Origin of the sequence: Aeromonas sp. MR19 (assembly GCF_963899305.1) — a bacterium.
Classification (GTDB): domain Bacteria; phylum Pseudomonadota; class Gammaproteobacteria; order Enterobacterales; family Aeromonadaceae; genus Aeromonas; species Aeromonas bestiarum.
Window position 1 is genome coordinate 57,672 of sequence record NZ_CAWQWZ010000021.1, and the last position, 57,671, is coordinate 115,342.

Below are 57,671 nucleotides of genomic sequence, written 5' to 3' on the forward strand. Positions count from 1 at the left end.
GCCATCAACCTCAAAGAGGGTGATGAGCTGATCGGGGTGGATATCACAGATGGCAGCAACGAGATCATGCTGTTCTCCGATGCGGGCAAGGTGGTTCGCTTCAATGAAGGCAGCGGCCGCGCCGATGCAGCCGATGCCGATGCCGATGCCAGCGATGATGTCGACGGGGATGACGAGAGTGTCATTGACGCCGGCAACGACGACGATGGCAGCGACAACGGCGAAGGCACCGAAAGCAAGGGTACCTTCAAGGGCGTACGTCCCATGGGCCGTACCGCCGGTGGGGTACGTGGTATCCGCCTGCTCAACGGTGACAAGGTGGTGTCCCTGATCGTCCCCCGTGGCGAGGGTGCCATTCTGACCGCCACCGAGAACGGTTACGGCAAGCGTACCGCGCTGACCGAGTACCCGACCAAGAGCCGTGGTACCCAGGGCGTTCGTTCCATCAAGGTGGACGAGCGTAACGGCAAGGTGATCGATGCGATCCAGGTCGAAGATACCGACCAGATCATGCTGATCACCAATGGCGGCACCCTGGTCCGTACTCGCGTCGCCGAGGTGAGCGTCATAGGCCGTAACACCGGCGGTGTGCGTCTGATCCGTACCGGTGAAGACGAGACAGTGGTCGGCCTGCAGCGTATCGCCGAGAGCGACGAGGAAGAGAACGACATCGTGGCCGTTGACGGTGAGGTGTCCGAAGGCACAGATACCGCGCCAGATGCCGGCTCTGCCGATGCAGGATCCACTGAAGGGTCCACTGAAGAGGGTGCAGCGAGCGACGAATAATCACGCGTCTGCCTCCATGAAAAAGAGCGACCCCAGGGTCGCTCTTTTTGTTGCTGCCGTTTGCCCCAGGTAGCGCGTCCCCAGCCTGATCCTGTTGCCGCACGCGTTGCTGATCACTCGCACCGCGAGCATTGCCGTACTCCTCCTTGTCCTCAATTCATCATGCCTGCGTCATCCCCCTGTCATGGGATGCGGCCAAGCTTGCCCTGTCGCACTCAACAGACTGCGACGCGCAGCCATCAAACAGGAGCACCTTATGACTAGCTGGGTAATGTGGGAGATCTGGTGGAGCCGGGTATGGGGCGAACATCAACCAGAATCGCTGGCAGGGGAGCATGAGGACGAAGTGGCTCATGAGCCGGCACGACTGCCCGCCGAATTGATCGCCCAGGGCAAGGCCACGCACTCGCCTCGGCCAAGGGGAGGCGTTGTGAGCGCGGTTGACGCTGTCGGGGCGCTCAGAACAGCCGCAGTTGTTCGCCAGGGCGAATGAAGCCATCCCGCCGCAGCTGAAGATGGCGTTTGCCCAAGCCCAGGCGTTTGCTGATGAGCCGAAAGCGCTGGGCGAGCAAGTCGGCAAACTGGCCTTCACCGCGCATGCGGGTGCCAAAGGCGGGGCTGTTGAGCCCGCCATCCCGACTGGCCCGCAGCTGGTTCAGGATGGCCTCCTTCTGGCCGGGGTAGTGTTCCTCCAGCCAGTCGCTGAACAGGGTGGTCAGCTCATGGGGCAATCGCAGCAGTATGTAGTCGGCGCAGTGGGCACCGGCCTCGGCCGCCGCCTTGATGATCTGCTCAAGCTCGGACTCGTTGAGGCGCGGGATCATGGGGGCGGCCAGCACCCCGACCGGCACCCCGGCCTGTGCCAGCTTCTCGACCACCTTGAGCCGACCCGCACCTGTGCTGGCTCTGGGCTCCAGCTGTCGCCGCAGGGTTTCATTCAAGGTCGTCACCGACACCATCACCTGGCAGAGACCCTCCCGGGCCAGCTCGGCGAGCAGATCGAGATCGCGCAATATCATGGCGCTCTTGGTGATGATGCCCACCGGGTGACGGTGGGCCAGCATCACCTCCAGCAAGGCGCGGGTGAGGCGATAGTGATGCTCGATGGGCTGATAGGGGTCGGTATTGGCGCCGAGCACTATGGTCTCTGGCTGATAGGTTGGCTTGGCAAACTCCCGGCGCAACAGCTCGGCGGCATTGAGCTTGGCAAACAGCTTGGTCTCGAAGTCGAGGCCGGGAGAGAGCTCCAGGTAGGCGTGACTGGGTCTGGCATAGCAGTAGATGCAGCCATGTTCGCAGCCCTGATAGGGATTGATGGAGCGGCTGAAAGGGACGTCGGGGGAGTTGTTGTAACTGATGATGCTACGTGCCGTTATCTCCTTCACCTCGGTGCGGGGAGCAGTGGCGGCAAATGCTGCCTCCCACTCTGTTTGGGCCCAGCCGTCGTCGACAGCCTCGACCAGCGGGCCGCTGAAACGATGCTCGATATTGTGGGTGCTGCCTCGTCCTGCCATCGTCTCGCACTGATACTGTTTATATATACAGTTATCATGCTGACCCTCATTGCCAAATGCAAGCTCTGCCAATTCATACCGCCATAAAAAGCATGTCAACGGGATCTCCTGCTTGATCACGGCGCTACATTTCGTTTACATAGACAAAATGCGAACTGGATCACGGAAATCATCATGAAACCCATCACCTGCCGCTGGCTGTTTATCGGAGTGCTTGGCCTGGTCATCTGGCGGCTGATCCCGCTCTCGACCGAGCAGGAGCTGGCATCGGCCAACCGAGCCTGGCGCAGCGGCCAGTTCGAGACGGCGACCAGGATCTGGCAACCGCTGGCCGAGCAGGGGATCCCGCGCGCGCAGGCGCTGATGGGCTGGAGTCACGAAGTGGGGCAGGGCACAGAGCAGGACATGGAGCAGGCCATCAGCCTCTATCGTCAGTCGGCGCAGGCGGGTGATGCCTTCGGCCAGTACCGGCTGGCGGAGGTCTATCTGCGCGGCGCCGGGGTGAAACGGGATCTGCGGCAGGCATTTCACTGGATGGAGCTGGCGGCCCGCAACGGTGACGTGCCCGCCATGCTGAAAGTCGGCGTGCTGCACCTGATGGGAGTGAGTGGCCGGGTCGATCTGGCTCAGGCCAAGCAGTGGCTCTATCAGGCCTCGCAAAAGGGCAACAAGCTTGCATTGAAGGTGTTGGAGGAGCTCGCACTGGCCGAGGAGGGGAGCAGTACCTTCGATTTCAACTGGCAACCCCTGTTGGGTGACTAACCGGCAAGCACCTCATTTGGTTGTAGAAAATCTCATCAAACCCGATACAGCCCCGCCTACTTCTGGTAGCATGGTCCGGTTTTTGGTTTGCCTTGTGCCGTCACGCAAGCTGTTTGCGGCACTGGGTGTCTTCGCAAAGTGCTGTGGAGAGCCAGAACATCACCCTTTTTTGAATGATTTTTTCCATCCCGCATGTGCCCTTTGGTAGGGGGCACCACTGTACAAGGAAACACACAATGCCAATCATTACTCTGCCTGACGGCAGCCAACGTCAATTTGCCCACTCCGTTTCCGTCATGGACGTGGCCGCGGACATAGGTCCGGGTCTCGCCAAGGCGTGCATTGCCGGTCGGGTAAACGGTGAACTGGTGGATGCCTGCGAGCTGATCGAAGCCGATGCCTCCCTGGCCATCATCACCGCCAAAGACGAAGAAGGTCTGGACATACTGCGCCACTCCTGCGCTCACCTGCTGGGTCATGCCATCAAGCAACTCTGGCCCCAGACCAAGATGGCCATAGGTCCCGTCATCGACAACGGTTTCTACTACGACATCGATCTGGATCGTACCCTGACTGACGAGGATCTGGCTGCCCTGGAAGAGCGCATGCTGGCGCTGGCCGCCAAGGATTACGACGTCATCAAGAAGAGAGTCTCCTGGCAGGAAGCACGCGACGTGTTCGAAGCCCGTGGCGAGACTTACAAGGTCGAGATCCTGGATCAGAATATTGCCCGTGATGACCAGCCTGGTCTGTATCATCACGAAGAGTACGTCGACATGTGTCGCGGCCCGCACGTGCCCAACATGCGTCACTGCCACCACTTCAAGTTGCAGAAGATGTCCGGCGCCTACTGGCGTGGCGATTCCAACAACAAGATGCTGCAGCGCATCTACGGCACTGCCTGGGCTGACAAGAAGCAGCTCAAAGGCTACCTGCAGCGTCTGGAAGAGGCGTCCAAGCGCGACCACCGCAAGATAGGCAAGCAGCTCGACCTGTATCACATGCAGGAAGAAGCCCCTGGCATGGTGTTCTGGCACAACGATGGCTGGACCATCTTCCGTGAGCTGGAAACCTTCATCCGTGGCAAGCTCAAAGAGTACGACTATCAGGAAGTGAAGGGTCCCTTCATGATGGATCGCGTGCTGTGGGAGCGTTCAGGTCACTGGGAAAAGTATGCCCAGGCCATGTTCACCACCCAGTCCGAAAACCGCGAGTACGCCATCAAGCCGATGAACTGCCCGGGTCACGTGCAGATCTTCAACCAGGGTCTGAAGTCCTACCGCGATCTGCCGCTGCGCATGGCCGAGTTCGGCTCCTGTCACCGCAACGAGCCGTCCGGTTCCCTGCACGGTCTGATGCGGGTGCGTGGTTTTACCCAGGATGACGCTCACATCTTCTGTACCGAAGAGCAGATCATGGAAGAGGTGTCCGCCTGTATCCGTATGGTCTATGACGTCTACGGCACCTTTGGCTTCGAAAACATCGTGGTCAAGCTCTCGACTCGTCCCGAGCAGCGCATCGGCTCCGATGAGGCCTGGGATCGCGCCGAGGCGGCTCTGGCCGAAGCCCTGGTGCTGAACGGCCTGAAGTACGATCTGCAGCCGGGTGAGGGCGCCTTCTACGGTCCCAAGATCGAATTTACCCTGCATGATTGCCTTGATCGTGCTTGGCAGTGTGGTACCGTGCAGCTCGACTTCGCCCTGCCTGGACGTCTGGGTGCCACTTATGTGGGTGAAGACAACGAACGCCACGTACCGGTGATGATCCACCGGGCCATTCTGGGTTCACTCGAGCGTTTCATCGGTATTCTGACCGAAGAGTACGCCGGATTGTTCCCGACTTGGTTGGCTCCGACTCAGGCTGTGGTCATGAATATCACAGATAATCAGGCCGATTATGCGGTAAAAGTAGCCAAAGCATTGAATGATGCGGGTCTTCGCGCAAAAGCGGACTTGAGAAATGAGAAGATTGGCTTTAAAATCCGCGAGCATACTTTGAAGCGAGTACCTTTCATGCTGGTCTGCGGCGATAAAGAAGTTGAAGCCGGTAAGATTGCAGTACGGACTCGTAAAGGGGCTGACCTGGGCACTTATCCTGTTGAAGAGCTAGTTGCTCTGTTGACCCAGGAAGTTCAGACCCGCGGACAAAAGAAAGTGGAGGAATAAGCTATAAAAGGCGGAAAAAAACTGGGCAAGCAACCGCAAGCCCGCGCTCACCGGATCAATACCGAGATTCGTCTGAAAGAAGTTCGTCTGACTGGTATTGACGGAGAGCCTTTGGGCGTCGTTGCTATCCAAGATGCATTGAACTTAGCCGTTGAAGCTGGAGTGGATCTGGTCGAGATCAGCCCTAACGCTGAACCGCCCGTTTGCCGGATCATGGATTACGGCAAATTCCTCTACGAAAAGAGCAAAACAACCAAAGAACAGAAGAAAAAGCAGAAAGTCGTCCAGGTCAAGGAAATCAAATTCCGTCCTGGCACTGACGAAGGCGACTATCAGGTAAAACTACGCAACCTGGTTCGCTTTCTGGAAGACGGGGACAAGGCTAAGGTCACCCTGCGCTTCCGTGGTCGTGAAATGGCTCACCAGGATCTTGGTATCAAGGTTCTGGAGCGCGTCAAGAACGATCTGGAAGAGTTGGCCGTAGTAGAGTCGTTCCCGAAAGTCGAAGGCCGTCAAGCAGTGATGGTCCTCGCACCTAAGAAGAAATCTTAAGGCCCACAAGAAATTGACTCATGGGTTCGCCCCATGAGTCGGTTCGCCTTGCGATTTTGTTGTCACTCACAATGCGGAGTATGAAATGCCGAAGATGAAAACCAACCGGGGTGCTGCAAAGCGCTTCAAGAAGACTGGCTCGGGTCGCTTCAAGTGCAAGCACAACCACCTGCGTCACATCCTGACCAAGAAGAGCAGCAAGCGTAAGCGCAAGCTGGGGCCGAAGTTCATGGTTTCTGCTGCCGACCACAAACGTGTTGTCGCTTGTCTGCCGTACGCATAAGGGGGATGTGAAAAATGCCAAGAGTTAAACGTGGTGTGACTGCTCGCGCTCGTCACAAGAAAGTAATGAAAGCCGCCAAAGGTTACTACGGCGCCCGTTCCCGAGTTTACCGCGTAGCGGTACAAGCGGTAACTAAAGCTGGTCAGTATGCCTACCGTGACCGTCGCCAGAAAAAGCGTCAGTTCCGTCAGCTGTGGATTGCGCGTATCAACGCTGCAGCCCGTCAGAACGGTCTGTCCTACAGCCGTCTGATCAACGGTCTGAAGAAGGCTTCTATCGAGATCGATCGCAAGATCCTGTCCGATATCGCCGTTCACGACAAGTTGGCTTTCACCGCCCTGGTTGAAAAGGCTAAAGCAGCGCTGGTTTAATCCGGTTCTGTTATGAAAGATAAAAGGAGGCTCAGGCCTCCTTTTTTGTTGCCCGTCATTCTCCCATCCTGTTATTGCGCTCACCCACTGCTCTTCATCCCTGCAACATGCCGCCTTCATATGCCAACAAACTAGCATTCTTTACCCATATTTGATGCAAGTAGAGGGCAGGGAAGGCTGCTTGCCTGATAACAAAATGATTTCTAGGGAGAAAAGCCCGCCATAACTATGGTCAGCCAAGGGGCTTTTTTTGTATTATTCCCCTCTTGACCTTATTTAGCCTAACAGGCTCCTGTTTCGGGAGTGGTGACGAGGAAGACATGCAACAGCTTGAAGAAGTAGTCGGCCAGGCCAAGGCCGAGATTGAGGGCGTCAATGACGTTGCGACCCTCGACGAGATCCGGGTCAAATATCTGGGTAAAAAAGGCTTTTTTACCGAGCAGATGAAGACATTGGGCGCCTTGTCCGCCGAAGAGCGCCCCGCTGCGGGCGCCGTGATCAACCAGGCCAAGCAGCAGGTTCAGGATGCCCTGAACGCACGCCGTGATGCACTGGTGGAGCAGGAGCTGAACCAGAAGCTGGCTGCCGAGACCATCGATATCAGCCTGCCGGGCCGTCGTATCGAGAACGGTGGTCTGCACCCCGTGACTCGCACCGTCGAGCGCATCGAGCGGCTGTTTGGCGAGATGGGTTTCAAAGTGGAACGCGGTCCCGAGATTGAAGATGGCTTCCACAACTTCGATGCGCTGAATATTCCGGCTCATCACCCGGCGCGTACCGATCACGATACCTTCTACTTCAATCCCGATCTGATGCTGCGTACCCACACCTCAGGTGTGCAGATCCGTACCATGCAGCAGCAACAGCCGCCAATTCGCATCATAGCGCCGGGCCGCGTCTATCGTAACGACTACGACATGACCCACACGCCTATGTTCCATCAGGTTGAAGGCCTGCTGGTTGACGAGCATGCCAGCTTTACCGAGCTGAAAGGGATACTGCACGACTTCCTGCGCAACTACTTCGAGGAAGATCTCACCATACGTTTCCGTCCTTCCTACTTCCCGTTCACCGAGCCGAGCGCCGAAGTGGACGTCATGGGCAAGAACGGCAAGTGGCTGGAAGTGCTGGGCTGCGGCATGGTGCACCCGAACGTGCTGCGTTCGGTTGGCATCGATCCGGAAAAATACTCCGGCTTTGCCTTCGGCATGGGCGTTGAGCGCCTGACCATGCTGCGTTACGGGGTCAATGACCTGCGTGCCTTCTTCGAAAACGATCTGCGCTTCCTCAAGCAGTTCAAGTAAGGGCGAGAGAACATGAAATTTAGTAAATCCTGGGTGATGGAGTGGGTCCGCACCGAGTTGAGTGACAACGCACTGGCCGAGCAGATCACCATGGCCGGCCTGGAAGTGGACGCCGTGGAAGCGGTGGCTGGCCAGTTCAACAACGTGGTGGTCGGTGAAGTGGTCGAGTGCGCCCAGCATCCGGACGCCGACAAGCTGCGAGTGACCAAGGTCAACGTGGGCGAGGCCGAGCTGCTGGACATCGTCTGCGGCGCGCCGAACTGCCGTCAGGGCCTGAAAGTGTGCGTGGCCAAAGTAGGGGCGACCCTGCCGGGTGATTTCACCATCAAGAAAGCCAAGCTGCGTGGCCAGCCGTCTCACGGCATGCTCTGCTCCTTCAGCGAGCTGGGTATCGACGTGGAAGCGGACGGCATCATAGAGCTTCCGGCCGATGCCCCCATTGGCACTGACATTCGCGACTACCTCAATCTCAATGACGTGGCGATCGACGTGGATCTCACCCCGAACCGGGCCGATTGCCTCGGGATCGCAGGGCTTGCCCGCGAGATCGGCGTGCTCAACAGCGTCGACGTGGTCGAGCCGAGCTGGGCGCCTGCCGTGGCCACCATAGACGCGACCTTCCCGATCCGGGTCGAGGCACCGGCCGACTGCCCGCGTTATCTGGGCCGCGTCATCAAGGGGCTGAACTTGCAAGCGCAGAGCCCGCTCTGGATGCAAGAGAAGCTGCGCCGTGGCGGCATCCGCTCCATCGACGCCATCGTCGACATCACCAACTTCCTGCTGCTGGAATACGGTCAGCCGATGCATGCCTTCGACCTGGCCAAGCTGGAAGGGGAGCTGGTGGTGCGCCGTGCCAAGAGCGATGAGCCCATGACCCTGCTCGATGGCAACGAAGTGAAGCTCAAAGACAACACGCTCGTCATTGCCGATGCCAAGGGCCCTGCCTGCATGGCCGGTATCTTCGGTGGCGGTCGCACCGGCGTCTCCGAGTCCACCACCGATATCCTGCTGGAGTGCGCCTTCTTTGCGCCGCTCTCCATCACGGGCCGTGCCCGTGCCTATGGTCTGCACACCGACTCCTCCCACCGCTTTGAGCGCGGGGTGGATCCCGAGCTGCAAGCCAAGGTGATGGACAGAGCCACCCGTCTGCTGCTGGATATCTGCGGCGGCGAAGCGGGTCCGGTCATCGAGGTTAAATCCGATGCCCATCTGCCCAAGGCTGCCCCCATCAAGCTGCGTCGTGCCAAGCTCGACAAGGTGATCGGCATCAGCGTAGGCGATGCCCAGGTGGTCGAGATCCTGACCCGCCTCGGCATGCAGGTCACTGTGGATGCTGACGGCTGGACCGCGCTGGCGCCCTCCTGGCGTTTCGATATTGCCATCGAGGAAGACCTCATCGAGGAAGTGGCCCGCATCTACGGCTACAACAACATCCCGAACCTGAAACCGGCCGCCTCTCTGGCCATGGTTGAGCAGGCAGAAGGGCAGGTGACCCTCAAGCGGGTACGCGACCTGCTGGTTGACCGCGGCTTCCAGGAAGCGATCACCTACAGCTTCGTCGATCCCAAAGCGCAGCAACTGCTCTATCCGCAGAGCGACGCCATCGTGCTGCCGAATCCCATCTCGGTCGAGATGTCCGCCATGCGGGTGTCGCTGTTCCCGGGTCTGGTGCAGGCGGTGGTCTACAACCAGAACCGTCAGCAGGCGCGGGTGCGTCTGTTCGAGCAGGGCCTGCGTTTCATCAAGGACGAGAGTGCCGAAAACGGCATCCGTCAGGAGCCCATGCTGGCCGGCATCATCACCGGCAACCAGAGCGATGAGCACTGGGACATCAAGAACCGCGGTAGCGACTTCTTTGATTTGAAAGGGGATCTGGAAGCGGTACTGGATCTGACCGCCGAAGGGGCCACCTTCAGCTTCGAGCGTACCGAGCACAGTGCCCTGCACCCGGGCCAGAGCGCAGCCATTTTGCGCAACGGCGTGGTCATCGGCCACATCGGCGTGATCCACCCGAGCCTCGAGAAGAAGCTGGGCCTCAAGAGCCGCGCCGTCATGTTTGAACTGGAGCTGGACAAGCTGACCCCGGCCAAGGTGCCGGTTGCAGCCGAGGTTTCTCGCTTCCCTGCCAACCGTCGTGACATTGCCGTGGTGGTCGATGTTGCGGTTCTGGCCGGCGATGTCCTCGCAGTAATTAAAAAAGTTGGCGGAAATCAGGTAGTTGGAATAAACTTGTTTGACGTATACCAGGGTGCTGGTATGGCAGAGGACAAGAAGAGCCTGGCCATCAGTCTTGTATTGCAAGACACCCAGCGCACTCTGGAGGAGAAAGAGATTGCCGAGACCGTAGACAATGTCGTGCGGGCCCTTGGTGAAGAGTTGAATGCATCCTTGAGGGATTGATCTATGGCGCTTACCAAAGCCGACATTGCAGAGCACCTGTTCACCCAGCTGGGGATGAGCAAGCGTGAAGCCAAAGATATGGTGGAAGCCTTCTTTGAGGAAATCAGACAGGCGCTTGAGCGTGGTGAACAAGTCAAGATTTCAGGCTTCGGTAACTTTGACCTTCGTGAGAAGAATCAGCGTCCTGGACGTAATCCCAAGACGGGCGAAGATATTCCTATCAGCGCCCGTCGGGTGGTGACCTTCCGGCCTGGCCAGAAACTCAAGGCCAGGGTAGAAAATGTTGAACCCAACGAGTGACAAAAAGCCAGGCAGCCGCCTGGCTTTTACTTTTGCATGATAAAAACCCGCCTTTTACTCACACTGTTGCTGGCCATGCCGGTGCAGGCCATGACCCTGCCTCTGTCGCCGGCTACCCAGGCCTATGCCGACGCGCTCAAACCGCTGACCATCTGCTATCCGGCCCTGATCCGGCCGCCCTATCTCGAAGAGTCGGGGGGCTTGCTGATCGATCAGCTGGAGCGGCTGGCCGAGCAACTGCCGGTGCCACTGCTGCACGAAAAATTGCCAAACTGGTCCGCAGTGCAGCAGGGGCTGCTGGCAGGGCGCTGCGATCTCATCCCCTATGTCGGCCCTTCACTGCAGGCATTGCCGGGCATGGCCCTGAGCCGCGCCCTGCTGGAGGCCGAATCCGCCATCCTCTATCGCGGCGAGCTGGAACGCGCCACCTTTCTGGTGTCGCCCGTCTGGCAGGCGAGCGAGGCGCTCAAGTCGCTCTACCCCCATGCGACCCAGCTGGCCCTGACCGATGCCGACAACTGGTATGCGGCTTTGGTGGCCGGCAAGGGGACTGCCTATCTGGGGGATTACCTGCAACTGCGCTACCTGATGCGCGAATACCCGGATGAGGGGTTGCGGCTGCGCCGGCTGCGCAGCGATGAACTGGTGATCAGCTATCGCATTATGATGCGGGACAAGCCCGAGCTCAGGGAGCTGATCGACACGGCAATCCGCTACATGCCCCCCGGCAGCCTCTACAAGGATCTGGATCGCTATCTGGAACAGGGAGAGCAGGACATCAACCCGCTGCACTTCACCGATGAGGAGCAGGCCTGGCTGGTCGGTACCTCCCGCACCATCAAGCTGGTGGTGGATCCTGCGCTTATGCCCTATAGCGGCATCGACGGGCAGGGTCAGCTCAAGGGCTGGAGCGCCGATGTGCTGCGCCGGGTGAGCCTGCAGACCGGACTGAACTTCCATGTGGTGCCCGCCCGGGACAGGGAGGAGGCACTGGCCAAGCTGCGCAGTGGCGAGGCGGACATGATGGCGGGCCTGCTGGAGACCCCGGCCCTGACCCGCGAGTTCGACTTCACCCGCATCATGGTCGCGAGTCGTTACGCCCTGGTCAGCCGCAAGTCTCACTCGTTCGATCGGCTGGAGGCGCTCAAGGGGGAGGTGGTGGTGCCCGCCAGCCTCTATGACCCCGACATGCTGGCACGTTTCGGCCAGCATGGGTGGCGCAAGAGCGAGACGCTTGAGTCTGGCATTGCGCAGGTGCAGGCAGGCAAGGCCGATGCCATGCTGGCCGAGTTGTATCAGCTGCAGTATCCGCTGCGCAACAACCGGCTCGATGGCCTGGACATCAAGGAGTTGCCGATTCGCTTCGGGCTCGGTTTTGCCATAGGCTCCCGCAGCCCCAGACTGGCGGGGGTGATGGAACAGAGTCTGATGACCCTCACTGGCAGGCAGAACGATGAACTCAACCAGCGCTGGCGACAGCTGGTGCTGACCCAGCAGGCCGGCGTCAGTTACGGTATCTGGCTGGGATCCGTATTGCTGGCGCTGCTGATCAGCGCCGGCGTCATCTGGCTGATCTGGCGCTCCCGCCAGCAGCTGGCGCGGGAGGTGAGTCAGCGTCAGGAGATGGAGCAGACACTGGCGCTGGAGAGCCAGTTCAGGGAGTCTCTGTTCCAGGCACTGCCGGTGCCTGTCTTCCTGCGGGACAATCAGGGGGAGATCATCAAGCGCAACAAGCAGGCCAAACGGTTGGAGGCCCGTTATCTGGCCGAGCTCAGCCTGCCATCGTCCCAGGTGCAGGGGGCGGAAGGAACCTTGTCCCTCGGAGATCAGGTGTTCTCCTACGCCCAGATCCCGCTGCAACTGGGCAAGCAGACACAGGCCGGGGATCTGATCGCACTGTCCGATATCAGCGCCCTGCGCGAGCGCACCCGCTTGCTGCGCCAGGCCGAGCGTCGCCTGCGTGCCCTCACCAATACGGTGCCCGGGGTCGTCATTCAGTTCATCCTGCAGCAGGGCGGTACAGCGCAGGTCGAGTTCATCAGCCGCGGCAGTTACGAGCTGCTGGGGCTGGCCAGCCAGCAGATCCGCCGCGATCCCGACAGCGCACTCAGCCGGCTGCTGCATCAGGACAGGCGCGAGATGCGGATGCCCATGCTGGCCATGTTGCAGGCGGGGCAGCCCTTCTCCTACGCGCTGCGCTATGCCCACCCGGACAAGGGGACGCGGTGGCTGCAGTTCTATGGTCGGGGTCGCAGCCAGCCGGAAGGGGGGTGGCGCGTTTACGGTGTGGTGCAGGATGTGACCGCCCGAGTCGAGCAGGAGCATGCCTTGCAGGCTTCCCATGAGCGGGCCGAGCAGGCCGTGCTGGCCAAGGGGCGCTTTCTCGCGGCGGTGAGCCACGAGATCCGTACCCCCATGAATGCCATCCTGGGGCTGCTGGAGTGGCTCGATCACACCCCACTGTCGGCGGAGCAGCGCTCTGCGCTCTCCCATGTCAGACAGGCGGGGGACGAGCTGCTCGGCCTGCTCAACGATGTGCTCGATTTCAGTCGCAACGAGAACCGGCAGTTGGCGCTCTCTCCCCAGCCGACCGATCTGGTGGATTTGTGCGAGCACGTGGCGGCGGTGCACTGGTCCAAGGCCCGCTCCAAGCGGTTGCAACTGCGGCTGGATATTGATCATCGCCTGCCCGCACAGGTGGAGCTGGATCCCCACAGGGTGCAGCAGGTGCTGCATAACCTGCTCGCCAACGCCATCAAGTTCAGCCCCGCCGGTGAGGTGGTGTTGTGGGCCCGTCGTGAAGGCAACCGCCTGCTGTGCGGTGTGGATGATGAAGGGCCCGGCATCAGTAGCGATCTGCTGCCTCGCCTGTTCCTGCCCTTCGAGCAGGGAGGAGAGGAAGGCCAGCCCAGGGCTCAGGGCACAGGACTGGGGCTGGCCATCAGCCGTCAGCTGATGGAGCAGATGGGCGGCGAGATCCGGGTTGAAGCGCGTCCCCTCGGGGGCAGCCGCTTCACCTGCACCTTGCCGTTGGTGTTGCTGCACGAGGCGCCGCGCTGGCAACCGAGAGTGACCAGCGTCAACGTCCAGTTGAACGATACGGAGCGTGCCTATCTCATGCCCTGGCTTGGTGAGCTCGGCCTGAGGGAGAACCCCGCCGGCCCCCTGCTGCGCGCCGCCGAAGATGAACAGGGCCTGCGTTACTGGGACTGGCAGGGCGAGCCCTGGGTGCCAGGTGCTGTGGTCAGCCTGTTGCAGCCCAGGCTGGTGTCCTCTGCCGAGGAGGCGATGAGCCTGCCGGGACAGGGGATGCGGGTGTTGCTGGTCGAAGATCACGAGGTGAATCGGGTGTTGATCAGCATGCAGCTGACCCAGCTGGGGGCTCAGGTACTGAGTGCGGCCAATGGCCAGCTGGCGCTCGACATCTTGCAGCACGAGACGGTGGATCTGGTGCTGACCGATCTGCAGATGCCGGTGATGGATGGGGCCCAGCTGTGTCAGCAGTTGCGTGATTCGGCGCGCTGGCAGCATCTGCCGACCTACGTGATCACCGCCGATCTCAGCGAGCAGGCGGCGCAGCGACTGGCCAGCTGCGGTTGCCGGGGGCATCTGGACAAGCCCCTGCTGCTTAAGGATCTGGCCAACTTGCTGCGCAGCCTGCCGACTTCAGCCGACACAGTCACCCCGCTGTCCAGGGCACCAGAGGAGGACCTGGCGCCGGAATGGCTGGAACAGGCATTGCCGCTGCTGAGTCCTGAGCTTGTCACCCTCTATCTGGAGGCCACTCGCCAGGATCTGGCCGACATTGAGCACTGCATCACACAAGGGGATGAGATGGCGCTCGATGCGGCTTTACACAAGGTGAAGGGGGCCGCCAAAATGGTGGGGGCCACCCCGCTTATCCAGATGATCGAGCAGTGGCAACGGGATCCACGGCAACCCCTGATATCCCCGCTGCGGCACGCTCTGGATGAAGTCTGCCGGCGATTGGGTGAGAGAGTCTGACATGATCATCACAGATGAAGAGTTATTGGCGTTGCTGGATCCGGAAGAGACGCAAGAGCGTTTCTTCCATCCAGTGACCATCTATGCGCTGGATGGGGTCGCCTATCGGGCGGCCCAGGCGGTCAGCCTGCCCGAATTTGCGACCCTGCGCCGCACCAGGCCCGATGCCTGCTGGCACTGGGAGGGGTTGTTTGCCGCCGGTGCCATTGCCCTGTTTGATCCGGCCTCGCACGCTGGCGCCGACTATCTGCCGCAACTGATGGCGCAGGGGGAGGGGATCTATCGGCTCTCGGATGACTGGCTGGCTAGCGTGCATGGCCGTTACCAGCAGTGGCAACACTGGCTGGCCGAGATGCGGATCTTGTTGCTGGAGGACCATCCGTTTCAGGGGGCCCACATTCAGCAGGAGATCCAGGGATTGGGGCTCTCCTGTCAATGGGTGCAGGATGGCAATGCCTGTATCCAGGCGCTGGCGGAGGGGAAGGTCACACTGCTCATCAGCGATCTCAGTCTGGTGGAGCAGGATGCCATCAGCCTGTTGATGAGCCAGCCCCAGTACCAGCAAAGCGGCCTGCCCATCATATTGCTGTCAGCGCACGATCAGACCCTGATAGACGGTGCCCGGCGCCTGCTGCATGACGCCGGTTTCAACGTGGTGGCGGCCCTGGCCAAGCCCCTGTTGACCGACGATCTGCTGCGCTTGCTCAAGGTGCTTTATCTGGGGCCCCAGCGGCAACAGCGGCTCAGTGGCCAGCGCCGTACCATTCGTACCTGGCAGGGGGAGGAGAAGGGACTGCTGGGGCTTATCTCGGATCCCCCCTCCAAGCTGCCCGTCTGGCTGGCGGTGACCGGTTTGCCACCACGCTGGGAGCTGGTGCGGGAGTGGTTGGGCAGGCAGGGACGAGACGCCGGCGAGCTGACCCTGGTCATTCACCGCCGCGACCACCTGCTCAGTCAGGCGGAGCGGTTTGCCCTGGTGTTGCAGGCCAGTCTGGCCGGCGCCAGGCTCGCCTTGCTGCTCGACAGCGATCAGCACATGCCGTTCGATCTGCTGGAGCGGATGCCCTTGCAGCACCTGCTGCTGGGGCAGAGCCTGCTGCCCGGGCTGGAGGCCATGACGCCGGACTCCCTGCTGGGGCGCTTCATCAACCGGGCCAGGGAGCTCGGCATCGCCCTCTATCTGGATGACCCCTTCAACCTGCTCGATAACGAGTTGTGGCGCGATCGCGGCATGACGGGGCGCTGGTAACCCGTGCCTCGCTATCTCTGCTGGCCTCCCGACGAGGCGCGCTTGCGCCGCAGTCTGGCCGGCTGGCTGCATCCCACCTCGCGGGCATCCTTGCCGCTGATGATGGAAGTGGGGGGCGTTCCCTGCCGGCTGCAAGAGCTGGCGGGGGCCGATCCCGAGAGTATCAAGGCGGCTTATGAGGCGTTGAGCGAGCAGAGCATTTACTTGCGCTTCATGCGGGCCAAGCAGCCCCCTACCGCCGATCAGCTCGCCTTCTTTCTCGATTACCCCAGAGCGTCCCAGATAGGCTTGCTGCTCACCGATGGTCTGGGGCGGCCGCTGGCCCAGGCCCAGTCCATCCGGCGGCGGCTGCACCCGGATCGGGCCGAGTTCTCCTGCCTGGTGGCGGATCACTTCCAGCACAGGGGGGCGGGCAGGCGTATCCTGCTGGCACTGGCGCTGCTGGCGCGCGCCGAAGGCATTCGGGAGTGGACGGCCGAGGTGCTGGCCCAGAATCGCCCCATGCTGGCACTCCTGCGCGGGCTGGGGCTGCCGCTCACCCTGGTGACGGGGCGGGAGCTGGTGTTTGTCCGGCTCGATCTGAGCGTGCTCGATACCCTGTGACGGGGGTATCCTAATAAGACCAAGGGCGAATAGGCCTGTTTTTCACCCTGTGCTAAGGTCAGCCTTGTATGCGGTCAGAGGGAATCCATCATGGTGCAGTCAGCTAAACACATCGTCATCCTTACCGGCGCCGGGATCTCTGCCGAATCCGGCATCAAGACCTTCCGGGCCTGCGACGGTCTGTGGGAAGAGCACAGGGTGGAGGATGTGGCGACCCCGGAAGGGTACGCGCGGGATCCCGCCCTGGTGCAAGGCTTCTACAACTCGCGCCGCCATCAGCTGCAACAGCCGCAGATCCACCCCAACCCGGCCCACTATGCGCTGGCTCGCCTCGAACGCCTGCTGCCGGGCACAGTCACCCTGGTGACCCAGAATATCGACAACCTGCACGAGTGTGCGGGCAGCAAGAACCTCATCCACATGCACGGGGAGCTGCTCAAGGCCCGCTGTCCCGAGTCGGGCCAGGTGATCGAGTGGCGTGGCGATCTGCATCAGGATGAGCTCTGCTCCTGCTGCCAGTTTCCCCAGCCATTGCGCCCGCACGTGGTCTGGTTTGGCGAGATGCCGCTGGGGCTGGATCGCATCTACGGCGCACTGGCCCAGTGCGACCTTTTCATCTCCATCGGTACCTCGGGTGCCGTCTATCCCGCCGCCGGTTTCGTGCATGAGGCCGGGTTGAACGGTGCCCATACCATAGAGCTCAATCTGGAACCGAGCGAGGTGGGCAGCCAGTTTGACGAGAAACGCTATGGACCTGCCTCCCTGCTGGTGCCCGCCTTCGTTGACGAGTTGCTGCAACGTTGCGGTGTACATCAACCCAAGCAGATAGACGGTCACAACTGGATGGAGATGCGCGGATCCTGAGCAACCGTGGCATGCCACAGTTGCAATGACCTGGTGAAATCGCCACACTGGCAACCCAAATATGGGACGCAGTTGGCGCAAATCATCATGACCACAGTGAAGCAATGGATCGCTTTTTTCCTCCTGATGCTGGCCAGCGCCAGCGCATTGGCATCTACCCCCCTGATGACGCTGGTGCTGCCCAACGGCAAGCAGCTCACGCTCGATGACGCGGCGCTGGCCGCCCTGCCACAAACCGAGTTCACCACCACCACGCCCTGGACTCAGGGCTCGCACCATTATCGTGGTCCGACCCTGGCGGCCGTACTCGCGGCGCAGGGAATTCTGAGTGCCAGCAAGATTGCCGTCTCGGCCCTCAACGGCTATCAGCAGGTGGTGGACCTGGCCCTGTTTGACGGTGTGCCCCTGACTCTGGTGCGCCACGAGGATGACAAGCCGCTGACCCGGCGCAACAAGGGGCCGCTCTGGCTGCTGATCCCGTTTTCCAGCCACCCCAAGCTGGACATTCCCCCCATTCATAACTGCATGGTCTGGCAGGTGACCCGCATCGAGATCATCGACTGATGGGTCGTCAGCGCCATAACCTGCTGCTGGTCTCGATCACCTTGCTGTTTCTGTTTTCCTCGGGTTGCGGGCTCTATCTGCAACACCGCCAGGAGCAGCTGGTCGATACCTTCTATCGCAACATCCACTGGAACATCAGCCAGGTGATGCTGGAGTCCCAGCGTTTCCTCTATGAGTTGCGTCTCTATCGGGCCGGGCAACTGGAGATGGAGACCCTGAGCCTCAATTACGATCTGTTGTGGAACCGGCTGGATATCTTCCTCATCAGCAGTGAAACCGCCGAGGCGCGCGAGCGTCACGGGCTGGGCAAGGCGTTGGCCGGACTGTTCGAACAGATAAAGCGGCTCGAACCCCAGATACAGGCCGGGCAACTGCGAGAAGGGGCCGAGCTCGAACAACTGCAGACCCAGATTGCCGAGCAGACCCGCCAGATTGAGCAGATTGGCGATCAGATCCTCTCCGGCCAGGAGCGGGAAGCCTCGGTCAACCAGATCCGCAGCAGCCTGTTCTGGCTGCAGATCTGGCAACTGATCCTGCTGGTGACCGGTGGTGTGCTGGTGTTTGCCCTCATTCGTGCCAACTTGCAAAACCGGCGCCTCTCCCTGCTCGATCCCCTGACCCGGCTCGGCAATCGCCGCGCCTTGCAGGAACAGTTGGCACGCTCGCTGGACTCTTCCCATGCCCATGCCCATGCCCATGCCCTGGCGCTGGTGGTGCTCGATCTGAAGCGCTTCAAACAGGTCAACGATCTGCTCGGCTATCAGGTGGGAGACAGATTGCTGCAAACGGTGGCCGATAAGCTGCAGCAAGCCCATGGCGGTCATGCCTACCGGTTGGGTGGGGATGAGTTTGCGGTGATCCTGACCGCCGGGCGGCAGAGCATGGCGGCGCAGATCCAGGCGTTGATGAGCCTGCTCCATTTCGAGTTCGTGACCCGGGAGAGCAGTTTCGAGCTGGCGTGCCGGCTGGGGGTTGCCCAGGTGCAGGAGGAACCGGATCCCAAGCGGCTGCTGGATCAGGCCATTCTGGCTCTCAATCAGGCCAAGCGCGATGCCGATGGGGATCTCGCCTGGTTCGAGCCCGGGATGCAGCTGCAGTTGCAACTGACCCAGCGCCAGCTGCACCAGTTGCGGGACTGGCTGGCAAACGTGGCGCCTTCCCCTCTGGTGGTCGATACCCAGCGGTTCGGCAGCGAGAGCGGCGCCGCGGTGACAGGTTTGTCACTGCGCTGGCAGGAGACGCTGACGCCCTGCGAGATGGGCTGGCTGCAGGAGGGCGGCATACTGGGGCCCGTGATCGCACGGCTGCTGCAAGAGCATGATCAGCCTGCCGGCGGTGATCCGCAGCCGCTGCTGATCGCGCTCACGCATCAGGCTCAGCTGGCCCATGTGCTGGCCTATCTGCCCGCGCTGGCCCATGTCGAGCCAATCCTGCTGCTGCCAAGCCTGCAGCAGGATGTCGCCCTGCTGGCCAAGCTGAACCAGTGCGCCTGTACCCTGGCGCTCCGCGAGATTGGCAGCAGCACGCCGGACTTGCTGGCGGCGGGCTGGCCACTGCGTTATTGGCTGCCGGTGGCGTCGGCGCACGCCGGTCTGCTGGCGCCGCTGGCACAGCGACTGGGCGTGATACGCCTGGCCCAGATTGCGCAGGCTGAGCGGCAGCAGGCCTGACTGGCTGCGATAAAAAGGGCGACCCCTGGGTCGCCCTTTTTGCATGATGTGTTCAGAAAATCAGGGGGCGGGGAAGGGGGCGCAGGATTGTCTGATCACCAAGTCAGGATCGACCGTGATCAGGTGATTATCCACCGCCACCCCGTTGATCCGCGCCAGCAGCCGGGTGACGGCGAGGCGACCCAGCTCCTCCTTGGGCTGATTGATGGTGGTGAGCGGCGGTGACAGGTATTGCGCCAGCGCCACGTTGTCATAGCCGACGATGGAGAGATCCTGCGGTATGTTCAAGCCCGCCTGATGGGCGGCGCTGATGGCCCCCATGGCCATCATGTCGTTGAAGATGAAGAGGGCGCTCGGCCGTTTGGGTTGAGCCAGCAACTGCTGCATGGCGCTGAAACCACTGGCGCAGTCAAAGTCGCCCTCCTGGATCCAGGCCGGATTGATGGTCAGCCCCGCTTCCTGCATCGCCTGCTCGAAGCCGGACTGGCGCTGATTGGCGGGGGCGCGGCTGTGGGGGCCCGTGATGCAGCCAATGTCGGTGTGGCCGAGCGCCAGCAGGTGGCGGGTGGCCAGGTAACCGCCGCGATGGGAGTTGTCGGCAATAAGATCCACGTCCTTGCTCTCCATGCCCCAGTCCATCACCACCACAGGCAGGCTCTTGAGCCAGTCGAGCTGGTTGAACACCTCCTGCTGCCCCTCGCTGCACATGATCAGCAGGCCGTCGACCCGCTTGCGCAGCATCATCTTGAGGTAGGAGAGGGCGGTCTCGGCCTGCCCCTCGGTGTTGCCCAGCATCAGGTTGTAGCCCTGCTCGAAGCAGTAGCGCTCCACCCCGCGCACCACCTCGGCGAAGAAGGGGTTGCTGGAGGTGGTGACCAGCATGCCGATACTGTTGGTCTCCTTCACCTTGAGGCTGCGGGCCACCAGGCTGGGGGCATAGTTGAGATCGCGCATGGCGGCGAAGACTCGCTCCCGGGTCTCCTCGGCCACGAAGCGGGTCTCGTTGATGACGTGGGAAACTGTGGTGGTAGAGACCTGGGCCCGCGCCGCCACCTCCTTGATATTGGCCATCAGTGCCCCTGCGCAGTCTGGGCGAGCAGGAAGGCCTCGACCTCCTGCTTGCTCGGGATCGAGCTCTGGGCGCCGAACTTGGTGACAGAGAGCGCAGCCGCGCCGTGGGCAAAGCGCACCGCGGCCTTGAAATCGGCGCCGGCCAGCTCGGCGGCCAGCAGGGCGCCGTTGAAGGTGTCGCCTGCGGCCGTGGTGTCCACCGCCTCGACCCGAAAACCCGGGATCAGTTGCTGCTGCCGGGCGTTGCTGCAATAGACCCCTTGGGAGCCCAGGGTGATCATCACATCGCTGATCCCCATCTGGTGGAAGCGGGCCGCCGCCTGAGCCGCGCTGGCCTCGTCGGTGACCTTGACGCCAGTCAGCAGCTCGGCCTCGGTCTGGTTGGGGGTGATGAGATCCACCAGCGCCAGCAGCTCGCTAGAGAGCGGCTGGGCGGGCGCCGGATTGAGCACCATCCGGGTGCCGTGGGATCTAGCCAGTCTGGCGGCTTCGAACACGCTCTCCAGCGGCACTTCCAGCTGCAACAGCAGGGTGTGGGCGTCGGCAATCAGGGTTTCATGGCGTTTGACCATGGCGGGGGAGAGGGCGCCATTGGCTTCGGCGGAGATGCCTATGCTGTTCTCCCCCTCGTCGCTCACATAGATGATGGCGATACCGGTAGGCAGGGTGTCGTCGAGTTCCACCGCGCTGACGTCTATGCCGTCCTGGGCAAAGCCCTGGCGCATCTGCTGGCCGATGGCGTCATCGCCGATGCGGGCGATAAAGGCGACGGGGGCGCCGAGGCGCGCGGCGGCAACCGCCTGATTGGCCCCTTTGCCACCGGGGACGACTTGATAGCTGTGGCCGGTCAGGGTTTCACCGGGGCGAGGAAAGTGGGGAACGCGCAGCACATGGTCTGCATTGACACTGCCCAGAACAACGAGACGATTCATTCTTATCACCCTTGATTTGGAACATCTTGGCTTGAGTGGGCCCAAGCCAAGCTGCACGATTAATCGAAGACAGGAGGTAAAGGGGGAGGCGAACCTCCCCCCGTCGGCTTACTTGCTGACCACTTGCAGCGGGACCGGGATGGATTTTTCCACCGGCTGGCCCTTGAGCACCTTGTCGGCGGTTTCCACGCCGATGGCACCGATCAGCGCAGGTTGCTGAGCCACGGTGGCGGCCAGTTTACCCTTGGCCACGGCGGCCTTGCCATCGTCAGTGCCGTCGAAACCGACGATCATCACCTCTTTGCCGGCGGCTTGCACGGCGCGGATGGCACCCAGCGCCATCTCGTCGTTCTGGGCGAACACGGCCTGCACGGTCGGGTGGGCGGCCAGCAGGTTCTCCATGACGTTCAGACCCTTGGTGCGGTCAAAGTCGGCGGGCTGGGAGGCCAGCACTTCCAGCTTGTTGGCGGCCACGGCCAGGGCGAAACCTTCGCCACGGTCGCGGGCGGCCGAGGTACCGGCGATCCCTTCCAGCTGAATGACCTTGGCACCGGCCCCCAGTTTCTGGGTGATAAAGTCACCGGCCAGCTTGCCGCCGGCCACGTTGTCGGAGGCGATGTGGGCCTTGACGTCACCCTGGGCCGCGCCGCGGTCCAGCGTCAGCACTGGGATGTTGGCCTTGTTGGCCAGGCGGATGGCGTTGCCCACTGCCTCGGAGTCGGTCGGGTTGATCAGGATGGCATTGACCTTGCGCACGGTGAGATCTTCCATGTTGGAGAGCTCCTTGGCCGGATCATTCTGGGAGTCCAGCACCACCAGCTCGTAGCCAAGCTCCTTGGCCTTGGCTTCGGCCCCCTCTTTCATGGTGACGAAGAAGGGGTTGTTGAGGGTGGAGACCACCATGGCCAGAGTGTGATCGGCGGCCTGGGCGGTGCCCAGCACGGACATGATGGCGGCAGCGAGCAGGGTATTGAGCTTTTTCATCATTTCATTCCTTGTGTGTGCTTACTTGCTTTTGTTATCGATCATCACGGCGAGCAAGATCACGCTGGCCTTGGCGATCATCTGGTAATAGGACGAGACGTCGAGCAGGTTGAGGGCGTTGTTGAGGAAGCCGATGATGAGCGCCCCGATCAGGGTTCCCATGATGCGACCCTTGCCCCCCATCAGGCTGGTACCCCCCAGCACCACGGCGGCGATGGCATCCAGCTCGTACCCCATGCCGGCGGTCGGCTGGGCCGAGGAGAGGCGAGAGGTGACGATGAGCCCGGCCAGTGCCGACAGCATGCCGCACAGACCATACACCGCCAGCTTCACCCTGGCCACATTGATGCCGGAGAGGCGGGTGGCCGACTCGTTGCCGCCCAGGGCGTAGATGTAACGGCCGAGGCGGGCGTGGTTGAGCATGAACCAGGCCAGCAGGAAGACGATGGCCATCAGCCAGATGGGCACAGGCAGGCCGAGCAGGTAGCCGGTACCCAGCCAGGCGAAGTGATCGGCGCCGTCACTGAAACCGGTGGAGATGGGACGTCCCTCGGTATAGACCATGGTCACGCCGCGCAGGGCCGTCATGGTGACCAGGGTGGCGATGAAGGCCTGCACCTTGCCCTTGGCGATGATGAGACCGCTGACGCCGCCGAGCAGGGCACCGGCTCCCAGGGTGAGGGGCACCACCAGCCAGATGGGCAGCTCCATGGCCACCATGGTTGCCGCCAGGGCGCCGCACAGGGCCAGCACAGAGCCGACCGAGAGATCGATGCCGGCGGTGAGGATGACCAGCGTCATGCCGACCGCCATGATGGCGTTGACCGAGGTCTGGCGCAGTATGTTGAGCAGGTTGTCGGCGGTGAAGAAGTTGGGGCTTAAGGCCGAGACCACGCCGATCAGCACCAGGAGGGCGACCAGGGATTTGTTCTCGATCCACCAGGCCTTGCTCATGATGCCGCGGCGAGGAAGGGTTTGGGTTGTCATTGGGAGGCCTCTTGCTCTGATTGCCACTGTTTACCGACTGCCGCCGCCATCAGTTTCTCCTGATTGGCGTCTGCGGACATGAATTCTGCGCTGATGCGCCCTTCGTGCATCACCATGATGCGATCGCTCATGCCGAGCACTTCCGGCATCTCGGAGGAGACCAGGATGATGCTCATCCCCTCCTTCTTGAACTGGTTGATGAGCTGGTAGATCTCCTTCTTGGCCCCCACGTCGACGCCGCGGGTCGGCTCATCCAGGATCAACACCTTGGGCCGTGTCAGCAGTCCCTTGGCGATGGCGACCTTCTGCTGGTTGCCGCCGGAGAGCAGTTTTATCAGCTGATCCTGACTCGGGGTCTTGATGTTGAACAGCCGCACATAGTCGCTCACCGCCTGACGTTCGGCCTTGCCGTCGATCTTGCCGTGGCGGATGAACTCGCCGAGGGCGCACAGACTCATGTTTTCGCGCACCGACAGCTCCAGCACCAGGCCATCGCCCTTGCGATCCTCGGAGATGTAGGCGATGCCGGCGGCCAGGCCATCGGCGGGGCTGCGCGGCACCATGACCTTGCCATCGACTTCGACCGCACCTGCGCTGATGGGGCTGGCGCCGTAGATAAGCTTCATCAACTCGGTACGGCCGGAACCCATCAGGCCGCTGAAGCCCAGAATTTCCCCCTGACGCAGGGAGAAGCTCACCCCGCGCACGCCGGGGCCGGCCAGATCTTTCACTTGCAGGCTGACGGGGCCGAGCTCTCGTTGCAGACGGGGATACTGCTCCTCCAGCCGCCGACCCACCATCATCTCGATGATCCTGTCTTCATCGAGCTCGCTCACCGCCTTCTCGCCGATCCACTTGCCATCGCGCAGTACGGTAACCCGGTCGCAGATCTGGAAGATCTCCTTGAGACGGTGGGAGATGTAGACGATGCCGCAGCCCTGCTGGCGCAGCTCACGGATCACCACAAACAGCTGCTCGGTCTCGGTGTCGGTCAGCGCATCCGTGGGTTCATCCATGATGATGACGCTGGCATCGAACGACAGCGCCTTGGCGATCTCCACCATCTGCTGTTCACCGATGGAGAGATCCCCAAGCCTTGTATCCGGCCCGTGCTTGACGCCGAGGCGGGCCAAGAGGCCGCTGGCACGCTCGCGCAGCTGGCGGTGGTCTATGCTGCCAAAACGGGTACGCGGTTCGCGGCCGAGGAAGATGTTGGCGGCAATCGACAATTCAGGCAGCAGGTTCAGCTCCTGGTGGATGATGCTGATCCCCTGATCCTGGGAGTCGCGGGGGCCCTTGAAGTGCACCGGCTGGCCGCGATAGCTGACGCTGCCCGCATCGGCCTGATAGATGCCGGTCAGCACCTTCATCAGGGTGGACTTGCCGGCGCCATTTTCGCCGAGCAGGGCCATCACCTGGCCCGGGTAGACCTTGAGGCCAGCCTCATCGAGGGCGCGTACACCGGGGAAGGTCTTGACGATCCCGGTGAGTTCCAGAATGGGCGAAATGGGCGAGGAGGAGGTTGTGCTCATTTGCAGCTTCCTTGAAGAGGCTTAAAACGCCACACCGGCGCAGAGAATAATGTTGGCGTAGGGGGTGACCTCGCCGCTGCGCACGATCGCCTTGCTCTGGCGGGAGCGGGTCTTGAACGCCTCGTGCAGGCAGTATTCGATGGTGATGGGCTTGCCTTGGGCAGCGGCGTGCGCCTCCAGCTGATCGACCAGCGCCTGATGGGCGGCCGGGCTGATCAGTTTTATCTCGCTCGCCATGATCACCTTCTCCACCACCAGATCGGTGAGCAGGGCGGCCAGCACGGTTGCAAGGCTGGGGGTGCCCGCCATCAGCGCCAGATCGATGCGCTCCGGCCCCGCCGCAATGGGCAGGCCCGCGTCGCAGACGGTGATCTCGTCGGTGTGACCCATCCGTGCCACCAGGGCACTCAGGGGAGCATTGAGCAGCTTGCCTCGTTTCATACAGCACCTCGGCAGACTCGCGTCCGCATATCTGATGTTCATCTAGGCAACCGGTTACGCAACCGGTTGCGTCATGCGAGAAAGATAGGCCCTAAGGCCCGCGCGATCCACAGTGAGATGGCAGAAATGTGAAAACGATCTCAATGCGGGGGATGGAGAGGGGAAAAAGGGTGCCAGACAGAGCACTGGCACCCGCAGATACCGGGTTAGAGGGCGAGGGCTTGCTGCACGCCGGGGCGTGCCAGCATCTGTTGATGGTGGGCCGCTACCCTGGGGAACTCGCCGATGGCCACGCCATCGCTCTCGAGCCAGCTGGCGACCACGAACAGATAGATGTCGGCCAGGCTGAAACTCTCTCCCAGCACCCAGGGGCCGACCAGATAGTGGCGTTCAATCTCGGCAAAGCCATCGCGCATGTTCTGCGGCATCTTGGCCTTCATGGCGGCGATGGCCTGTTCGTCATCGGCCCAGCGGCTGCCACGGCGACCGTGGGCATGGGAGACGTGTACCGTGGAGGCGAGGAAGCTGTTCACCTCCTGCATGCGGGCCAGCAGGAAGGGATCGTCCAGCGGTGCAAGCCGGGCGTTAGGGAAGCGCTGCGCCACATAGAGCAGCAAGGCCGGGGTTTCGGTCAGCACGCCGTGCTCGGTAACCAGAGCCGGCACCCGGCCTTTGGGATTGATGGCGAGGTAGGCGGCGGAGCGCTGCTCCCCGGCCGTCAGGTCGAGCACCTTGATGTTATGGTGAGCCTTGGCCTCGGTCAGGGCTATGTGCACGGCCATGGCACAGGTGCCGGGGGCGAGATACAGGGTCAGATCCGACATGCAATTCTCCTTGTGAAGCGGTCGCCACCGGGCAATCCGGATGGGGGAGGTGGCGGCGAGCAGAAACGGGTGACGGCTTCTGGCATCCTACGCCCATAGCCGCGGCGGGCCAAGGCAGGGAGATCAGCCCCACGGGGACGCCCGACGGCGGATGCGGATGGGGGCAAGATCCTGGCGTGGATAATCTGTTCCGGACGGACGCGGCGCCGACTGCGATGACGGGCCCTTATGAAATCAAAGACTTTTTGGTCAGCAGATAAGGGGAAAAACGGCTACGCATGCCGGGTCAAATCGCTATAATGTGCTCCCTGAATAGTGGTTTTTCTGATGTTGGATAGTCAATTGAGTAATAAAATGCGGATCGGTGGTTCCCTCGAACAATCCCTGAGTCAGGGATATCGTCTCGACCTCAAGGGGGTATTGCAGGAGAGTTGGCAACAGACGCGGCGCACCGGTTTCGGCCTGTTGCTGGCCATCGTCGGTGTCACGGCCATCTGGATATTGCTGAGCAATACCCTGCTGGCACCCTACCTCAATCAGGAGGGGGGAATGGACATAGCCCTGGTGCTGAGCCTGCTTATCACCATCATGATGTCGCCCATGACCTCGTCCCTCGACATGCTGGGATTGCAACAGTCGGTCGGTGTGCGTGCCCGCCCGAGCCAGGTATTCGATTTCTTTCGCCACTTCCTGCGTCTGGGCAGCCTGAGTCTGCTGGGCAGCATGCTCACCAGCCTGTTCGGCCCCCTGTTTGAACTGGTGGGCCTGCCGGTGGTGCTGGCCTTCATCCCGTCTGCGTTGATCGGCATGGGACTGGTGTTCTCGGTGCCGCTGGTACTGGAGCGCGGGCTGTCACCGGTGCAGGCCATTCTGGTATCGCTCAAGCTGTTTGCCCGTGGCTGGCCCAGCATAGTGCTGCTGCACGGCGTCATGCTGGCGCTGTTTTTCCTGGCGCTGATCCCCATGGGATTGGGCCTTGTCTGGGTGGCCCCCCTCTACTTCAACTGCAAGGGGATCCTCTATCGGGATCTGTGCGGGGTCGCGGTCGAAGTGACGGAAGTGAGCGAAGGCCCAAATCATTTCAACGCATAACAAGCCTGCAGCCTGGCGCAGGCATATTTCAGCGCATGACGAGTGCGCGATGCAAAAGGACGGCATATGAAGAGGACTCGACATGGCGTGGCGGCAGGCTTGCTGCTGTTGCCTACCCTGGGCTTGGCGCAGCCTTCACTGGATCTGCAGTACAGTACTTTCTACAGCCAGATGAAGACCTTCGCCAAGGGGGAGTTTGGTCACGCCAGGCTGGGGTTTTACCTGACCGATCCGCAAAATGGCCAGCGCTGCCTGCTCACCTCGGCCCGGGTCTCAACCCTGGATCGGGACGTGGCCGCCGAGGTGACGGTAGACAGCGAGCTGCGGCTGCCCTACGACGATGATCTCAATCTGGACAAGGCGACCGTGGTGGTGGGCTTGACCGAAGCGCACACGGCCTGCGATCTGTCGGTGCAGGTGATGGCCGATGTGCAGCCGGTGTCAGGCAGCCAGTGGGATCTCAAGGTGGCCGAGGTGGCCGGGCGTCAGCAGGATATGCAGGCTCTGCTGAGCAAGCTGGCCGGCATGGTCGGCAAGTATTTCCTGCCCGAGATGGCGGGCGTGCGGGTGACCCTGGTACAACCGACGGGCACCGCCTATCTGGTTGACGGTACCCGCCAGCAACCGCTCTCCTGGCAGGGGGGGCAACTGCTGCTGAGCAACGCGCAGCTGGCGGATTTCGCCGCGGGCAAGTTGCAACTGCAGGGGGAGATACTGCGATTGACCCCCTGGCTGCACAAGGAGTGAGCCAGCCGCTTGCCAGTGAGATAAAAAAAGGAGCGCCTGGCGCTCCTTTTTTGTTGCTGTGGACTTGTGTCTATCGTGTTTAGCGCACTTCAATCACATCCAGCATGTCCATCTCGTCGATGTCCAGCAGCGGCGCCTTGGGCAGTTCAGGCGGATCAAATGCCTTGTCACCGCCATCTATGATGCCGGAGTCGCGGTTGATGCTCTTGAAGTCAAACAGCTTGTGATCGAGCAAATGGCTCGGGATCACGTCCTGAATGGCGGTGAACATGGTCTCGATACGACCCGGGAAGCGGCGATCCCAATCCTGCATCATCTGCTTGATGGCCTGACGCTGCAGGTTCTCCTGCGAACCGCACAGGTTGCACGGGATGATGGGGAAGGCCTTGACCTCGGCATAGCGCACCAGGTCTTTCTCCTTGCAGTAGGCCAGCGGGCGGATCACCACGTTCTTGCCATCATCGCTCACCAGCTTGGGCGGCATGGATTTGAGCTTGCCACCGTAGAACATGTTGAGGAACAGGGTCTCGAGTATGTCGTCCCTGTGATGACCGAGGGCAATCTTGGTGCAGCCCAACTCCTGGGCGGTGCGATAGAGAATGCCACGGCGCAGACGGGAGCAGAGGGCGCAGGTGGTCTTGCCTTCCGGTACCTTGTCCTTGACGATGGAGTAGGTGTCTTCCTCGACGATCTTGAAGTCGACGCCCAGGGTGGCCAGGTATTCCGGCAGCACGTGCTCGGGGAAACCGGGTTGCTTCTGATCCAGGTTGACGGCCACCAGATCGAAATGGATGGGGGCGCTTGCCTTCAGGCTCATCAGGATGTCGAGCATGGCGAAGCTGTCCTTGCCACCGGACAGGCACACCATGATCTTGTCGCCCTCTTCAATCATGTTGAAGTCGGCGATGGCCTGACCTACGTTGCGCCGCAGGCGCTTCTGCAGTTTGTTGAAACTGTATTTATCTTTGGCGTTCAGCTCTTCTAGCATGCTCGTAAAACCCGGGACACAAATAAGCGCGTTATTATAGCCATGTCCCGGGGGAGGGCAAGATGCCAGGATGAAAGGCGTCTTATGATTGACTGCGCCGGCTGTCTACCGGGCAGCTGTAATCGGCGGGTTTGAGGATCAGCATGTCGCAGGCGAGTCTGTCCACCACGTGTTCGGCGGTATTGCCGAGCAGGGCGGCGGAGAGGCCGGTGCGACCGACACAGCCCATGATCATCAGGGTGGCTTGCAGGTCTTCGGCCAGATCGGGCAGCACCTCTTCCGGCAGGCCTTCCGCCACCCGGGTCCACAGATGACTGATGCCAAATTTGTCGGCATGGCTCAGCAGCAGGCCCTCATGGTGTTTGCGAATGGCATCGTTGTAGGCGTTGGGATCGAACTCCGGCAGCTCGATGGCCACGTTGACCGGGGTGCCGGGATAGGTGTTGACCAGGTAGAGGTTGGAACCGAGCAGCTCGGCGATGGCGATCCCTTCCTCCGTGATCCGCTCGTTCAGCAGTTTCTGATCCTGGTCGTCGCTGGAACAATTGATGGCGGCTATGATGTTGCCGCCCCGTTGCCAATGACCCTCCTTGACCAGCAGGACGGGGCAGGGACACTTGCGCAGCAGGTGCCAGTCGGTCGGGGTGAAGATGAAGGTTTGCAGAAACGAGTGATGGTGAGTCGCCTTGACCACCAGATCGTGGCGGTTTTCCAGCACTTCCTGAATGACGCATTCGAAGGGCCGATTGTGCCAGACCACCTTGATCTCGCAGTCCAGCCCCTTGGCTCGGTAGGGTTTCAGAATATCGTCGAGCCATTCACGGCGCTGGGCGATCACGCCGTGGCGCATCTCTTCCCGTTCGTCCACCGACAGCATGGCGGTCATCTCGTACGAGAAGTCGTAAATGGTGAGCAACAGGGTCAGTTGAGCGCCTTCATCCAGCTCAGCCACCTTGACCGCACGTTCGAGGGCAATTTGCCGCTCTTCTTCCGGGTTGATAACGACCAGGATCTTTCGGTACTTGACCATGTTCTCCTCCTCCTTGGCAAAAATACCAATGATGGCAGACCTTTAGCCATTACAGCTTAGCTCAGGAGGAGGTGGGGAGACGTGTGCCGGATCAAATTTCAGTGTAAACCGATCCGGCAACAGAGGAGGATTAACCGCAGGGAGGACGGGTCGCGCCAGCCATGACGCCGAGGGCCACATGATCCAGCACTGTGATGTACTTGCCCTTGACGCTGATGAGCTCGGACTTCTGGAAGCGGCCAAGCAGGCGGCTGATGGTCTCGACGGTGAGGCCGAGGTAGTTGCCGATGTCACCGCGGGTCATGGAGAGGCGGAACTCCTTGGCGGAGAAGCCGCGCTCGGAGAAACGCACCGACAGATTGTGCAGGAAGGCGGCGAGGCGCTCTTCGGCATTCTTCTTGGAGAGCAGCAGTATCATTTCCTGATCGCCCATGATTTCGTTGCTCATGAGTCGCATGATCTGCTGGCGCAGCTTGGGCATCTTGCCGGAGAGATCGTCGAGCACGTCGAACGGGATCTCGCACACCATGGCCGTTTCCAACGCCTGGGCGAAGGAGGGGTGTGCTTGTTTGTGAATGGCATCGAAACCAACCAGATCACCGGCGAGGTGGAAGGCAGTGATCTGCTCATCCCCTTGTTCCGTGATGGTGTATGACTTGATGGTCCCGGAACGGATCGCGTAGAGCGATTTCAGCTCATCGCCGGCTTTGAACAGCTCCTCACCCTTCTGGATCGGCTTCTTTCGCTCGATGATGCTGTCGAGCTGATCGAGTTCGCTGTCGTTCAGGGTGAAGGGAATGCAGAGCTGGCTGATGCTGCAATCCTGGCAATGAATTGCACAGCCACCGCTCTGAATACGTCTGCCAGGTTTCTTTTCCGGGATCATAGGCTCATACGAATAATTGATTTATATCAAACAAGTTTACCATCAACTCATCCGTTTTGGATAGGGTTTCAAAAGGACGCTATCCCGATCCAGAGAGTATGAAGCCCATACGCGATGAGCAAAACAGCCCCGCCCTGGCGCAAACTGCGCAGGGTCAGCCAGTAACGCAGGCGGTCTGCCAGTCCTCCCAGTGCAAACAGTGTCGGCAGGGTCCCTATGCCGAAACTGAGCATGATGAGCGCACCGCCACCGGCGGAACCTGCCGCCGCACTCCAGGTCAGCATGGAGTAAACCAGACCGCAGGGCAGCCAGCCCCACACCATGCCAAAGGGGAGGGCCTGCCAGGCCGAGGTGAAGGGGAGAAACTTGCCCGCCAGCGGCTTGATGCGGGGCCAGAGTCGGGCGCCGATGCGCTCGAGCAGCAATATGCCCTGCCACCAGCCGGCGAGGTAGAGACCGAGCGCTATCATCAAGAGCGCCGCCACCAACCGCAAGCCGGCGATGGCGTGCTTGCCTGCGCCCAGCTCGCTGGTGGTGGCCAGCAGGCCCCCCACCAGAGCACCGGCTACCACGTAGCTGAGGATCCGGCCCAGGTTGTAGTTGAGCAGATAACCGAGCCGGCCCCAGAAGTGCTGCTTCTCGGGGGGAATGGCCATGGAGAGGGCGGCCGAGACGCCGCCACACATGCCGATGCAGTGGCCTGAGCCCGCGAGCCCCACCAGCAGGGCACCGACCAGATCAAGGCTGGCGGTCATCGGAGGTATGCTCGCTGGGTTTCTGGGCGGGTTTGTCTTCATCGAACAGGATATTGGAGCCCTGGCGGTCGAGATCTTCAAACTGCTCGGAGCGAATGGCCCAGAAGAAGACGGCGCCGGCGATGATGACAAACAGGATGGCGATGGGGATCAGGACGAAGATGATGTTCATGGTGCAAGCCTTGCAATGAGAGTGGTCATGGTACACCCGTTGGTGGTCAGGAGCCCGGCGATTCTGTGGGGCGGGGAGCCCGGCAAACGTGTGCTCCCTTTATCGTGCGCGTATATGCGGCCATGGCTCAGCGATTCAGTCGCATGGAGTTGGTGACGACTATGAGGGAACTCAGAGACATGCCCGCCGCCGCCACATAGGGTGGCAACCAGCCACTGGCCGCCAGCGGCAGCACCAGCAGGTTGTAGCCGATGGACCAGGCGAAGTTCTCCTGGATGATCTTGCGGGTACGAATGGCCAGGGTGCGCGCCTCCAGCAGACGGGAGAGATCGTCGGCCAGCAATATGGCATCGGCGCTGTTTTTGGCCAGATCCGTGCCGCCCGCCATGGCGAAGGAGGCGTGGGCACCGGCCAGCACGGGGGCATCGTTGATGCCATCCCCCACCATGATGCTGATATCGCCGCGGGCCTCATGCTCCTTGAGATAGGCCAGCTTGCCATCCGGCGTGACCCCTTTCACCAGTTCGTCCACTCCGAGTTCGCGAGCCACCTCGTCGGCCTGGGCCGAGCTGTCACCCGTGAGTATGGTGGTCTTGAGACCGGCGGCCTTGAAGGCCTGGATCAGCGCCTTGGCATCCGGGCGCAAGGTATCTGCCAGGATGAAGCGGGCCAGCAGCCTGGACTCATCGGCCAGATAGACGGCAAGGCCCTGGCTGGCAGTCTGTCCGACGGGCAGTGCCAGCCAGCGGGCGCTGCCGATGCGGTAATGCCGGCCTGCGATCGTGCCCTGAATGCCGTGACCTATGACGGGGGTCACCTCGCTTGCCGACAGCAACAGGGCATCGTCTGCCGCCTTGCTGCGAAAGGCACGGGCGATGGGATGTTCCGAGTAGGCTTCCAGTGCGCGGGCGATGGCGAGGCACTGGGCCTCGCTCAGCTCGGCCAGCGCCGTGGTGCTGATCAGGCTGATGTTGCCCGTGGTCAGGGTGCCTGTCTTGTCCATCACGATCCGGTTGGCCTTGGTCAGCACGTCCAGCACATGGCCACGGCGCAGCAGAATGCCGGATCGGGTCAGGCGGGCGGTGGCCGAGGTGAGCGCGGTCGGCGTGGCCAGCGACAGGGCGCAGGGGCAGGTGGCGACCAGTACGGCCAGGGTGACCCAGAAGGCCTGCTCCGGCTGATGGAAGTGCCAGAAGGTCCACACAGCCGCGGCAATGATCAGCAGTACCAGGATGAAGTGGCGGGATAGCACGTCCGCCATCTGGGCGATGGCCGGCTTGTCGTCCAGCGCGTGATCCTGCAGCCGCATGATCTGGGCGATGCGCGACTCCTCGATGCGGTGGCTGACCCGTATCTGGAGCGGTGCGTCCGTGTTGATGGTGCCGGCATAGACGCTGTCGCCCAGCTGCTTGAGCAGCGGCAACTGCTCGCCGGTCAGCATGGATTCGTTGAGGCTGGCCTGCCCCTCGACGATGAGGCCATCGGCCGGCAAGGTGGCGCCGGCCAGTACCCGTATTCTGTCTCCCACCTGCAGCATCTTGGCTGCCACCTCGTGTTCGCCATCTTCATCGATGCGCGTGGCCATGATGGGCACCAGCCGTGCCAGGTTGGAGCTGGACTCTGACGCCTTGCGTCTGGCCCGCAACTCCAGAAAACGCCCCAGCAGCAGGAAGAAGACGAACATGGTGATGGAGTCGTAATAGACCTCACCGGTATTGAAGACGGTGGCCCACATGGAGGCGACGAAGGCGCCGATCAGTGCCAGCGATACCGACACGTCCATGGAGAGGTGGCCCTGTTTCAGGCTGCGCCAGGCGCCCACGTAAAACGGCTGGGCCGAGTAGATCATGATGGGGGTCGAGAGCAAGAGGCTGATCCACTTGAAGTAGACCATGAACTCATCCTCGACGCTGATGAAGAGATCCATGTAGAGCGCCACTGCGCACATCATCACCTGCATTGACCCCAGGCCCGCCAGTGCCAGCCGGAACATGTAGCTGCGCACTTCTTTGGCGTAGATAGCTTCCTGGTTGTGGGTCTGGAACGGGTAGGCACGATAGCCTATCTTGGCGAACCCCTTGAGGATGTCGCTCAAGGCAAGCCGGTCCGGATCCCACTTGATGCGGGCGCGGTGAGTGGTGGTATTGACGTTGATGTAGTGCAGGCCGGCAAGGCCGGTCAGATGACGCTCGATGAGCCAGGCGCAGGCGGCGCAGGTCAGCCCTTCCACGCTGAGCAGGATCTCGCGCTGCCTGTGGCTGCCCGTGCCGCTGTCGGTGACAAAATCCTGCTGCACCTCGGCCAGATCGTAGTGGGTGAGGGCGGCCAGCTCTTCCGGGACCAGTTCCCCCTTGATGCCGGGCGCTGTGCGGTGCTCGTAATAACTGGAGAGGCCGCACTCCATGATGGTTTCTGCCACGGCCTGACAGCCGGGGCAGCACATGGGTTGCACTATGCCCTTGATCTCGAGCGCATAACGACTGCCGGCGGGAACCTGCTCACCACAATGGAAACAAGCCTTCATGGCGTCTTGCCCCGGGAGGTAAAGTAAACGAGCGGGGCATGGGGCGTGCTGGCGGGAACCGGCTCGCCAGGGTGAAAACCGCCTGTCATGGCTTAACGTCCTTTGGGATCGAGTTCGACGGGCGCCTTGGTCGGGAGCTGGACTGTCTCTTGCAGACGCCATTCGTGATTGAAGGCATCGACCCGGATATGCCATTTCCCGTTCAATGGTTTTTCGAGCAGCAGACGATAGACGCCGCTGGCGTCGGCCGTCACCATGTGTTCGCTGTCCATGCCGGCCAGGGTCGGGTGGAACAGGGAGAGGTAGAGGGCCTGACCGGGGGGGATATCTCCCGACAGAGGCTTGAGGGTCAGCTCCTTGCCATTCACTTCCAGCGCTATGCGAATGTTGAGGGCTTCGGATCGATCGAACTTGCTCAAGTCCTGATTGATCTCTTTGCCTTGTTTGTAATAGTCCTCGGCGACCAGATTGACGCCATCCTTGCTGGCGATGATGGCCGTGCCGATGCTGGCGATCACGGCGGCGGCCGGGAGGGCGATGATGAACCAGGGCCAAAATTGGCGATACCAGGGTTGGGACATAATGAGTGCTACCGAAACGTATGATTAACAGAATGGAGGCTTTTCAGCCAACACAAGATAACAAAAAGCCTCGAAGAGTCGAGGCTTTTTGCTGAGTAATCACGTGCTTATCACATGTTACTGCTTATTTTACTTGTTGTTGTGGGACAAACTATAAACGTAGGAGGCGAGCAGATGAACCTTGTCTTCACCCAGAATATCCTTCCAGGCCGGCATGACGCCGTGACGACCGTGGGTGATGGTCTGCTCGACCACCTGACGGGAACCTCCATACAGCCAGGTGTTGTTGGTCAGGTCAGGTGCTCCGAAGGCGATACCGCCCTTGGCATCCGGGCCATGACAGGCGGCGCAGATGGTGAAGCGCGCTTCGCCCTTCTTGGCCTCGACCAGATCGACCTTGCGACCGGACAGGCTCAGCACGTAGGAGGCGACTTCTTTCACCCCATCCTGACCCAGGATCTCGCCCCAGGCCGCCATCACGCCCTGACGACCGCCCATGATGGTGGTCTTGATCTGATCAGGCTGACCGCCCCATTGCCATTCGCTGTCGGTCAGGTTCGGGAAACCGCGACCGCCGCGGGCATCGGAACCGTGACACTGGGAGCAGTTCTGCAGGAACAGACGCTGACCCACCTTGCGTGCTTCCGGATCGGCGGCGATCTCTTCGATGGCGCGATAGGTCTTGCCATCGGCCTGATAGGCCAGCTCGCGGAACTTGGCGCCGTAGATCTCGTCAGCCTTGACCAGTTCGCGGTCGTACTCCACCGCCCGGCCTTCGGCCTTGGCGGAGGCCACCGCAGCCTTGGACTCGGCCAGTGAGCGGACGTCCTGGTTGGAACTCTGCCAGCCCAGCAGACCCTTCCAGTTGCCCAGGCCCGGGAAGGCCAGCAGATAGACCAGACCGGTGACGATGAAGAAGAGGAACATGTAGGTCCACCACTTCGGCAGCGGGTTGTTGATCTCTTCGATACCGTCGAAGGCGTGTCCCATGGACTTGCCCTCTTCCACTCCCATCTTGTCGCGCAGGCACCACACCAGCAGCAAGAAGCAGCCGAGTATGGTCCCCAGGCTGATGACGGTCACAAAAATGCTAAACAAAGTGCTCATTATTGTTTCGCTCCTGCGTTCTTGTTATCAGCACCGGGTTGCTCGTCGTCGGCAAAAACCAGGTTGGCAGCCTCGTCGAAAGAGGCCTTGCGGCGCTTGCTGTATGCCCAGACGATGATGCCGATCATGATGGCCATCAACAGCAGGGTATAAAGGCCGCGAAATGTGCCGTAATCCATATCCTGACTCCTTTATTTCAGGGCATGACCCAGTGATTGCAGATAGGCTACCAGCGCATCCAGTTCGGTTTTGCCCTTGACGGCTTCACCTGCACCCTGGATGTCAGCGTCGCTGTAAGGCACGCCGAAGTGATCCCGGAACAGCGCCAGTTTCTTGCCGGTCAGTTCACCGGTCAGGACATTGGTGTCGAGCCAGGGGAAGGCCGGCATGTTGGACTCGGGCACCACATCGCGCGGATTGATCAGGTGAGCGCGGTGCCAGTCGTCTGAATAGCGACCGCCCACACGGGCCAGATCCGGACCGGTACGCTTGGAGCCCCACAGGAAGGGGTGCTCCCACACGCTCTCACCGGCGACCGAGTAGTGGCCATAGCGCTCGGTTTCGGCGCGGAACGGACGGATCATCTGGCTGTGACAGACGGTGCAGCCTTCGCGGATGAAGATGTCGCGCCCTTCCATCTGCAGGGCGGTGTAGGGCTTGAGGCCCTCTACCGGCTCGGTAGTTTGCTTTTGGAAGAACAGCGGGGTGATTTCGACCAGGCCCCCCAGACTGATGGCAAATATGATGCCGACCACCAGCATGGGTACGCTCTTTTCAAAGATCTCGTGACGGTTATTGTTGCTCATGCTTTGACCTCTTCAATCATGCTGGCTGTGCGACAGGTTCCAGGGAACCCTTGGGCGCAGTGATGGTGCGATAGGCGTTGTAGGCCATCAGCAACATGCCGGTGACGAAGAAGCAGCCACCCAGGAAGCGCACGAAGTAGAAGGGATAAGAGGCCTGCAGCGCTTCCACGAAGCTGTAGGTCAAGGTGCCGTCGTCGTTGACCGCACGCCACATCAGACCCTGCATCACGCCGGAAATCCACATGGCGACTATGTAGAGCACTGTGCCCACAGTTGCCAGCCAGAAGTGCACGTTGATCAGGCGGATGCTGTACATGCGGCCCTGGTCGAACAGGTTCGGGATCAGGTGATACACGGCGCCGATGGATACCATGGCAACCCAGCCCAGTGCGCCTGAGTGGACGTGACCTATGGTCCAGTCGGTGTAGTGGGAGAGGGCGTTGACCGTCTTGATCGCCATCATGGGGCCTTCGAAGGTGGACATGCCGTAGAACGACAGGGACACGATCAGGAAGCGCAGGATGGGGTCATAACGCAGTTTGTGCCAGGCGCCGGAGAGGGTCATGATGCCGTTGATCATGCCACCCCAGGAGGGGACGAACAGGATCAGGGACATCACCATGCCCAGCGACTGGGCCCAGTCAGGCAGCGCGGTATAGTGCAGGTGGTGCGGACCGGCCCAGATATAGAGGGAGATCAGCGCCCAGAAGTGGACGATGGAGAGGCGGTAGGAGTAAACCGGACGACCCGCCTGCTTGGGCACGAAGTAGTACATCATGCCGAGGAAGCCGGCGGTCAGCAGGAAGCCTACCGCATTGTGGCCATACCACCACTGCACCATGGCATCCATGGCACCGGAATACATGGAGTAGGACTTCATGCCGGAGAGCGGCACTTCCATGTTGTTGACGATGTGCAGCACGGCCACAGTGATGATGAAGGCACCGAAGAACCAGTTCGCCACATAGATGTGGGAGGTGGTGCGTTTGACCAGGGTGCCGAAGAAGACCACGGCATAGGCGACCCAGACGATGGTGATGGCGATATCGATCGGCCATTCCAGCTCTGCGTACTCTTTGGAGGTGGTGTATCCCAGCGGCAGCGAAATGGCGGCAGACAGGATGATCGCCTGCCAGCCCCAGAACACGAAGGAGGCAAGCTTGCCACCAAACAGTCGGGTTTGACAGGTGCGTTGCACCACATAGAAGGAGGTCGCCATCAGGGCGCTACAGCCAAATGCGAAGATGACCGCATTGGTGTGCAGAGGGCGAAGGCGACTGTAAGTCAGCCAGGGAGTATCAAAGTTGAGGGCAGGCCAGATCAACTGGGCTGCGATCAGTACGCCAACCGACATGCCGACAATTCCCCAGACAATCGTCATGACTGTGAACTGGCGAACAACGGTGTAGTTGTACTCAGGATGGTTAGTTGTATGGCTCATCGTTGTATTCCGCTTCCGATGCTGCTGTTGTTTGATTTTTTGTCCAGTGACATGGACCGACATCATTGGCTACTGCCTTACCCCTTGTTAACAACTGTTAATAAAAGGAAAAGCAAAAAGTAGCTAAATGAAAATTCAATGGGAATGATACTGAACTGACAGGTAAAATAACAGTATAAACAGTGATATATTTGGCTCCGTTGGGTCTCGCCTGCTCAATTATTTACCTTGCGCGAGATCACGAAAATGTCATTTTCAAGGCATCTTACAAGGTTGTTTTTTCATGAAAGAGAGACTCACTTCACGCAAAATTGTCCACTTGGCGATCGTCCTGGCCATTTTGCTCGGATTGGTTGCCTATCGAACCTGGTTTGACGGGGGCCAGGCGGCGGTGGCGGGCGCAGAAAAAGATCAGATTTGTGATCTGTCCCGCACCTCCTGCAGCCTGCTGCTGGGGGAGAAGCCGATGACCGTCAGCGTCGCCTCCTTGCCGGTGCGGGCCGAACATGACTTAGTGATACTGCTTCAGGGGGGGGATCCCGCGTTCAAACCGGTGAAAGCCTGGCTGGAGGGACGGGACATGTTCATGGGCACCATACCGGTCAGTTTCGAGCCGACAGAGCACGGTTGGCAGGGCTCGACTCTGGTGGGTTCCTGCACCTCGGCTGTGATGGTCTGGCTGCTCAATATCGAGTGGAGCAATGGCCAGCGCCAGCAGTTGGCGCTCTCCGTCAGCCGTTGAATCCCTGCCTTTATGAACAAAAGGAGGGGGGGTAAGGTGAAAATAGATTTGAAATTTTCAGGCAGGGCGTTACCTTGCACAGATTATCAGGGAGTGAAGTTCATTTAATCATGATTGAAAAACAAGCATTTTATCGCGGTCTCAACCAGCAGGCACAGGCCTTGCTGGAAGGGGAACCGGATCTCATCGCCAACCTGGCCAACCTCTCCGCCTTGTTGGCGCTGGAGCTTGCCGACATCAACTGGGTGGGTTTCTACCTGTTGCAGGGGGATACCCTGGTGCTCGGTCCGTTCCAGGGCAAGCCGGCCTGCGTGCGCATTCCGGTCGGTCGCGGGGTCTGTGGCACGGCAGTGGCACAGGGCAAGACCCAGCTCATTGACGATGTCCACCAATTCGAAGGTCACATCGCCTGCGATGGCGCCAGCAATTCGGAAATCGTGATCCCGGTGCGCCGTGGTGGCGAGATCATTGGCGTACTGGATATCGATAGTCCAATCTTTAACCGTTTTGACGCAGAAGACCTGATTGGGCTGGAAGAAACGGTGCAAATTTTGGAAAGCATGCTCTAAGTCATTGCTTGATGGTTCGCAAAAGGCCCCAAGCTCTCTATAATGGGGCCTTTGTTGTGCTCGGGCGTGCCCGCGCGTTTATATGAAAGCCAAGGTTATACATGGAAAACACTGAGAAGCTGAAGAACAGTAAAGAGATCGTTGCCTACCTGGTCGAGAAATTCCCGGCCTGCTTCATCGCTGAAGGAGAGGCCAAGCCGCTCAAGATTGGCATCTTCCAGGATTTGGCCGAGCGTCTTGCTGACGACGCCAGAGTCTCCAAGACCATGCTGCGCTCTGCACTGCGTCAATACACCTCCAGCTGGCGTTACCTGCATGGCCTCAAAGCCGGCCAGGCCCGTGTCGATCTGGACGGTAACCCGGGCGAGCTGCTCACCGAAGAGCACATCGAGCACGCCAAGCAAGCCCTGAAAGAGAGCAAAGAGCGGGTCTTTGCCAGCCGTCGTACCAATACTAAAGAAGAGAAGGCCAAGCAGCCCCGTCGTCCTGCCCCGCGCAAGGCTGACGCTGCCGCCAAATCTGACAAGCCCAAAGCCGCACCCAAGGCACCCGTTGCCGATGCGCCCTTGGTGAAGGTCGATGCTGCCAATCTGAAAGTGGATCAAGGCGTCCGGGTCGTGCTGGGCAAGTCTCCTGTACCGGCGACCATCAAGGAAGTGACCAAGGATGACGTTCAGGTCCAACTGCAGACCGGCATGATGCTGCGGGTCAAATTTGAGCATCTGGTTCTCTAAGGAGACAAATGTTGAAGCATGGCGTAATTCGTTTTTCCCTCGTTGCCTGTAGCCTGGCGCTTGCCGGGCTTGCACAGGCCATCGAGCCGGTGCTCAAGGAAAGTGATTTGCCTGTGTTGGCTCAAGAGAGCCAACATGCTACGGCTAGCAAGCGAATTGCCAATCTGTTTACCCGCTCGCATTACAAGCAGTTCAAGCTGGACGATGCCTTTTCCTCCGTGATTTACGACAAGTATCTGGAGAATCTGGACTACAGCAGAAACCTGTTTTTGGCCTCTGATATCAGCCGCTTTGAAAAGTACCGTAACGGCTTTGACACCGACCTCGAAAGAGGACGGCTGGCACCTGCCTACGAGATGTTCAATCTGAGTCAGCAGCGGCGTTATGAGCGGTTCGAATACGCCCTCAAACTGCTCGATACTCCTTTCGATTTTACCCAGCCCGACAATTACATCTTTGATCGGGAAGGGGCGGCTTGGCCCAAAGACGAAGCAGAACTCAACGAGTTGTGGCGTCAGCGGGTCAAGTTCGATGCCCTGAGCCTCAAGCTCAGCGGCAAGGAGTGGCCCGAGATCAAGGAGCTGCTTGGCAAGCGTTACAACAACGCCATCAAGCGGATGTCCCAGACCGAGAGCGAGGACGTGTTCCAGCTCTTCATGAACTCCTTCGCCCGCGCCATCGAACCGCACACCAGTTATCTCTCCCCGCGCAGCGCCGATCGCTTCAACACCGAGATGAACCTCTCGCTGGAAGGCATAGGTGCCGTGTTGCAGGCAGAAGATGACTTCACCGTTATTCGTTCCCTGGTGCCGGGTGGCCCGGCCGCCAAGTCCAATCACCTCAAGCCCGATGACAAGATCACCGGGGTAGGGCAGGACGACGGCAAGATTGTCGATGTGATCGGCTGGCGTCTCGATGACGTGGTCGAACTCATCAAGGGGCCAAAAGGCAGCAAGGTGAAGCTGGAGATCCAGCGCGGCAAGGGCGCCACCGCCAAGACCGAGCAGATCGAGCTGACCCGCGACAAGGTGCGCCTGGAAGACAGAGCCGCCAAGTCCAAGGTGATCAACGCTGAAGGCAAGAAGATTGGGGTGCTCGAGATCCCGAGTTTTTACGTCAATCTGCACGACGACGTGATCAAGGAGCTCTCCAGCCTCAACAAGCAGAAGATCGAAGGCCTGATCGTCGATCTGCGCGGCAACGGTGGCGGTGCGCTGACCGAAGCCTCTGCCCTGAGCGGCCTCTTCTTCGCCAGTGGTCCCGTGGTGCAAATTCGTGATCACATGGGCCGTATCACGGTCAATGGCGATGATGATGGCAACGTCTACTACGGCGGCCCCATGTCGGTGATGATCGACCGCTACAGCGCCTCGGCCTCCGAGATCTTTGCCGCCGCCATGCAGGACTATGGTCGCGCCCTGATCCTGGGTGAGAACTCGTTCGGCAAGGGCACTGTGCAACAGCATCGCAGCCTCGCCAAGGTCTATGACTTCTACGAGCAGCCGCTGGGTCACGTGCAGTACACCATCGCCAAGTTCTACCGGATCAACGGTGGCAGCACCCAGAACAAGGGGGTTGCACCCGACATCGGCTTCCCCACTGCGGTCGCCCCGGAAGAGACGGGTGAGAGCCGTGAGTTCAACGCGCTGCCCTGGGACAAGATAGCCTCGGCCAAGTACGACAAGCTCGGCAACTTTGCCAGCCTGTTGCCCAAGCTGCAGTCGGCCCACGAGGCACGGATCAACAAGGATCCGGAGTTTGCCTATGTGATGCAGGACATCGCCGACTACAAGGAGGAGAAGGACAAGAAGTCGGTCTCCCTCAACGAGGCGGAGCGTCTGGCTGATCAGGCCAAACAGGACGAGAAGGCGCTGGCGCGCACCAACGAGCGTCTGGCTCGCCTTGGCAAGCCGGCGGTGAAGAGTCTGGATGAACTGCCCGCTGATTTTGAAGCCCCCGATGAGTATCTGGTCGAGGCTGCCAACATCACGGCGGATCTGGCCAGACTCAGCAAACAGGGCTGACCCTGGTTGACGAACAACATGCATACAAGGGCGACTCAGGTCGCCCTTTCTTTTGGCTGAATGCAAACTATTTGACCCTGCCAACCGGTTGTGACAGCCTCTGACACGTCAATTACAAGCGTGGAAGCAAACAATAATGACCGATCACTCCCAGGCCATGACGGCCAAATATCGCCAGGATTATCAGGCTCCGCTCTACTGGATCGACAGCATCGATCTCGATTTTCAACTGCAGGAGCCGCTGACCCAGGTCACCGCCATCTCCCGTCTGCGGCGCAATGGCGAGCACAATGAACCCTTGGTGCTGGATGGAGAAGGGCTCTCCCTGCACAGCGTCAGCGTGGATGGCGTGCCTTTTGCCCAGTACGAGCAGGGGGAGAACAGCCTGACCCTGTTCAACCTGCCGGCCGAGTGCGTGCTGACCGTTGTCACCCTGCTGGATCCTGCCGCCAACACGGCGCTGGAGGGGCTCTACAAGTCCGGGGATGCCTATTGCACCCAGTGCGAAGCCGAGGGTTTTCGCCGCATCACCTATTACCTGGACAGGCCCGACATTCTGGCCCGTTACAGCACCCGCATCACAGCCGATAAATCCCAGTTCCCTTTCCTGCTCTCCAACGGCAACAAGGTCGACAGCGGCGAGCTGGATGGCGGCCGCCACTTCGTGCAGTGGCAGGACCCCTTCCCCAAGCCCAGCTACCTGTTTGCGCTGGTGGCCGGGGACTTCGACGTGGAGCGCAGCCACTACACCACCAGGAGCGGCCGCAAGGTAGCGCTCGAGATCTTCGTCGACAAGGGCAATCTGGATCGCGCCGGCTTTGCCATGGAGAGCCTCGTCAACTCCATGCGCTGGGATGAGCAGCGCTTCGGCCTCGAGTACGACCTCGACATCTATATGATCGTAGCGGTGGACTTCTTCAACATGGGCGCCATGGAGAACAAGGGGCTCAACATCTTCAACTCCAAGTTCGTGCTGGCCAATCCGGCTACCGCCACTGACGGCGACTACCACGGCATCGAGCGGGTGATCGGCCACGAATACTTCCACAACTGGACCGGCAACCGCGTCACCTGCCGCGACTGGTTCCAGCTCAGCCTGAAAGAGGGGCTGACCGTGTTCCGGGATCAGGAGTTCTCCTCCGATCTGGGTTCGCGCGGGGTCAACCGCATCAACAACGTGCGTACCGTGCGCGGCCCGCAGTTTGCCGAAGACGCCGGCCCCATGGCACACCCGATCCGTCCGGATGTGGTGATAGAGATGAACAACTTCTATACCCTGACTGTTTACGAGAAGGGCTCGGAAGTGATCCGCATGCTGCATACCCTGTTGGGTGAGACCGCCTTCCAAGCCGGGATGAAGCTCTACTTCGAGCGCTTTGACGGTCAGGCCGTCACCTGTGACGACTTCGTGCAGGCGATGGAAGATGCCTCTGGCGTGGATCTCGGCCGCTTCCGCCGCTGGTACAGCCAGTCCGGCACCCCCGAGCTCACTGTGACCGATGAGTACGATGCCGCCAGCGGCGTCTATCGCCTGCACGTGAGTCAGCACACGCCGCCGACCCAGGATCAGCCCCAGAAGCTGCCGCTGCATATTCCCCTCGACATCGAGTTGTATGACGAGAACGGCGCCGCCATCGCGCTTCAATATCAGGGCAAGCCGATCGGCAACGTGCTCGATGTGCTGGAAGCACAGCAGACCTTCGTGTTCGATCGGGTGGCGGTCAAGCCGGTGCCCTCCCTGCTGCGGGACTTCTCGGCACCGGTCAAGCTGCACTATGACTACAGCGAGGAGGCGCTGGCCTTCCTGATGCGCTTTGCGCGCAACGAGTTCGCCCGTTGGGATGCCGCCCAGATGCTGATCAACAAGGCGGTGATCGACGGCGTGGCACGGGTCCAGCACGGGCAGGGGGTTGAGCTTTCCCAGACCCTGCTGGCGGCCTTTGTCGCCATTCTGGACGATGCAGCACTCGATCCTGCCCTCAAGGCGGAGATCCTGGCGCTGCCGGGGGAGGCTACCCTGGCCGAGCTGTTCGAGGTGGCCGATATCGATGCCATCCACCAGGTGCGGGATATCATTCATGCCTCGCTGGCGCAGGCGTTCGGTGCCCGGCTGACGGCCACTTACGAGAGCCTGCGCTTGCAAGGTTATCAGGTGGTTCATGCCGACATGGCCAAGCGGGCCCTCAAAGGGGTGGTGCTGGGTTATCTGGCGGCACTGAATGCCGAGCATGCCGATGCCCTGGTGCGGGAACAGTATCAGGGAGCCGACAATATGACCGACACCCTGGCGGCGCTGCAGGTGGCCAACGGCTATTTGCTGCCATGCCGGGCCGCCCTGCTGGCGGACTTCGAAGGCAAGTGGGCCAGGGATGGACTGGTGCTGGACAACTGGCTGCGGCTGGTCGGCGCCAAGCCGGCGAGCGATGTGCTGGTCGAGGTGCGCCAGGCGATGGCCCACCCCACCTTCAGCATTCGCAACCCAAACCGGCTGCGCGCCCTGGTAGCCAGTTTTGCCATGAACAACCAGGTGCAGTTCCACGCCGTCGACGGCAGTGGTTACCGCTTCCTGACCGATCTGCTGATCGAGCTCAACGAGGTCAATCCTCAGGTGGCTTCTCGCCTCATCACGCCGCTGATCCAGTTCAAGCGACTGGATGAGGCGCGCAAGGCGCTGATCCGCGCAGAGCTGCTCCGGCTGTTCAACCTGGACGGGCTGGCGCGGGATCTGTTCGAGAAGATAAGCAAGGCGTTGCAGCAGTAATTAAGAGTGGTGCAGGGCAGGGGAGCCGGCTCTCCTGCCCTGTTTTATCGAGCGCGAGGTCAAGGCACCGGCGTTACCTTTGTGGGGACGTCCACAAGCTGCCTTTATCAGGAGTCACAGTGAAGCAGTTTACTTTCCGGCTGTCGCTCAACAGCGACGAGATCATGCTGATGTATCAGGGCCATGCCAGACGGCTTGTGGTGCGTACCGAGCAGGGCCTGACCATAGAGCTGGCCTTGGAAAAAATCCGGCCATTTGTCGCTATCAATGGTGTATACGGCTATTTCCGGCTGAAAACCCAGGACGATTATCGCTTTATCAGCCTGGAACGCATAAATTAACAAAATCTGAACAGGATCCCGAGTAATTATCTGCTTTCAGTCACTATCTATCCGGTAAATCCGCAATCATCCAGTGGGATTTTCTGTTTTTTGCCAAATTGGCAAAATTTTTCACAGCTCAAGCCGTGATCTGTCCCTTGTTTTTAACATCTCGTTAGCACCTTTGCTCGCCTTCCTTGATCCAAGACATTACACTTCGCAGCAACTCTGTACCGGTGGGCATCCAGGGTGGATGTCTTTCCGTCGGTGGTTAATGTCGTCCGATAAGGAATATAGCAATGGCATTGAAAGACGCCCCTACCTCAGTTCTGCTCGAAAACGTTCTCAGCCTGATCCATCAGAAGTTGCCCAAGAAGAGTGCCTCCCTGGTCGAGTGCTTCGTTGCCAAGTTCTACGGCAACATGGCCAGCACAGATCTGCATGATCGCAATGACAGCGATCTCTACGGCGCCGCGCTCAGCCTGTGGAATGCGCTCAACCAGCGTACCAGCACGGAGCCCTACATCCGGGTCTATAATCCCGAGCTGACCCGCCATGGCTGGCAGTCTCCCCACACCATAGTCGAGATCATACTGCAGGATTCTCCCTTCCTGGTGGACTCCATCCGCATGACGCTCAAGCGTCTCAACATCACGGCCCACATGATGCTGCATCAGCCGCTGCACCTCATTCGCGGCAACGAAGGCAAGATCCGCGCCATTTTGGATCTCGACAACACGGCCGGGCAGACCTCGGTCGAAACCGCCTTCCTCATCGAGATCGATCACCTGACCGGTGACGACCAGATGGAGGCGCTGGCCGCCGAGCTCCACTCGGTCGCCGGTGAAGTGGCGCTGGCGGTGGGTGACTGGCAGCCCATGCTGGGCCGTCTGAACGAGATCATCGACGAGCTGCCCAAGCGCAAGAACCCGGTCAGCAAGGAGGAGGTCGCCTCCTGTGTCGCCTTCCTCAAGTGGGTAGCCGCCCACAACTTCACCCTGATGGGCTATCGCCGCTACGACGTCAAGGCGGTGGAGGGGGATCACGAAATCCTGCCGCTGCCGGACTCCAGCCTGGGGTTGATGAAGAACTCCATCAAGGATGAGGGGCAGCGCCTTGGCAATATGCCGGCCAGTGCCCGTCATGCGGCCCTGAGCTCCGACCTGCTGATCCTCACCAAGTCCAACAGCAAGTCCCGGGTCCACCGCCCGGCTTATGTGGATTACATCGGCATCAAGCGTTTCGACGAACATGGCAAGGTAGTGGGGGAGGATCGCTTCATCGGTCTCTACGCCTCCTCCATCTACAACACCAGTGCGACCCAGATCCCGCTCATCAGCCATCGCCTCGAGCGCATCATGGCCTCGTCCGGTCATGAGAAGGGCTCCCACGCCTATAAGGCCCTGCTCAACGTGCTGGAAACCTATCCCCGCGACGAGCTGATCCAGGCTCGCGAAGAGGAGTTGCTGGCCACGGGTCTCGGCGTGCTGGAGATGCAGGAGCGCGACATGCTGCGGCTGTTCGTGCGCCGCGACGTCTACGGTCGTTTCTTCTCCTGCATGGTCTATGTCACCAAGGAGCGCTACAACACGGCGCTGCGGGTCAAGACCCAGCAGATACTGCAGAAATATTTCGGCAGCAGCGAAGAGGTGGAGTTCAACGTCTACTTCTCCGAAGGCGTGCTGGCGCGGACCCATTACATAGTGCGGGTCAACAATAACAACGTGGATGTGGACGTGAACGAAGTACAGAACAACCTGATTGAAGCGGCCCGCAGCTGGGACGACCGGCTCGACTCAGTGCTGCTGACGCACTATGGCGAGGCCCGTGGCAATGCCCTGCGCCGTCGTTTCAGCACCGCCTTCCCCCGTGCCTACAAGGAAGATGTGCTGCCGGGCTCCGCCGTGGCCGACATCATGGAGCTGGACAATCTGAGCGAAACCCATCCCCTTGGCATGCTGTTCTACCGTGCCCAGGAGGAGGAGAACGATCGCCGGGTCCGCCTCAAGCTGTTCCACCGTACCGAACCCATTCACCTCTCAGATGTGCTGCCCATGCTGGAAAACATGGGGCTGCGGGTGATAGGCGAGACCCCGTATCAGGTCCGTACCCCCTCGGGGGATGTGTTCTGGATCCTCGACTTCTCCATGCTGCTGCGTGGCGATCAGCCGTTTGATCTGGAACAGAGCCAGCAGCGCTTCCAGCAGGCGTTTGCGGCCGTCTGGAACCGGGAGTTGGAGGATGACGGCTTCAACCGTCTGGTACTGGGTGCCAGCCTCACCGGCCGTCAGGTCTCGGTGCTGCGTGCCTACGCCAAGTACATGCGCCAGACCGGCGTCTCCTTCAGCCAGTCTTACATAGAGGAGACGCTCACCCGTTATCCCGATATCGCCCAGCTGCTGTTCACCCTGTTCGAGCAGCGCCTCGACCCGGCTGGCAAACAAGATGCCAAGGTACAGGCCAAGCTGCACGAGCAGCTCGCCGCCAAGCTGGATCAGGTAGCGAACCTGGACGACGATCGCATCATCCGCCGCTACGTGGAGATGATCGACGCCACCCTGCGCACCAACTACTACCAGCTGGACAAGGAGGGTCAGGTCAAGCCTTACGTCTCCTTCAAGCTGGCGCCCTCCAGCATCACCGACATGCCGCTGCCGCTGCCCAAGTTCGAGATCTTCGTCTACTCGCCGCGGGTGGAAGGGGTGCATCTGCGCTGGGGCAAGGTGGCCCGTGGCGGTCTGCGCTGGTCCGATCGCAAGGAAGATTTCCGCACCGAGGTGCTGGGTCTGGTCAAGGCGCAGCAGGTGAAGAACACAGTGATAGTGCCGGTGGGGGCCAAGGGTGGCTTCTACTGCAAGCAGATGCCGGTGGGGGCGGCCCGCGCCGTCATTCAAGAGGAGGGCAAGGCCTGCTATCGCCTGTTCATCCGCGGTCTGCTCGATGTGACCGACAACATCATCCAGGGAGAGGTGATCCCGCCCAAATCCGTGGTACGCCACGACGAGGATGACTACTACCTGGTGGTGGCGGCCGACAAGGGCACGGCGACCTTCTCCGACATCGCCAACGAGATAAGCCAGGAATATGGCCATTGGCTCGGCGATGCGTTCGCCTCCGGTGGCTCGGTCGGTTATGACCACAAGAAGATGGGCATCACGGCGCGCGGCGCCTGGGAGTCGGTCAAGCGCCACTTCCGCGAGATCGGCATCAACTGCCAGACCACAGATTTCACCTGCGTGGGCATAGGTGACATGGCGGGCGACGTGTTCGGCAACGGCATGCTGCTCTCCGAGCACACCCAGCTGGTGGGCGCCTTCAACCACATGCACATCTTCATCGACCCGACGCCCCATGCGGCCAAGAGTTTCGTCGAGCGCAAGCGGCTGTTCGAGTTGCCGGGTTCCAGCTGGGATGACTACAACCGCGACCTCATCTCGGCAGGGGGCGGCATCTTCCTGCGCTCGGCCAAGTCCATCAAGCTGAGCCCGCAGATCCAGACCCTGCTCGGTACCGACAAGGCCAGCATGGCGCCGAACGAACTGATCAAGGCGCTGCTCTGCCTGAATGTGGACCTGCTGTGGAACGGCGGTATCGGCACCTATGTGAAGAGCTCCCGCGAGAGCGATGCCGAAGTGGGGGATCGCAGCAACGACGTGCTGCGGGTCAATGGTCGTGATCTGCGTGCCCATATCGTCGGTGAGGGTGGCAACCTGGGCTTTACCCAGCTCGGCCGGGTGGAGTACGCCAGTCAAGGCGGTCGCATCAACACCGACTTCACCGACAACGTGGGCGGGGTGGATTGCTCCGACAACGAGGTCAACATCAAGATCCTGTTGAACCAGCTGGTGGCTGCCGGCGATCTGACCCTCAAGCAGCGCAACCAGATGCTGTACGAGATGACGGACGACGTGGCGCAGATCGTCATCACCAACGCCTACCGTCAGTCCCAGTCCATCTCGGTCACCAGTTTCCGTGGTACCGAGCAGCTCAAGGAGCAGCAACGCTTCATTCAGGGGCTGGAGCGCGAAGGCAAGCTGGATCGGGGGCTGGAGTTCCTGCCCTCCGATGAGGAGCTGTCCGAGCGGATGGCGGCAGGGCAGGGCTTGACCCGTCCCGAGCTGGCGGTGCTGGTGGCTTACGGCAAGATGGTGCTCAAGGAGCAGCTCAACTGCCCGGAGATCACCGAGGAGCCCTTCCTGGCCAACATGCTGGTCACCAGCTTCCCGGCCAAGCTGCAGCAGCAGTTCGGTGCCCAGCTTGCCCAGCATCCGCTGCGTGGCGAGATCATCGCGACCCGGGTGGCCAACATGCTGGTCAACGACATGGGGCTCAACTTCGCCAGCCGGATGAAGGACGAGACAGGTGCCTCCGTGGCCGAAGTGGCCTGCTGCTTCGCCATGGCCCGCGAGGTGTTTGGCCTGGGGGCCCTGTGGCGCGACATCGAAGGGTGCGACAATCTGGTGGGTGCAGAGACCCAGCTCGAGCTGATGTTCTACAGCCGCCGCATAGTGCGCCGTGCCACCCGCTGGTTCCTGCGTGCCCGCAATCGCAGCTGGAGCATAGCTGAGAACATCGCCTTCTTCCGCCCGGCGTTCGAGACCCTGGGGACCCACCTCTACGAGGTGATGGACGAGAGCGAGGTGGCCGAGCACCAGCAGGCAGTGGCTGCGCTGGTGGCCAAGCAGGTGCCGGATGCCATCGCCCGTCAGGTGGCCCACATGAGCAGCCTCTTCTCCAGTCTGGATCTGGCGCAGATTGCCGCGGAGCACAAGACCGACATAGTGCGCGCCGCCAATGTCTACTATCGCCTCGGCGCCAAGCTGGATCTGCACTGGTTCCTCGATCAGATCAACCATCAGCCGGTGGGCAACCACTGGCAGGCGATGGCACGGGCCTCCTTCCGCGAAGATCTGGACTGGCAGCAGCGCAGCCTCACATCTGTGGTACTGGAAGGGTGCAAAGAGCAGGGAGAATGCGCTACCATACTGGCCGACTGGATTTCGGAGCATGAGCAACTCTTGTCCCGTTGGACCCATATGTTGGCCGACTTCAAGACCACGAGCACCCACGAGTTCGCCAAGTTCTCGGTGGCCTTGCGAGAGTTGAACCTGCTCCAGTTGAATTGCCGAACCTCGGCATAACCCCTAAAGCCCCGGCCAGTTGCCGGGGCTTTTTTAAGGAGCAAAAATGTTGTACCCCCTCGCCAGGCATTTCTTGTTCAAGCTCAATCCTGAACAGGCACACGATCTCTCCATCAAATATTTGCCCCGCCTTCTCGGTACGCCACTTGATTGTTTCTTCCGCCACTCACTGCCCAAACGCCCCGTCACTGTCATGGGGCTTTATTTTGCCAATCCGGTCGGACTGGCTGCGGGTCTGGATAAGGACGGGGAGTGCATCGACGCATTTGGTGCCATGGGGTTTGGCTTTATTGAAGTAGGTACAGTGACCCCCAAGCCCCAGAGCGGCAATGACAAGCCTCGTCTGTTCCGGGTTATTCCGGCAGAGGGGATCATCAACCGGATGGGATTCAACAACAAGGGCGTCGACCATCTGGTTGCCCAGGTCAAAAAAGCCAAATACCAGGGCGTCATCGGCATCAATATCGGCAAGAACAAGGACACCCCGATAGAGCAGGGCAAGGATGATTATCTGATCTGCATGGACAAGGTTTATGATCATGCCGGTTATATTGCCGTCAATATTTCCTCCCCCAATACCCCGGGTCTGCGTCAGCTGCAATACGGTGACGCACTCGATGAGTTGCTGGCCGCGCTCAAGGTTCGTCAGCAGGAGCTGGCTGCCCAATATAAGAAGTACGTGCCGCTCGCCGTTAAAATTGCACCGGACTTGAGTCTGGATGAAATTAATCAGGTGGCCGCGTCCTTGATCAAAAACGGGATCGATGGCGTGATTGCCACCAATACCACCCTGGAGCGTGACATGATCTATGACATGCCCCACGCAGGTGAAGCGGGTGGCCTCAGTGGGCGTCCCTTGCAGCACAAGAGCACAGAGGTGATCCGCCAGCTGGCCAAGGCACTGGACGGCGCCCTGCCCATCATAGGGGTAGGGGGAATAGACAGCGCCATGGCGGCGCGGGAGAAGCTGGCAGCGGGAGCCAGTCTGGTCCAGATTTACAGCGGCTTTATTTATAAAGGCCCGAGTCTGGTCAAAGAGATTGTGACCCATATTTAAGAAATAAATGGGTGCCCTTTATTTAAAGTTGCTGAAATTCTCGACATGGAATAAAGTCGAGTAACGACTTCCAGTAAGGGCACCCCCATGTGTATCCAACCCAATGACAATTGGCAGTGGCATTATGATGCTCATGATGATCGTCTGATGCTGGATTTATCCGATCGCATGATATTCGCGACCGAATATAAAGGGCGACAGCTTGTCCCCTGTTCCTTCACCACCCAGCCTTTTTGCGTGGACGATGCCGCCCTCTATTATCAATTGATGGACAAGGCTGCCGAACTCGACTGGAGCACTCCCCATCAGGTTCAGTTGGTACTCAATGCCATCGCCGTCAGTCGCTTTTATAAACCCCTGATGCCGCAAAGCTGGTTCTTTGGTGAAGTTCATCCCTTCATTATTCCTGAGACCGGCGCCCTGGTGTGCATGAATACCCCTCATGGCAAGGGGGAGTTCATGGTGATCGAGGCGGGTGAACAGGCCAGCGTCTGTCTGAATCTGACGGATGATCTTATTTTGACCGCCAGCAAGATCCTGCCCCGTTTCGGGGTCATCAAGGTAATGAACAACCGCATGAGCGCCAGGGTGTCGACCCAGACACAATACCGTCAGGTGGGGTGATGGTTGACGCCTGTCTTCTGTCGGTGGGTGCAAAATAACCTGATGTCATTCTGGTTCAGGGTATTTTTCTTCATTATGAATTCAACATGAAACTTCCTGTCTGGTCACGTTTCTATTTTTGCTCGTTTACCTCCATTAACCTGATAATTGTGACATGTGTCGCTTGAGGCTTGTTTGCAAACGCCGTAGTCTCGGAATTGTGATGTGTAATACGTGTGTATCTGGTTGATACGTGTAAGCAACATGATCAGGGAAACGACTCATGACAATAAACAAGTATCTACTGACCAGTAGTCTATTATTTCTGCCTTTGACCGTTTCTGCGACAGAAGATTTGTCGGTCCTCATCTACGGAGCATCAATCCACAGTGGTTGCCAAGCGGCCAAGGGACCGCACGGAAAAACCTGTGACTTCAACAATATCAATCCGGGGCTCGGGGTGGATTGGGTTTTTCTGGGAAATAACGATACCGGCAAGCTCTCATTGCGTGGCGGTGGCTATGAGGACTCTTACGAAAAATTTGCGGCCTATGCAGGCTTCATGTATCGCAAGGAGTGGTATCTCACCGAGAACTTCTTTGCCGGTCTGGGACTGCAGGCCGGCTATCTTGATGGTTCAGGTATCAATGGCTTTGCGGTACTGCCCGTTGTCAGCCTGGGCTATAAAAATCTGGCTTTGGAAATCGGGTATGCCCCCAAGATGGATAATGTACCCGGCAGAAAACACGTAGCCGTGACATCATTCGGCCTGCGTTGGGCCATTTAATGCCCTTGTTCTGGATGTAACAGACCCGCGAGATGCGGGTTTTTATATTTTGCTTATGACCAAGTAAGCCTGAACAGAGCAGGAACGATCAATATCTGGTGACATCCACAAAGACGAGCGAGTTTTTTGATTCAGATATCGACGGTTGCCAGAGGCATTATGGGAATACTCATATGCCACCAACAAAAATGCCCTCGCATCAAGAGGATGAGAGGGCGGCAAACACACACTACAGGAGGAATAAGCTGTTGTTCCAGCCACCCGGCTATTTTAAGACGTGTGGTTGAGCCTGAAACCTGATAGATATGACAGTCTGACGATCGATGGAATAGCAGGGCGCGGCAAGTAAAAAAATAGCCCTCCTGTTTTCGGACGATAACGGGAGGGCAAAAACACGGGGTAACGAAAGGACATGCTCTGTCGGAAGGATAATAACTCAGTGAGTCTTGTTTGACGCCTGTCAGATATGGCAATCATGATGTGTCGATATTCTCTTCGCCATGGATGTGGAATATGTTCAGCCTGCTGACAAGGGAGATATAACCCAGTTCAGATTGTCGCTAGTTTGCGGTGATACCCTGTCACCCCATCAGGTGAGTTGGCGCAAGGCACCATCGAATGCCTGGCTCGCCCATCCTGGTATCAAGGGGAATGGCAGAATGGGCGGGGAGGTGAGCCGGCCAACACGTAGAGAAACGCCCTGTTTCTGGGGTCATCACCAAGCTTTTGCTGCTCAGGATCGGCTCTTAAGGTATAATGCGGCACTATTTTTATGGCATCCCCGTGAGCGTGATGAAAGAATTTTTTGCAACCTGCCCCAAGGGGCTGGAAAACCTGTTGGCCGACGAGCTGACCACCCTGGGCGCAGAGCAGGTCCGTGAGACGGTCGCTGGTGTCCATTTCAAAGGCGAACTGGCCATTGGCTACAAGGCCTGCCTGTGGAGCCGTTTTGCCTCCCGCATCGTGCTGGTGCTGTCCGAATTCCAGATGAACGACGATCTGGATCTCTATCTCGGCGCCCACACCATCCCCTGGGAAGAGCATTTCTCCGGTACTTCCACCATAGCGGTGGACTTTACCGGTACCAACCCCGCCATTCGCAATACCCAGTACGGCGCGTTGAAGATCAAGGATGCCATCGTCGATCGCTTCACCAAGCGCGGTCACGTGCGCCCGGACGTGGACAAGAAATCGCCGGATATTCGCATCATGGCGCACCTGGGCAAAGGCAAGGCCAATATCACGCTGGACTTGTCAGGCCCGGCGCTGCACCAGCGTTTCTATCGTCAGGGCACAGGCGAGGCGCCGCTCAAGGAGAACCTGGCCTGCGCCATGATTGCCCGTAGCGGCTGGGCCTGTGAGCCCATGATGGACCCCATGTGTGGCTCCGGTACCTTGCTGATTGAAGCGGCCTTCATCGCCGCCGACATGGCGCCGGCCCTGCGCCGCGAACGCTTCGGCTTCGATCGCTGGCTGCAGCACGATGGCGAGCTGTGGCAGAGCCTGATGATGGAGGCCCAGGTGCGCGCCAAGCGTGGCATGCAGCGCTGCGAGGTTAAGCTGTTTGGCTGCGATGCCGACCCCCGTGTGCTGCTGAAGGCCCGCGACAACGCCAAGGCGGCCGGTGTGGCCCACCTCATCACCTTCAAGCAGGCAGATGTCACCGCGCTGGAAAACCCGTTGCCGATGCCGGCCCCTGTTGAAGGGGAAGAAGGTCAAGGGGAGGCCCGCCAAGTCGGCATGCTTATCTCCAACCCGCCCTATGGCGAGCGTCTTGGCGAATTCCCGGCGCTCTTGGAAGTGCATCAGGCCCTCGGTGATGCCCTGCGTCGCAGCTTCCAAGGCTGGAGAGTCTCCATTCTCTCTGCCTCGCCTGAACTGCTCAGCTGTCTGCGCCTGCGCGCCGACAAGCAATATCGCCTGTTCAACGGCGCCCTCGAGTGCCAGCTGCGCAACTACCAGATAGCGCTCGACTCGGTGGCCTCCCAAAAAGAGGTGGCACAGGACTTTGCAAACCGTCTGCGCAAGAATCTGAAGACGCTGGAGAAGTGGGCCAACAAAGAGGGCATCGACTGCTATCGCCTCTATGATGCCGACTTGCCGGAATACAACGCCGCCATCGACCGCTATCAGGATTATCTGGTGGTGCAGGAGTACGCCGCGCCCAAGGACATCCCCGCCCAGAAGACCCGTCAGCGTCTGCTCGATATGGTTCAGGCCGCCATCAAGGTGACCGGCATGGACGGCGAGAAGGTGATCCTGAAGGTGCGCGAGCGCCAGGAGGGCAAACAGCAGTACCAGAAGCTCTCCGAAGAGCAGCACCGGATGGAGGTTCAGGAGTACGGTGCCCGTCTGTGGGTCAACCTCTACGACTATCTGGATACCGGCCTGTTCCTCGACCACCGTCAGACTCGCCGCATGCTGGGTCAGATGGCCAGGGGCAAGCGCTTCCTGAACCTGTTTGCCTATACCGGCAGTGCCACCGTGCACGCGGGTCTTGGCGGGGCGAGCGAGACCACCACGGTCGACATGTCCCATACCTACCTGAACTGGGCACAGGACAACATGCGGCTCAACTCGCTGGTGGGCCGTCAGCACAAGTTTGTGCAGGCCGACTGCCTGAAGTGGCTGTCGGAAGCAGACGATCAGTACGACCTCATCTTCATCGATCCGCCCACCTTCTCCAACTCCAAGCGGATGGACGAGAGTTTTGACGTACAGCGCGATCACCTGCTGCTGATGCAGCACCTGAAGCGACTGCTGGCGGCCGATGGCACCCTGGTGTTCTCCAACAACAAGCGCCACTTCAAGATGGATCTGGCCGGGCTCGAGGCCGCGGGTCTCAAGGCTCGCAACATCACCCAGCAGACCCGACCGAAGGACTTCGAACGTAACCAGCATATCCACAACTGCTGGATCATCACCCACGCCGAGGCGCCAACGGAGGCGTGATGCTGACCCTGTTTCACACCGACGGCTGCCATCTGTGCGAACAGGCATGGGGGCTGGTGGAGGAGGCCGGGCTGGCTGGCCAGACTCGCCAATGCGACATCATGGACGATGCCGGGTGGCTTGCCGCCTACCGGGTACGCATTCCGGTGCTGCGGGATGAGGCGGACCGCGAGCTGGGCTGGCCCTTCACGCTGGTTGAGTTGAAAGCCTGGGTTGCACGTCAGGATGAATGCTGATTTGACGATGAAACGGGAGCAGACCCAGTCTGTCGCCCGTTTTTTCATATGAAATAAGGAACGAAAATGGCTCTTTTAACATTGCACGGCGCTTGCTTGTCGTTCAGTGATTTCCCGCTGCTCGACAATGCCGAGCTCAGCATAGAGCGCGGTGAGCGTCTCTGTTTGGTCGGGCGCAACGGGGCGGGCAAGTCCACCCTGATGAAGGTCATCGCCGGCGAACTGCCGCTCGATGACGGTCGCATGGTGCAGCAGCAGGATCTGAAGGTGACTCGCCTCGAGCAGGATCCGCCCGCCTCCAGCGATCTGACCGTGTTCGACTACACGGCCGAAGGGCTGGCTGGCGTCGGCGAGCTGCTCAAGCAGTATCACCATATCTCCATGGAGCTGGCCCACGATCCCAGCGATGCCAACATTCGCATCATGAGCGAGCTGCAAGAACAGCTCGATTATCAGAATGGCTGGCAGTTCGAGACCCGTATCAGCCAGGTGCTGACCCTGCTGAACCTCGATCCCGACGCGACCCTGGATAGCCTCTCCGGTGGCTGGCTGCGCAAAGTCGCCCTGGCCCGGGCGCTGGCCTGTGACCCGGATCTGTTGTTGCTGGATGAGCCGACCAACCACCTGGACATCGAAGCCATCAACTGGCTGGAAGAGTTCCTGAAAGATTTCCGTGGTGCCATCGTCTTCATCTCTCACGATCGGGAGTTCATCCACAAGCTGGCGACCCGGATCATCGATCTGGATCGTGGCGAGATCACCTCCTGGCCTGGCAACTACGATCAATACCTGCTGGGTAAAGAGGAGTGGCTGCGGGTCGAGGAGCTGAAAAACGCCGAGTTCGATCGCAAGCTGGCGCAGGAGGAGGTGTGGGTTCGCCAAGGGATCAAGGCGCGCCGCACCCGCAACGAAGGGCGCGTTCGTGCCCTCGAGGCGATGCGGATGGAGCGTTCCCAGCGTCGCGAGCTGCAGGGCAAGGCCAAGCTGCAGATGGACGATGTGAATCGTTCCGGCAAGCTGGTGTTCGAGACCGAAGGGTTGGGGCTGGACTTTGGCGATCGGACCCTGTTCCAGGGGCTGGATCTGCAGGTGCTGCGCGGCGACAAGATTGCCCTGGTGGGGCCCAACGGTTGCGGCAAATCCACCCTTATCAAGCTGTTGCTCGGTCAGCTAGAGCCCAGCCGTGGTCTGGTCAAGGGCGGCACCAAGCTGGAAGTGGCCTATTTTGACCAGTATCGTGATCAGCTCGATCCCGAGCAGACTGTGATGGACAACGTGGGGGAGGGCAAGCAGGAAGTGATGGTGCGTGGTCGCTCCCGTCACATTCTGGGTTACCTGCAGGACTTCCTGTTTGAACCCAAGCGGGCACGTACCCCGGTGAAAGCCTTGTCAGGAGGCGAAAAAAACCGTTTACTGTTGGCCAAATTGTTCTTGAAGCCCAGTAATTTACTGA

At 60.1% G+C, this 57,671-nt stretch carries 49 protein-coding genes (2 of these 49 cut by a window edge); 30 read left to right on the forward strand and 19 right to left on the reverse strand.

Features of this window, described 5'->3' with window-relative positions; genetic code table 11:
* Positions 1 to 786: the 3' end of a DNA topoisomerase (ATP-hydrolyzing) subunit A gene (gene gyrA, locus AACQ95_RS13045; protein ID WP_241278704.1), read on the forward strand. Its footprint begins 2,016 nt before the window's first position; only the last 786 of its 2,802 coding nucleotides appear in the window; the start codon falls outside the window, past its left edge; its stop codon occupies positions 784 to 786.
* A gap of 458 nt (positions 787 to 1,244) precedes the next feature.
* Here gyrA and AACQ95_RS13050 read toward each other — a convergent pair whose 3' ends face one another.
* On the reverse strand, positions 1,245 to 2,300 hold the full coding sequence (locus AACQ95_RS13050) for a PA0069 family radical SAM protein (protein WP_241278705.1): 1,056 nt from the start codon (positions 2,298 to 2,300) through the stop codon (positions 1,245 to 1,247).
* A gap of 174 nt (positions 2,301 to 2,474) precedes the next feature.
* On the opposite strand from AACQ95_RS13050, the gene AACQ95_RS13055 reads away from it, so the two are divergent.
* The 14 genes from AACQ95_RS13055 to AACQ95_RS13120 all read left to right on the forward strand — a co-directional run bounded on the left by AACQ95_RS13055 (position 2,475) and on the right by AACQ95_RS13120 (position 19,392).
* Positions 2,475 to 3,062 (forward strand): tetratricopeptide repeat protein, encoded by a 588-nt coding sequence (locus AACQ95_RS13055; protein WP_043135386.1) that lies wholly within the window; start codon positions 2,475 to 2,477, stop codon positions 3,060 to 3,062.
* A 236-nt stretch (positions 3,063 to 3,298) separates the two neighbouring features.
* Positions 3,299 to 5,227, forward strand: coding sequence for a threonine--tRNA ligase (thrS, locus tag AACQ95_RS13060; RefSeq protein WP_043135382.1), 1,929 nt, complete (start codon positions 3,299 to 3,301; stop codon positions 5,225 to 5,227).
* 21 nt (positions 5,228 to 5,248) lie between these two features.
* The gene (infC, locus tag AACQ95_RS13065; RefSeq protein ID WP_274454371.1) at positions 5,249 to 5,779 is read left to right on the forward strand and encodes a translation initiation factor IF-3; all 531 of its coding nucleotides are present in this window, start codon (positions 5,249 to 5,251) and stop codon (positions 5,777 to 5,779) included.
* 85 nt (positions 5,780 to 5,864) lie between these two features.
* Positions 5,865 to 6,062, forward strand: coding sequence for a 50S ribosomal protein L35 (gene rpmI, locus AACQ95_RS13070; protein ID WP_005315535.1), 198 nt, complete (start codon positions 5,865 to 5,867; stop codon positions 6,060 to 6,062).
* 14 nt (positions 6,063 to 6,076) lie between these two features.
* Positions 6,077 to 6,433, forward strand: coding sequence for a 50S ribosomal protein L20 (rplT, locus tag AACQ95_RS13075; protein WP_005300683.1), 357 nt, complete (start codon positions 6,077 to 6,079; stop codon positions 6,431 to 6,433).
* Between the two features lie 320 nt (positions 6,434 to 6,753).
* Positions 6,754 to 7,737: a phenylalanine--tRNA ligase subunit alpha gene (gene pheS, locus AACQ95_RS13080; protein WP_042866463.1), complete on the forward strand. Its 984-nt coding sequence runs from the start codon at positions 6,754 to 6,756 to the stop codon at positions 7,735 to 7,737.
* 12 nt (positions 7,738 to 7,749) lie between these two features.
* Positions 7,750 to 10,137 (forward strand): phenylalanine--tRNA ligase subunit beta, encoded by a 2,388-nt coding sequence (gene pheT, locus AACQ95_RS13085; RefSeq protein ID WP_241278706.1) that lies wholly within the window; start codon positions 7,750 to 7,752, stop codon positions 10,135 to 10,137.
* A gap of 3 nt (positions 10,138 to 10,140) precedes the next feature.
* On the forward strand, positions 10,141 to 10,437 hold the full coding sequence (gene ihfA / locus AACQ95_RS13090; RefSeq protein WP_005300715.1) for an integration host factor subunit alpha: 297 nt from the start codon (positions 10,141 to 10,143) through the stop codon (positions 10,435 to 10,437).
* 36 nt (positions 10,438 to 10,473) lie between these two features.
* Positions 10,474 to 14,442, forward strand: a complete 3,969-nt coding sequence (locus AACQ95_RS13095; RefSeq protein ID WP_241278707.1) for an ATP-binding protein — start codon at positions 10,474 to 10,476, stop codon at positions 14,440 to 14,442.
* Position 14,443: 1 nt separating this feature from the next.
* Positions 14,444 to 15,691, forward strand: a complete 1,248-nt coding sequence (locus tag AACQ95_RS13100) for a response regulator (RefSeq protein WP_241278708.1) — start codon at positions 14,444 to 14,446, stop codon at positions 15,689 to 15,691.
* A gap of 3 nt (positions 15,692 to 15,694) precedes the next feature.
* Positions 15,695 to 16,294: a GNAT family N-acetyltransferase gene (locus AACQ95_RS13105; protein WP_098984018.1), complete on the forward strand. Its 600-nt coding sequence runs from the start codon at positions 15,695 to 15,697 to the stop codon at positions 16,292 to 16,294.
* 90 nt (positions 16,295 to 16,384) lie between these two features.
* Positions 16,385 to 17,158 (forward strand): Sir2 family NAD+-dependent deacetylase, encoded by a 774-nt coding sequence (gene cobB, locus AACQ95_RS13110; RefSeq protein WP_043135373.1) that lies wholly within the window; start codon positions 16,385 to 16,387, stop codon positions 17,156 to 17,158.
* 87 nt (positions 17,159 to 17,245) lie between these two features.
* Positions 17,246 to 17,722, forward strand: coding sequence for a hypothetical protein (locus AACQ95_RS13115; RefSeq protein ID WP_043555890.1), 477 nt, complete (start codon positions 17,246 to 17,248; stop codon positions 17,720 to 17,722).
* A complete protein-coding gene (locus AACQ95_RS13120; RefSeq protein WP_241278709.1) occupies positions 17,722 to 19,392 on the forward strand; it encodes a GGDEF domain-containing protein in 1,671 nt (556 codons plus the stop codon). The genes AACQ95_RS13115 and AACQ95_RS13120 overlap by 1 nt, the downstream gene beginning before the upstream one ends.
* Positions 19,393 to 19,452: 60 nt before the next feature.
* On the opposite strand, the gene AACQ95_RS13125 is transcribed toward AACQ95_RS13120, so the two are convergent.
* The 7 genes from AACQ95_RS13125 to AACQ95_RS13155 form a co-directional block, all read right to left on the reverse strand.
* Positions 19,453 to 20,463 carry a substrate-binding domain-containing protein gene (locus tag AACQ95_RS13125; protein ID WP_103470727.1) on the reverse strand — a complete coding sequence of 337 codons (1,011 nt, stop codon included), beginning with the start codon at positions 20,461 to 20,463 and terminating at the stop codon, positions 19,453 to 19,455.
* On the reverse strand, positions 20,463 to 21,395 hold the full coding sequence (gene rbsK / locus AACQ95_RS13130) for a ribokinase (protein ID WP_241278710.1): 933 nt from the start codon (positions 21,393 to 21,395) through the stop codon (positions 20,463 to 20,465). Before rbsK ends, AACQ95_RS13125 begins: the two co-directional genes overlap by 1 nt.
* 108 nt (positions 21,396 to 21,503) lie before the next feature.
* Positions 21,504 to 22,379 (reverse strand): ribose ABC transporter substrate-binding protein RbsB, encoded by an 876-nt coding sequence (gene rbsB / locus AACQ95_RS13135; RefSeq protein WP_043555794.1) that lies wholly within the window; start codon positions 22,377 to 22,379, stop codon positions 21,504 to 21,506.
* Between the two features lie 21 nt (positions 22,380 to 22,400).
* The gene (rbsC, locus tag AACQ95_RS13140; RefSeq protein WP_241278711.1) at positions 22,401 to 23,366 is read right to left on the reverse strand and encodes a ribose ABC transporter permease; all 966 of its coding nucleotides are present in this window, start codon (positions 23,364 to 23,366) and stop codon (positions 22,401 to 22,403) included.
* Positions 23,363 to 24,898 carry a ribose ABC transporter ATP-binding protein RbsA gene (rbsA, locus tag AACQ95_RS13145; protein ID WP_241278712.1) on the reverse strand — a complete coding sequence of 512 codons (1,536 nt, stop codon included), beginning with the start codon at positions 24,896 to 24,898 and terminating at the stop codon, positions 23,363 to 23,365. The genes rbsC and rbsA overlap by 4 nt, the downstream gene beginning before the upstream one ends.
* Positions 24,899 to 24,919: 21 nt before the next feature.
* Positions 24,920 to 25,339 (reverse strand): D-ribose pyranase, encoded by a 420-nt coding sequence (gene rbsD, locus AACQ95_RS13150; RefSeq protein ID WP_241278713.1) that lies wholly within the window; start codon positions 25,337 to 25,339, stop codon positions 24,920 to 24,922.
* A gap of 206 nt (positions 25,340 to 25,545) precedes the next feature.
* Positions 25,546 to 26,163, reverse strand: a complete 618-nt coding sequence (locus AACQ95_RS13155; protein WP_241278714.1) for a glutathione S-transferase family protein — start codon at positions 26,161 to 26,163, stop codon at positions 25,546 to 25,548.
* A 354-nt stretch (positions 26,164 to 26,517) separates the two neighbouring features.
* Here AACQ95_RS13155 and AACQ95_RS13160 point away from each other — a divergent pair, with 354 nt between their 5' ends.
* Both AACQ95_RS13160 and AACQ95_RS13165 read left to right on the forward strand, forming a co-directional pair.
* Positions 26,518 to 27,255, forward strand: a complete 738-nt coding sequence (locus tag AACQ95_RS13160; RefSeq protein WP_052159041.1) for a hypothetical protein — start codon at positions 26,518 to 26,520, stop codon at positions 27,253 to 27,255.
* Between the two features lie 66 nt (positions 27,256 to 27,321).
* On the forward strand, positions 27,322 to 28,002 hold the full coding sequence (locus AACQ95_RS13165) for a DUF2987 domain-containing protein (protein ID WP_241278715.1): 681 nt from the start codon (positions 27,322 to 27,324) through the stop codon (positions 28,000 to 28,002).
* 79 nt (positions 28,003 to 28,081) lie between these two features.
* On the opposite strand, the gene ttcA is transcribed toward AACQ95_RS13165, so the two are convergent.
* From ttcA to ccoN, 11 genes are all read right to left on the reverse strand, one after another.
* Positions 28,082 to 28,990, reverse strand: a complete 909-nt coding sequence (gene ttcA / locus AACQ95_RS13170) for a tRNA 2-thiocytidine(32) synthetase TtcA (RefSeq protein WP_042037821.1) — start codon at positions 28,988 to 28,990, stop codon at positions 28,082 to 28,084.
* Between the two features lie 82 nt (positions 28,991 to 29,072).
* Entirely contained in the window at positions 29,073 to 30,020 is a 948-nt protein-coding gene (uspE, locus tag AACQ95_RS13175) for a universal stress protein UspE (RefSeq protein ID WP_043135363.1), read from the reverse strand.
* Positions 30,021 to 30,150: 130 nt separating this feature from the next.
* The gene (locus tag AACQ95_RS13180) at positions 30,151 to 30,906 is read right to left on the reverse strand and encodes an FNR family transcription factor (RefSeq protein ID WP_042866440.1); all 756 of its coding nucleotides are present in this window, start codon (positions 30,904 to 30,906) and stop codon (positions 30,151 to 30,153) included.
* Positions 30,907 to 30,974: 68 nt separating this feature from the next.
* Positions 30,975 to 31,661, reverse strand: coding sequence for a sulfite exporter TauE/SafE family protein (locus AACQ95_RS13185; RefSeq protein WP_043555785.1), 687 nt, complete (start codon positions 31,659 to 31,661; stop codon positions 30,975 to 30,977).
* Positions 31,645 to 31,833, reverse strand: a complete 189-nt coding sequence (ccoS, locus tag AACQ95_RS13190; protein WP_043135361.1) for a cbb3-type cytochrome oxidase assembly protein CcoS — start codon at positions 31,831 to 31,833, stop codon at positions 31,645 to 31,647. The genes AACQ95_RS13185 and ccoS overlap by 17 nt, the downstream gene beginning before the upstream one ends.
* 127 nt (positions 31,834 to 31,960) lie before the next feature.
* Positions 31,961 to 34,357 (reverse strand): heavy metal translocating P-type ATPase, encoded by a 2,397-nt coding sequence (locus tag AACQ95_RS13195; protein ID WP_098984027.1) that lies wholly within the window; start codon positions 34,355 to 34,357, stop codon positions 31,961 to 31,963.
* A gap of 92 nt (positions 34,358 to 34,449) precedes the next feature.
* Positions 34,450 to 34,938, reverse strand: a complete 489-nt coding sequence (locus AACQ95_RS13200) for a FixH family protein (protein ID WP_241278716.1) — start codon at positions 34,936 to 34,938, stop codon at positions 34,450 to 34,452.
* Between the two features lie 129 nt (positions 34,939 to 35,067).
* Positions 35,068 to 36,045 (reverse strand): cytochrome-c oxidase, cbb3-type subunit III, encoded by a 978-nt coding sequence (gene ccoP, locus AACQ95_RS13205; RefSeq protein ID WP_043135358.1) that lies wholly within the window; start codon positions 36,043 to 36,045, stop codon positions 35,068 to 35,070.
* A complete protein-coding gene (locus AACQ95_RS13210; RefSeq protein WP_005315611.1) occupies positions 36,045 to 36,224 on the reverse strand; it encodes a CcoQ/FixQ family Cbb3-type cytochrome c oxidase assembly chaperone in 180 nt (59 codons plus the stop codon). Before AACQ95_RS13210 ends, ccoP begins: the two co-directional genes overlap by 1 nt.
* Positions 36,225 to 36,236: 12 nt before the next feature.
* Positions 36,237 to 36,851 carry a cytochrome-c oxidase, cbb3-type subunit II gene (gene ccoO / locus AACQ95_RS13215; RefSeq protein ID WP_042866433.1) on the reverse strand — a complete coding sequence of 205 codons (615 nt, stop codon included), beginning with the start codon at positions 36,849 to 36,851 and terminating at the stop codon, positions 36,237 to 36,239.
* Between the two features lie 16 nt (positions 36,852 to 36,867).
* Positions 36,868 to 38,292, reverse strand: coding sequence for a cytochrome-c oxidase, cbb3-type subunit I (ccoN, locus tag AACQ95_RS13220; RefSeq protein WP_043135357.1), 1,425 nt, complete (start codon positions 38,290 to 38,292; stop codon positions 36,868 to 36,870).
* 283 nt (positions 38,293 to 38,575) lie between these two features.
* Between ccoN and AACQ95_RS13225 the strand changes: the two genes are divergently transcribed.
* The 13 genes from AACQ95_RS13225 to uup form a co-directional block, all read left to right on the forward strand.
* Positions 38,576 to 39,034, forward strand: coding sequence for a hypothetical protein (locus tag AACQ95_RS13225; RefSeq protein WP_043135356.1), 459 nt, complete (start codon positions 38,576 to 38,578; stop codon positions 39,032 to 39,034).
* Between the two features lie 110 nt (positions 39,035 to 39,144).
* Positions 39,145 to 39,603, forward strand: a complete 459-nt coding sequence (locus AACQ95_RS13230; protein WP_043135354.1) for a GAF domain-containing protein — start codon at positions 39,145 to 39,147, stop codon at positions 39,601 to 39,603.
* A gap of 101 nt (positions 39,604 to 39,704) precedes the next feature.
* A complete protein-coding gene (proQ, locus tag AACQ95_RS13235) occupies positions 39,705 to 40,337 on the forward strand; it encodes an RNA chaperone ProQ (RefSeq protein WP_043135353.1) in 633 nt (210 codons plus the stop codon).
* 8 nt (positions 40,338 to 40,345) lie between these two features.
* Entirely contained in the window at positions 40,346 to 42,361 is a 2,016-nt protein-coding gene (prc, locus tag AACQ95_RS13240; protein ID WP_042866428.1) for a carboxy terminal-processing peptidase, read from the forward strand.
* Positions 42,362 to 42,497: 136 nt separating this feature from the next.
* On the forward strand, positions 42,498 to 45,122 hold the full coding sequence (pepN, locus tag AACQ95_RS13245) for an aminopeptidase N (protein ID WP_241278717.1): 2,625 nt from the start codon (positions 42,498 to 42,500) through the stop codon (positions 45,120 to 45,122).
* Positions 45,123 to 45,241: 119 nt separating this feature from the next.
* Complete coding sequence (locus AACQ95_RS13250) at positions 45,242 to 45,463, forward strand: DUF2835 family protein (RefSeq protein WP_043555777.1); 222 nt, start codon at positions 45,242 to 45,244, stop codon at positions 45,461 to 45,463.
* A 278-nt stretch (positions 45,464 to 45,741) separates the two neighbouring features.
* Entirely contained in the window at positions 45,742 to 50,583 is a 4,842-nt protein-coding gene (locus AACQ95_RS13255; RefSeq protein ID WP_241278718.1) for an NAD-glutamate dehydrogenase, read from the forward strand.
* 46 nt (positions 50,584 to 50,629) lie between these two features.
* Entirely contained in the window at positions 50,630 to 51,640 is a 1,011-nt protein-coding gene (gene pyrD / locus AACQ95_RS13260) for a quinone-dependent dihydroorotate dehydrogenase (protein ID WP_042866424.1), read from the forward strand.
* An 87-nt stretch (positions 51,641 to 51,727) separates the two neighbouring features.
* Positions 51,728 to 52,264 carry a cell division protein ZapC gene (locus AACQ95_RS13265; protein WP_043555773.1) on the forward strand — a complete coding sequence of 179 codons (537 nt, stop codon included), beginning with the start codon at positions 51,728 to 51,730 and terminating at the stop codon, positions 52,262 to 52,264.
* Positions 52,265 to 52,526: 262 nt separating this feature from the next.
* A complete protein-coding gene (locus AACQ95_RS13270; protein ID WP_043555772.1) occupies positions 52,527 to 53,030 on the forward strand; it encodes a hypothetical protein in 504 nt (167 codons plus the stop codon).
* 756 nt (positions 53,031 to 53,786) lie between these two features.
* Entirely contained in the window at positions 53,787 to 55,982 is a 2,196-nt protein-coding gene (gene rlmKL / locus AACQ95_RS13275; protein ID WP_241278719.1) for a bifunctional 23S rRNA (guanine(2069)-N(7))-methyltransferase RlmK/23S rRNA (guanine(2445)-N(2))-methyltransferase RlmL, read from the forward strand.
* Positions 55,982 to 56,218 (forward strand): glutaredoxin family protein, encoded by a 237-nt coding sequence (locus tag AACQ95_RS13280; protein WP_098984036.1) that lies wholly within the window; start codon positions 55,982 to 55,984, stop codon positions 56,216 to 56,218. The genes rlmKL and AACQ95_RS13280 overlap by 1 nt, the downstream gene beginning before the upstream one ends.
* 66 nt (positions 56,219 to 56,284) lie before the next feature.
* A protein-coding gene (uup, locus tag AACQ95_RS13285; protein ID WP_241278720.1) for an ATP-binding cassette ATPase Uup crosses the window boundary here: on the forward strand, positions 56,285 to 57,671 show its 5' portion. It continues 524 nt past the right edge of the window; only the first 1,387 of its 1,911 coding nucleotides appear in the window; its start codon is at positions 56,285 to 56,287; its stop codon lies beyond the right edge, outside the window.

Excerpts from the sequence above, each read along its gene's own strand:
- prc (WP_042866428.1), top strand. The coding sequence starts at position 40,346 with ATGTTGAAGCATGGCGTAATTCGTTTTTCCCTCGTTGCCTGTAGCCTG.
- cobB (WP_043135373.1), top strand. The coding sequence starts at position 16,385 with ATGGTGCAGTCAGCTAAACACATCGTCATCCTTACCGGCGCCGGGATC.
- pheT (WP_241278706.1), top strand. The coding sequence starts at position 7,750 with ATGAAATTTAGTAAATCCTGGGTGATGGAGTGGGTCCGCACCGAGTTG.
- AACQ95_RS13155 (WP_241278714.1), bottom strand. The coding sequence starts at position 26,163 with ATGTCGGATCTGACCCTGTATCTCGCCCCCGGCACCTGTGCCATGGCC.
- rlmKL (WP_241278719.1), top strand. The coding sequence starts at position 53,787 with ATGCGGCACTATTTTTATGGCATCCCCGTGAGCGTGATGAAAGAATTT.
- AACQ95_RS13270 (WP_043555772.1), top strand. The coding sequence starts at position 52,527 with ATGACAATAAACAAGTATCTACTGACCAGTAGTCTATTATTTCTGCCT.
- AACQ95_RS13230 (WP_043135354.1), top strand. The coding sequence starts at position 39,145 with ATGATTGAAAAACAAGCATTTTATCGCGGTCTCAACCAGCAGGCACAG.
- AACQ95_RS13115 (WP_043555890.1), top strand. The coding sequence starts at position 17,246 with ATGACCACAGTGAAGCAATGGATCGCTTTTTTCCTCCTGATGCTGGCC.
- proQ (WP_043135353.1), top strand. The coding sequence starts at position 39,705 with ATGGAAAACACTGAGAAGCTGAAGAACAGTAAAGAGATCGTTGCCTAC.
- thrS (WP_043135382.1), top strand. The coding sequence starts at position 3,299 with ATGCCAATCATTACTCTGCCTGACGGCAGCCAACGTCAATTTGCCCAC.
- pyrD (WP_042866424.1), top strand. The coding sequence starts at position 50,630 with ATGTTGTACCCCCTCGCCAGGCATTTCTTGTTCAAGCTCAATCCTGAA.
- AACQ95_RS13120 (WP_241278709.1), top strand. The coding sequence starts at position 17,722 with ATGGGTCGTCAGCGCCATAACCTGCTGCTGGTCTCGATCACCTTGCTG.
- rplT (WP_005300683.1), top strand. The coding sequence starts at position 6,077 with ATGCCAAGAGTTAAACGTGGTGTGACTGCTCGCGCTCGTCACAAGAAA.
- AACQ95_RS13100 (WP_241278708.1), top strand. The coding sequence starts at position 14,444 with ATGATCATCACAGATGAAGAGTTATTGGCGTTGCTGGATCCGGAAGAG.
- AACQ95_RS13280 (WP_098984036.1), top strand. The coding sequence starts at position 55,982 with ATGCTGACCCTGTTTCACACCGACGGCTGCCATCTGTGCGAACAGGCA.
- AACQ95_RS13185 (WP_043555785.1), bottom strand. The coding sequence starts at position 31,661 with ATGACCGCCAGCCTTGATCTGGTCGGTGCCCTGCTGGTGGGGCTCGCG.
- AACQ95_RS13160 (WP_052159041.1), top strand. The coding sequence starts at position 26,518 with ATGCGGATCGGTGGTTCCCTCGAACAATCCCTGAGTCAGGGATATCGT.
- rpmI (WP_005315535.1), top strand. The coding sequence starts at position 5,865 with ATGCCGAAGATGAAAACCAACCGGGGTGCTGCAAAGCGCTTCAAGAAG.
- ccoP (WP_043135358.1), bottom strand. The coding sequence starts at position 36,045 with ATGAGCACTTTGTTTAGCATTTTTGTGACCGTCATCAGCCTGGGGACC.
- rbsA (WP_241278712.1), bottom strand. The coding sequence starts at position 24,898 with ATGAGCACAACCTCCTCCTCGCCCATTTCGCCCATTCTGGAACTCACC.
- AACQ95_RS13125 (WP_103470727.1), bottom strand. The coding sequence starts at position 20,463 with ATGGCCAATATCAAGGAGGTGGCGGCGCGGGCCCAGGTCTCTACCACC.
- AACQ95_RS13050 (WP_241278705.1), bottom strand. The coding sequence starts at position 2,300 with ATGGCAGGACGAGGCAGCACCCACAATATCGAGCATCGTTTCAGCGGC.
- pepN (WP_241278717.1), top strand. The coding sequence starts at position 42,498 with ATGACCGATCACTCCCAGGCCATGACGGCCAAATATCGCCAGGATTAT.
- AACQ95_RS13180 (WP_042866440.1), bottom strand. The coding sequence starts at position 30,906 with ATGATCCCGGAAAAGAAACCTGGCAGACGTATTCAGAGCGGTGGCTGT.
- pheS (WP_042866463.1), top strand. The coding sequence starts at position 6,754 with ATGCAACAGCTTGAAGAAGTAGTCGGCCAGGCCAAGGCCGAGATTGAG.
- ccoO (WP_042866433.1), bottom strand. The coding sequence starts at position 36,851 with ATGAGCAACAATAACCGTCACGAGATCTTTGAAAAGAGCGTACCCATG.
- AACQ95_RS13165 (WP_241278715.1), top strand. The coding sequence starts at position 27,322 with ATGAAGAGGACTCGACATGGCGTGGCGGCAGGCTTGCTGCTGTTGCCT.
- rbsK (WP_241278710.1), bottom strand. The coding sequence starts at position 21,395 with ATGAATCGTCTCGTTGTTCTGGGCAGTGTCAATGCAGACCATGTGCTG.
- AACQ95_RS13210 (WP_005315611.1), bottom strand. The coding sequence starts at position 36,224 with ATGGATTACGGCACATTTCGCGGCCTTTATACCCTGCTGTTGATGGCC.
- AACQ95_RS13255 (WP_241278718.1), top strand. The coding sequence starts at position 45,742 with ATGGCATTGAAAGACGCCCCTACCTCAGTTCTGCTCGAAAACGTTCTC.
- rbsC (WP_241278711.1), bottom strand. The coding sequence starts at position 23,366 with ATGACAACCCAAACCCTTCCTCGCCGCGGCATCATGAGCAAGGCCTGG.
- AACQ95_RS13095 (WP_241278707.1), top strand. The coding sequence starts at position 10,474 with ATGATAAAAACCCGCCTTTTACTCACACTGTTGCTGGCCATGCCGGTG.
- ihfA (WP_005300715.1), top strand. The coding sequence starts at position 10,141 with ATGGCGCTTACCAAAGCCGACATTGCAGAGCACCTGTTCACCCAGCTG.
- AACQ95_RS13265 (WP_043555773.1), top strand. The coding sequence starts at position 51,728 with ATGTGTATCCAACCCAATGACAATTGGCAGTGGCATTATGATGCTCAT.
- ccoS (WP_043135361.1), bottom strand. The coding sequence starts at position 31,833 with ATGAACATCATCTTCGTCCTGATCCCCATCGCCATCCTGTTTGTCATC.
- uspE (WP_043135363.1), bottom strand. The coding sequence starts at position 30,020 with ATGGTCAAGTACCGAAAGATCCTGGTCGTTATCAACCCGGAAGAAGAG.
- rbsB (WP_043555794.1), bottom strand. The coding sequence starts at position 22,379 with ATGAAAAAGCTCAATACCCTGCTCGCTGCCGCCATCATGTCCGTGCTG.
- ccoN (WP_043135357.1), bottom strand. The coding sequence starts at position 38,292 with ATGAGCCATACAACTAACCATCCTGAGTACAACTACACCGTTGTTCGC.
- ttcA (WP_042037821.1), bottom strand. The coding sequence starts at position 28,990 with ATGCTAGAAGAGCTGAACGCCAAAGATAAATACAGTTTCAACAAACTG.
- AACQ95_RS13225 (WP_043135356.1), top strand. The coding sequence starts at position 38,576 with ATGAAAGAGAGACTCACTTCACGCAAAATTGTCCACTTGGCGATCGTC.
- AACQ95_RS13195 (WP_098984027.1), bottom strand. The coding sequence starts at position 34,357 with ATGAAGGCTTGTTTCCATTGTGGTGAGCAGGTTCCCGCCGGCAGTCGT.
- rbsD (WP_241278713.1), bottom strand. The coding sequence starts at position 25,339 with ATGAAACGAGGCAAGCTGCTCAATGCTCCCCTGAGTGCCCTGGTGGCA.
- AACQ95_RS13055 (WP_043135386.1), top strand. The coding sequence starts at position 2,475 with ATGAAACCCATCACCTGCCGCTGGCTGTTTATCGGAGTGCTTGGCCTG.
- AACQ95_RS13200 (WP_241278716.1), bottom strand. The coding sequence starts at position 34,938 with ATGTCCCAACCCTGGTATCGCCAATTTTGGCCCTGGTTCATCATCGCC.